This window comes from Thalassobaculum sp. (genome assembly GCF_040219215.1).
Taxonomy (GTDB): domain Bacteria; phylum Pseudomonadota; class Alphaproteobacteria; order Thalassobaculales; family Thalassobaculaceae; genus Thalassobaculum_A.
On the sequence record NZ_JAVJSX010000008.1, the window covers coordinates 782,347 to 836,171 of the forward strand.

General features: G+C 66.8%; 62 protein-coding genes and 2 pseudogenes (1 of these 64 running past the window's edge). 40 read left to right on the plus strand and 24 right to left on the minus strand.

The window, feature by feature from the left end; all coding sequences use genetic code 11:
• Positions 1-100: 100 nt before the first annotated feature.
• Positions 101-2,788: an aconitate hydratase AcnA gene (gene acnA, locus RIC54_RS09175; RefSeq protein ID WP_350150944.1), complete on the minus strand. Its 2,688-nt coding sequence runs from the start codon at positions 2,786-2,788 to the stop codon at positions 101-103.
• Positions 2,789-2,910: 122 nt separating this feature from the next.
• Complete coding sequence (locus RIC54_RS09180; protein WP_350087196.1) at positions 2,911-3,720, minus strand: alpha/beta fold hydrolase; 810 nt, start codon at positions 3,718-3,720, stop codon at positions 2,911-2,913.
• Between the two features lie 151 nt (positions 3,721-3,871).
• Here RIC54_RS09180 and RIC54_RS09185 point away from each other — a divergent pair, with 151 nt between their 5' ends.
• The 8 genes from RIC54_RS09185 to RIC54_RS09220 all read left to right on the plus strand — a co-directional run bounded on the left by RIC54_RS09185 (position 3,872) and on the right by RIC54_RS09220 (position 13,064).
• On the plus strand, positions 3,872-4,423 hold the full coding sequence (locus RIC54_RS09185; protein WP_350150946.1) for a PAS domain-containing protein: 552 nt from the start codon (positions 3,872-3,874) through the stop codon (positions 4,421-4,423).
• A 252-nt stretch (positions 4,424-4,675) separates the two neighbouring features.
• Entirely contained in the window at positions 4,676-6,601 is a 1,926-nt protein-coding gene (locus tag RIC54_RS09190; protein WP_350150948.1) for an AMP-binding protein, read from the plus strand.
• 3 nt (positions 6,602-6,604) lie between these two features.
• Positions 6,605-7,429, plus strand: coding sequence for an ABC transporter ATP-binding protein (locus tag RIC54_RS09195; RefSeq protein WP_350093055.1), 825 nt, complete (start codon positions 6,605-6,607; stop codon positions 7,427-7,429).
• Positions 7,430-7,450: 21 nt separating this feature from the next.
• Entirely contained in the window at positions 7,451-8,350 is a 900-nt protein-coding gene (locus RIC54_RS09200) for a branched-chain amino acid ABC transporter permease (protein WP_350093052.1), read from the plus strand.
• A 6-nt stretch (positions 8,351-8,356) separates the two neighbouring features.
• The gene (locus RIC54_RS09205) at positions 8,357-9,433 is read left to right on the plus strand and encodes a branched-chain amino acid ABC transporter permease (RefSeq protein WP_350093049.1); all 1,077 of its coding nucleotides are present in this window, start codon (positions 8,357-8,359) and stop codon (positions 9,431-9,433) included.
• A 106-nt stretch (positions 9,434-9,539) separates the two neighbouring features.
• Positions 9,540-10,856 (plus strand): ABC transporter substrate-binding protein, encoded by a 1,317-nt coding sequence (locus tag RIC54_RS09210; RefSeq protein WP_350093046.1) that lies wholly within the window; start codon positions 9,540-9,542, stop codon positions 10,854-10,856.
• A gap of 100 nt (positions 10,857-10,956) precedes the next feature.
• Entirely contained in the window at positions 10,957-11,790 is an 834-nt protein-coding gene (locus tag RIC54_RS09215; RefSeq protein WP_350093043.1) for an ABC transporter ATP-binding protein, read from the plus strand.
• A 38-nt stretch (positions 11,791-11,828) separates the two neighbouring features.
• Positions 11,829-13,064 carry a phenylacetate--CoA ligase family protein gene (locus tag RIC54_RS09220; RefSeq protein ID WP_350093040.1) on the plus strand — a complete coding sequence of 412 codons (1,236 nt, stop codon included), beginning with the start codon at positions 11,829-11,831 and terminating at the stop codon, positions 13,062-13,064.
• A gap of 4 nt (positions 13,065-13,068) precedes the next feature.
• Here RIC54_RS09220 and RIC54_RS09225 read toward each other — a convergent pair whose 3' ends face one another.
• Positions 13,069-14,487, minus strand: coding sequence for an amidase (locus tag RIC54_RS09225; protein WP_350093037.1), 1,419 nt, complete (start codon positions 14,485-14,487; stop codon positions 13,069-13,071).
• Between the two features lie 32 nt (positions 14,488-14,519).
• Between RIC54_RS09225 and RIC54_RS09230 the strand changes: the two genes are divergently transcribed.
• Complete coding sequence (locus RIC54_RS09230) at positions 14,520-14,735, plus strand: hypothetical protein (protein ID WP_350093034.1); 216 nt, start codon at positions 14,520-14,522, stop codon at positions 14,733-14,735.
• Between the two features lie 66 nt (positions 14,736-14,801).
• Here the strand turns inward: RIC54_RS09230 and RIC54_RS09235 are convergent, their stop codons facing one another.
• A complete protein-coding gene (locus RIC54_RS09235) occupies positions 14,802-15,608 on the minus strand; it encodes an enoyl-CoA hydratase (protein WP_350093031.1) in 807 nt (268 codons plus the stop codon).
• A gap of 401 nt (positions 15,609-16,009) precedes the next feature.
• Between RIC54_RS09235 and ccmA the strand changes: the two genes are divergently transcribed.
• The 15 genes from ccmA (at position 16,010) to RIC54_RS09310 (ending at position 27,447) form a co-directional block, all read left to right on the plus strand.
• Positions 16,010-16,663, plus strand: coding sequence for a heme ABC exporter ATP-binding protein CcmA (gene ccmA, locus RIC54_RS09240; RefSeq protein ID WP_350093028.1), 654 nt, complete (start codon positions 16,010-16,012; stop codon positions 16,661-16,663).
• Complete coding sequence (gene ccmB / locus RIC54_RS09245; RefSeq protein ID WP_350093025.1) at positions 16,660-17,325, plus strand: heme exporter protein CcmB; 666 nt, start codon at positions 16,660-16,662, stop codon at positions 17,323-17,325. Before ccmA ends, ccmB begins: the two co-directional genes overlap by 4 nt.
• A 14-nt stretch (positions 17,326-17,339) precedes the next feature.
• Positions 17,340-18,059 (plus strand): heme ABC transporter permease, encoded by a 720-nt coding sequence (locus RIC54_RS09250; protein WP_350093022.1) that lies wholly within the window; start codon positions 17,340-17,342, stop codon positions 18,057-18,059.
• Between the two features lie 114 nt (positions 18,060-18,173).
• Positions 18,174-18,350: a heme exporter protein CcmD gene (ccmD, locus tag RIC54_RS09255; protein WP_350093019.1), complete on the plus strand. Its 177-nt coding sequence runs from the start codon at positions 18,174-18,176 to the stop codon at positions 18,348-18,350.
• Complete coding sequence (ccmE, locus tag RIC54_RS09260; RefSeq protein ID WP_350093016.1) at positions 18,347-18,823, plus strand: cytochrome c maturation protein CcmE; 477 nt, start codon at positions 18,347-18,349, stop codon at positions 18,821-18,823. The genes ccmD and ccmE overlap by 4 nt, the downstream gene beginning before the upstream one ends.
• Entirely contained in the window at positions 18,820-20,802 is a 1,983-nt protein-coding gene (locus tag RIC54_RS09265; RefSeq protein ID WP_350093013.1) for a heme lyase CcmF/NrfE family subunit, read from the plus strand. Before ccmE ends, RIC54_RS09265 begins: the two co-directional genes overlap by 4 nt.
• A gap of 5 nt (positions 20,803-20,807) precedes the next feature.
• Positions 20,808-21,341, plus strand: coding sequence for a DsbE family thiol:disulfide interchange protein (locus RIC54_RS09270; protein ID WP_350093010.1), 534 nt, complete (start codon positions 20,808-20,810; stop codon positions 21,339-21,341).
• Positions 21,338-21,832 (plus strand): cytochrome c-type biogenesis protein, encoded by a 495-nt coding sequence (locus RIC54_RS09275; RefSeq protein WP_350093007.1) that lies wholly within the window; start codon positions 21,338-21,340, stop codon positions 21,830-21,832. The genes RIC54_RS09270 and RIC54_RS09275 overlap by 4 nt, the downstream gene beginning before the upstream one ends.
• Positions 21,829-23,244 carry a c-type cytochrome biogenesis protein CcmI gene (gene ccmI / locus RIC54_RS09280; protein ID WP_350093004.1) on the plus strand — a complete coding sequence of 472 codons (1,416 nt, stop codon included), beginning with the start codon at positions 21,829-21,831 and terminating at the stop codon, positions 23,242-23,244. Before RIC54_RS09275 ends, ccmI begins: the two co-directional genes overlap by 4 nt.
• A gap of 128 nt (positions 23,245-23,372) precedes the next feature.
• The gene (locus tag RIC54_RS09285) at positions 23,373-24,194 is read left to right on the plus strand and encodes an ABC transporter ATP-binding protein (protein ID WP_502989685.1); all 822 of its coding nucleotides are present in this window, start codon (positions 23,373-23,375) and stop codon (positions 24,192-24,194) included.
• A 58-nt stretch (positions 24,195-24,252) separates the two neighbouring features.
• On the plus strand, positions 24,253-25,113 hold the full coding sequence (locus tag RIC54_RS09290; RefSeq protein ID WP_350093001.1) for a transporter substrate-binding domain-containing protein: 861 nt from the start codon (positions 24,253-24,255) through the stop codon (positions 25,111-25,113).
• Positions 25,114-25,192: 79 nt separating this feature from the next.
• A complete protein-coding gene (locus RIC54_RS09295) occupies positions 25,193-25,909 on the plus strand; it encodes an ABC transporter permease (protein ID WP_350092998.1) in 717 nt (238 codons plus the stop codon).
• Positions 25,910-25,911: 2 nt separating this feature from the next.
• Entirely contained in the window at positions 25,912-26,643 is a 732-nt protein-coding gene (locus RIC54_RS09300; RefSeq protein WP_350092995.1) for an ABC transporter permease, read from the plus strand.
• Positions 26,633-27,148, plus strand: a complete 516-nt coding sequence (locus RIC54_RS09305; protein WP_350092992.1) for a GNAT family N-acetyltransferase — start codon at positions 26,633-26,635, stop codon at positions 27,146-27,148. The genes RIC54_RS09300 and RIC54_RS09305 overlap by 11 nt, the downstream gene beginning before the upstream one ends.
• A gap of 116 nt (positions 27,149-27,264) precedes the next feature.
• The gene (locus tag RIC54_RS09310) at positions 27,265-27,447 is read left to right on the plus strand and encodes a DUF465 domain-containing protein (protein ID WP_350093471.1); all 183 of its coding nucleotides are present in this window, start codon (positions 27,265-27,267) and stop codon (positions 27,445-27,447) included.
• Between the two features lie 24 nt (positions 27,448-27,471).
• On the opposite strand, the gene RIC54_RS09315 is transcribed toward RIC54_RS09310, so the two are convergent.
• Together RIC54_RS09315 and RIC54_RS09320 are read right to left on the minus strand one after the other, a co-directional pair.
• Positions 27,472-27,972 (minus strand): hypothetical protein, encoded by a 501-nt coding sequence (locus RIC54_RS09315; protein ID WP_350092989.1) that lies wholly within the window; start codon positions 27,970-27,972, stop codon positions 27,472-27,474.
• Between the two features lie 27 nt (positions 27,973-27,999).
• Complete coding sequence (locus RIC54_RS09320; RefSeq protein ID WP_350092986.1) at positions 28,000-28,536, minus strand: response regulator; 537 nt, start codon at positions 28,534-28,536, stop codon at positions 28,000-28,002.
• Between the two features lie 171 nt (positions 28,537-28,707).
• Here RIC54_RS09320 and purE point away from each other — a divergent pair, with 171 nt between their 5' ends.
• Together purE and RIC54_RS09330 are read left to right on the plus strand one after the other, a co-directional pair.
• A complete protein-coding gene (gene purE, locus RIC54_RS09325) occupies positions 28,708-29,214 on the plus strand; it encodes a 5-(carboxyamino)imidazole ribonucleotide mutase (RefSeq protein ID WP_350092983.1) in 507 nt (168 codons plus the stop codon).
• Positions 29,211-30,305 carry a 5-(carboxyamino)imidazole ribonucleotide synthase gene (locus tag RIC54_RS09330; protein WP_350092980.1) on the plus strand — a complete coding sequence of 365 codons (1,095 nt, stop codon included), beginning with the start codon at positions 29,211-29,213 and terminating at the stop codon, positions 30,303-30,305. Before purE ends, RIC54_RS09330 begins: the two co-directional genes overlap by 4 nt.
• On the opposite strand, the gene RIC54_RS09335 is transcribed toward RIC54_RS09330, so the two are convergent.
• The gene (locus tag RIC54_RS09335) at positions 30,262-30,927 is read right to left on the minus strand and encodes a COQ9 family protein (protein ID WP_350092977.1); all 666 of its coding nucleotides are present in this window, start codon (positions 30,925-30,927) and stop codon (positions 30,262-30,264) included. The two genes, RIC54_RS09330 and RIC54_RS09335, sit on opposite strands and share 44 nt — an antisense overlap.
• Positions 30,924-31,475 carry a peptide deformylase gene (def, locus tag RIC54_RS09340; RefSeq protein ID WP_350092974.1) on the minus strand — a complete coding sequence of 184 codons (552 nt, stop codon included), beginning with the start codon at positions 31,473-31,475 and terminating at the stop codon, positions 30,924-30,926. Before def ends, RIC54_RS09335 begins: the two co-directional genes overlap by 4 nt.
• Positions 31,476-31,644: 169 nt before the next feature.
• Between def and rpsU the strand changes: the two genes are divergently transcribed.
• The 6 genes from rpsU (at position 31,645) to RIC54_RS09370 (ending at position 34,926) form a co-directional block, all read left to right on the plus strand.
• Positions 31,645-31,848, plus strand: a complete 204-nt coding sequence (gene rpsU / locus RIC54_RS09345) for a 30S ribosomal protein S21 (RefSeq protein WP_007668602.1) — start codon at positions 31,645-31,647, stop codon at positions 31,846-31,848.
• Positions 31,849-32,018: 170 nt separating this feature from the next.
• Complete coding sequence (gene nthA, locus RIC54_RS09350) at positions 32,019-32,690, plus strand: nitrile hydratase subunit alpha (RefSeq protein WP_350092970.1); 672 nt, start codon at positions 32,019-32,021, stop codon at positions 32,688-32,690.
• Complete coding sequence (gene nthB, locus RIC54_RS09355) at positions 32,687-33,343, plus strand: nitrile hydratase subunit beta (protein ID WP_350092967.1); 657 nt, start codon at positions 32,687-32,689, stop codon at positions 33,341-33,343. Before nthA ends, nthB begins: the two co-directional genes overlap by 4 nt.
• Positions 33,340-33,726 (plus strand): nitrile hydratase accessory protein, encoded by a 387-nt coding sequence (locus tag RIC54_RS09360; RefSeq protein WP_350092964.1) that lies wholly within the window; start codon positions 33,340-33,342, stop codon positions 33,724-33,726. The genes nthB and RIC54_RS09360 overlap by 4 nt, the downstream gene beginning before the upstream one ends.
• A 107-nt stretch (positions 33,727-33,833) precedes the next feature.
• The gene (locus RIC54_RS09365) at positions 33,834-34,208 is read left to right on the plus strand and encodes an antitoxin Xre/MbcA/ParS toxin-binding domain-containing protein (RefSeq protein ID WP_350092961.1); all 375 of its coding nucleotides are present in this window, start codon (positions 33,834-33,836) and stop codon (positions 34,206-34,208) included.
• Positions 34,180-34,926 carry an RES family NAD+ phosphorylase gene (locus RIC54_RS09370; protein ID WP_350092958.1) on the plus strand — a complete coding sequence of 249 codons (747 nt, stop codon included), beginning with the start codon at positions 34,180-34,182 and terminating at the stop codon, positions 34,924-34,926. Before RIC54_RS09365 ends, RIC54_RS09370 begins: the two co-directional genes overlap by 29 nt.
• A 26-nt stretch (positions 34,927-34,952) precedes the next feature.
• Here RIC54_RS09370 and RIC54_RS09375 read toward each other — a convergent pair whose 3' ends face one another.
• Positions 34,953-35,606, minus strand: coding sequence for a class I SAM-dependent methyltransferase (locus RIC54_RS09375; protein WP_350092955.1), 654 nt, complete (start codon positions 35,604-35,606; stop codon positions 34,953-34,955).
• A gap of 141 nt (positions 35,607-35,747) precedes the next feature.
• Here RIC54_RS09375 and RIC54_RS09380 point away from each other — a divergent pair, with 141 nt between their 5' ends.
• Complete coding sequence (locus RIC54_RS09380) at positions 35,748-36,665, plus strand: LysR family transcriptional regulator (RefSeq protein ID WP_350092952.1); 918 nt, start codon at positions 35,748-35,750, stop codon at positions 36,663-36,665.
• A gap of 3 nt (positions 36,666-36,668) precedes the next feature.
• On the opposite strand, the gene RIC54_RS09385 is transcribed toward RIC54_RS09380, so the two are convergent.
• Genes RIC54_RS09385 through RIC54_RS09395 form a run of 3 tightly spaced genes read right to left on the minus strand, consistent with a single transcriptional unit; the run spans position 36,669 to position 38,463 of the window.
• Positions 36,669-37,379 (minus strand): TIGR00266 family protein, encoded by a 711-nt coding sequence (locus RIC54_RS09385; RefSeq protein WP_350092949.1) that lies wholly within the window; start codon positions 37,377-37,379, stop codon positions 36,669-36,671.
• 38 nt (positions 37,380-37,417) lie between these two features.
• Positions 37,418-37,720, minus strand: coding sequence for an AzlD family protein (locus RIC54_RS09390; protein WP_350092946.1), 303 nt, complete (start codon positions 37,718-37,720; stop codon positions 37,418-37,420).
• Positions 37,717-38,463 (minus strand): AzlC family ABC transporter permease, encoded by a 747-nt coding sequence (locus RIC54_RS09395; protein ID WP_350092943.1) that lies wholly within the window; start codon positions 38,461-38,463, stop codon positions 37,717-37,719. Before RIC54_RS09395 ends, RIC54_RS09390 begins: the two co-directional genes overlap by 4 nt.
• 102 nt (positions 38,464-38,565) lie before the next feature.
• On the opposite strand from RIC54_RS09395, the gene RIC54_RS09400 reads away from it, so the two are divergent.
• The 3 genes from RIC54_RS09400 to RIC54_RS09410 all read left to right on the plus strand — a co-directional run bounded on the left by RIC54_RS09400 (position 38,566) and on the right by RIC54_RS09410 (position 40,134).
• Positions 38,566-39,144 (plus strand): CGNR zinc finger domain-containing protein, encoded by a 579-nt coding sequence (locus RIC54_RS09400; RefSeq protein WP_350092940.1) that lies wholly within the window; start codon positions 38,566-38,568, stop codon positions 39,142-39,144.
• An 88-nt stretch (positions 39,145-39,232) separates the two neighbouring features.
• Positions 39,233-39,685 carry a VOC family protein gene (locus RIC54_RS09405; RefSeq protein ID WP_350092937.1) on the plus strand — a complete coding sequence of 151 codons (453 nt, stop codon included), beginning with the start codon at positions 39,233-39,235 and terminating at the stop codon, positions 39,683-39,685.
• Positions 39,686-39,717: 32 nt separating this feature from the next.
• Positions 39,718-40,134, plus strand: coding sequence for an HIT family protein (locus RIC54_RS09410; protein ID WP_350092934.1), 417 nt, complete (start codon positions 39,718-39,720; stop codon positions 40,132-40,134).
• A 111-nt stretch (positions 40,135-40,245) separates the two neighbouring features.
• Here RIC54_RS09410 and RIC54_RS09415 read toward each other — a convergent pair whose 3' ends face one another.
• The 4 genes and pseudogenes from RIC54_RS09415 to RIC54_RS09430 all read right to left on the minus strand — a co-directional run bounded on the left by RIC54_RS09415 (position 40,246) and on the right by RIC54_RS09430 (position 44,138).
• Positions 40,246-41,640 carry an NAD(P)(+) transhydrogenase (Re/Si-specific) subunit beta gene (locus RIC54_RS09415; RefSeq protein WP_350092931.1) on the minus strand — a complete coding sequence of 465 codons (1,395 nt, stop codon included), beginning with the start codon at positions 41,638-41,640 and terminating at the stop codon, positions 40,246-40,248.
• 16 nt (positions 41,641-41,656) lie between these two features.
• Positions 41,657-42,082 carry an NAD(P) transhydrogenase subunit alpha part 2 gene (locus RIC54_RS09420; RefSeq protein WP_350092928.1) on the minus strand — a complete coding sequence of 142 codons (426 nt, stop codon included), beginning with the start codon at positions 42,080-42,082 and terminating at the stop codon, positions 41,657-41,659.
• Between the two features lie 121 nt (positions 42,083-42,203).
• Positions 42,204-43,394: pseudogene (locus RIC54_RS09425) on the minus strand (Re/Si-specific NAD(P)(+) transhydrogenase subunit alpha); the annotation flags it as partial.
• Between the two features lie 99 nt (positions 43,395-43,493).
• Positions 43,494-44,138, minus strand: a complete 645-nt coding sequence (locus RIC54_RS09430; protein WP_350092925.1) for a hypothetical protein — start codon at positions 44,136-44,138, stop codon at positions 43,494-43,496.
• 83 nt (positions 44,139-44,221) lie between these two features.
• On the opposite strand from RIC54_RS09430, the gene RIC54_RS09435 reads away from it, so the two are divergent.
• On the plus strand, positions 44,222-45,412 hold the full coding sequence (locus tag RIC54_RS09435) for a class I SAM-dependent rRNA methyltransferase (RefSeq protein WP_350092922.1): 1,191 nt from the start codon (positions 44,222-44,224) through the stop codon (positions 45,410-45,412).
• Positions 45,413-45,468: 56 nt separating this feature from the next.
• Here the strand turns inward: RIC54_RS09435 and RIC54_RS09440 are convergent, their stop codons facing one another.
• From RIC54_RS09440 to RIC54_RS09460, 5 genes and pseudogenes are all read right to left on the minus strand, one after another.
• A complete protein-coding gene (locus RIC54_RS09440; RefSeq protein ID WP_350092919.1) occupies positions 45,469-46,257 on the minus strand; it encodes an enoyl-CoA hydratase-related protein in 789 nt (262 codons plus the stop codon).
• A 66-nt stretch (positions 46,258-46,323) separates the two neighbouring features.
• Positions 46,324-47,682: an ABC1 kinase family protein gene (locus RIC54_RS09445; RefSeq protein WP_350092916.1), complete on the minus strand. Its 1,359-nt coding sequence runs from the start codon at positions 47,680-47,682 to the stop codon at positions 46,324-46,326.
• A gap of 53 nt (positions 47,683-47,735) precedes the next feature.
• Positions 47,736-48,053, minus strand: coding sequence for an antibiotic biosynthesis monooxygenase family protein (locus RIC54_RS09450; RefSeq protein WP_350092913.1), 318 nt, complete (start codon positions 48,051-48,053; stop codon positions 47,736-47,738).
• Between the two features lie 162 nt (positions 48,054-48,215).
• The gene (locus RIC54_RS09455) at positions 48,216-48,977 is read right to left on the minus strand and encodes an FAD-binding oxidoreductase (protein WP_350150975.1); all 762 of its coding nucleotides are present in this window, start codon (positions 48,975-48,977) and stop codon (positions 48,216-48,218) included.
• A 126-nt stretch (positions 48,978-49,103) separates the two neighbouring features.
• A pseudogene (locus tag RIC54_RS09460) lies at positions 49,104-49,622 on the minus strand (FAD-binding oxidoreductase); the annotation flags it as partial.
• Positions 49,623-49,753: 131 nt separating this feature from the next.
• Between RIC54_RS09460 and RIC54_RS09465 the strand changes: the two are divergent.
• Positions 49,754-50,350 (plus strand): LysE family translocator, encoded by a 597-nt coding sequence (locus RIC54_RS09465; RefSeq protein WP_350092907.1) that lies wholly within the window; start codon positions 49,754-49,756, stop codon positions 50,348-50,350.
• Positions 50,351-50,357: 7 nt separating this feature from the next.
• Here RIC54_RS09465 and RIC54_RS09470 read toward each other — a convergent pair whose 3' ends face one another.
• The 3 genes from RIC54_RS09470 to RIC54_RS09480 all read right to left on the minus strand — a co-directional run bounded on the left by RIC54_RS09470 (position 50,358) and on the right by RIC54_RS09480 (position 52,770).
• Entirely contained in the window at positions 50,358-51,089 is a 732-nt protein-coding gene (locus RIC54_RS09470; protein ID WP_350092904.1) for an SIMPL domain-containing protein, read from the minus strand.
• 104 nt (positions 51,090-51,193) lie between these two features.
• Positions 51,194-52,180 carry an NAD-dependent epimerase/dehydratase family protein gene (locus tag RIC54_RS09475; RefSeq protein WP_350092901.1) on the minus strand — a complete coding sequence of 329 codons (987 nt, stop codon included), beginning with the start codon at positions 52,178-52,180 and terminating at the stop codon, positions 51,194-51,196.
• Positions 52,181-52,287: 107 nt separating this feature from the next.
• A complete protein-coding gene (locus tag RIC54_RS09480; RefSeq protein ID WP_350092898.1) occupies positions 52,288-52,770 on the minus strand; it encodes an SRPBCC family protein in 483 nt (160 codons plus the stop codon).
• Between the two features lie 298 nt (positions 52,771-53,068).
• Here RIC54_RS09480 and RIC54_RS09485 point away from each other — a divergent pair, with 298 nt between their 5' ends.
• Together RIC54_RS09485 and RIC54_RS09490 are read left to right on the plus strand one after the other, a co-directional pair.
• On the plus strand, positions 53,069-53,374 hold the full coding sequence (locus RIC54_RS09485) for an ArsR/SmtB family transcription factor (RefSeq protein ID WP_350092895.1): 306 nt from the start codon (positions 53,069-53,071) through the stop codon (positions 53,372-53,374).
• Positions 53,375-53,414: 40 nt separating this feature from the next.
• Positions 53,415-53,825, plus strand: the 5' portion of a protein-coding gene (locus tag RIC54_RS09490) for an alpha/beta fold hydrolase (protein ID WP_350150952.1). The gene runs 441 nt beyond the window's last position; 411 of the gene's 852 nt are visible here — the first part of the coding sequence; the start codon lies at positions 53,415-53,417; its stop codon lies beyond the right edge, outside the window.

The following is a 53,825-nucleotide window of genomic DNA, read 5'->3' on the forward strand; positions in this document are numbered from 1 at the left end:
ATTGCTCGAAGTCAAAGTCGAGCGGCTGGGGCTCGCCAAAACGAAAACGGGCGCTCCCGAAGGAGCGCCCGTCCGTTGATCGAAGGTTGGCCGGTGACGATCAGGCGGCCGTCGACAGGTTGCGCAGCACGTACTGCAGGATGCCGCCGTGGCGGTAGTAGTCGACCTCGTTGACGGTATCGATCCGGCACAGCAGGCCCAGCGTCTTGGTGGAGCCGTCGGCGTAGCGGATCGTGCAGTCCACCGTCATCAGCGGGGTGATGCCGCCCTCGATGCCGGTGATGTCGAAGGTCTCCTCGCCGGTCAGGCCGAGGGTCTTGCGGTCGACGCCCTGCGGGAACTGCAACGGCAGGACGCCCATGCCGACCAGGTTCGAGCGGTGGATGCGCTCGAAGCTCTCGACGATGACCGCCTTCACGCCCAGCAGCTTGGTGCCCTTCGCCGCCCAGTCGCGCGACGAGCCCGTGCCGTACTCCTTGCCGCCGATCACCACCAGCGGGGTGCCGGCTTCCTGGTACTTCATCGCGGCTTCGTACAGCGCCGTCGGCTTGCCGGTCGGGATGTAGCGGGTCATGCCGCCGGTCACGCCCGGCACCATCTCGTTCTGCAGACGGACGTTGGCGAACGTGCCGCGCATCATGATCTCATGATTACCGCGGCGGGCGCCGTAGGAGTTGAAGTCCAGCGGCCGGATCTGCCGTTCGATCAGGTAGTCACCCGCCGGGCCGTCCTTCTTGATCGAGCCGGCCGGCGAGATGTGGTCGGTGGTGATCGAGTCGCCGAGCAGGGCCAGCACCCGGGCGCCGTGGATGTCCTGGATCGCGCTCGGATCCTTCGACATGCCGACGAAATAGGGCGGGTTCTGTACGTAGGTCGAGCCGGAGTTCCAGTCGTAGGTCAGGCCACCGGACACGTTGACCGCCTGCCACTCGTCGCCGCCGTGGAACACGTTGGCGTAGCGGCCGCGGTACATCGCCGGGGTCAGCTTGGCCTGGATCAGCGACGCGATCTCATGGCTGGTCGGCCAGATGTCCCGGAGGTAGACCGGGTTGCCGTCCTGATCGTTGCCGAGCGGGTCGTTGTTCATGTCGACCAGCATCGATCCGGCGATGGCATAGGCCACCACCAGCGGCGGCGAGGCGAGGTAGTTCGCCTTGACGTCCGGGTTCACCCGGCCTTCGAAGTTCCGGTTGCCCGACAGCACCGAGCACACCGCCAGGTCACCGGCCTCGACCGCGCCGGCGATCGGCGCCGACAGCGGCCCGGAGTTGCCGATGCAGGTGGTGCAGCCGTAGCCGACCAGATTGAAGCCCATCGCGTTCAGCGGATCCTGCAGGCCGGCGGCCTCCAGATAGTCGGTGACCACCTGGCTGCCCGGGGCGAGCGAGGTCTTCACCCACGGCTTCACCTTCAGGCCCTTGGCGTGCGCCTTCTGGGCGACCAGTCCGGCGGCGACCAGCACGCTCGGGTTCGAGGTGTTGGTGCAGCTGGTGATCGCTGCAATGACGACGTCGCCGTCGCTGAGGTCGTAGTCCGCGCCCTCGACCTTGGCCGAGCGGACCGTGCCGGTGCCGTCGCCCAGGGTCTTCTTCAGCGACCCTTCGAAGCTCGCCTTGGCCTCGGTCAGCAGCACCCGGTCCTGGGGCCGCTTCGGGCCGGCCATCGACGGTACGACCGTGGACAGGTCGAGCCCGAGGGTGTCGGTGAACTCCGGATCGGCGGCACCCTTCTCGCGCCACATGCCCTGGGCCTTGGCGTACGCCTCGACCAGTTTCACCCGGTCCTCGTCGCGTCCGGTGAAGCGCAGGTAGTTCAGGGTCTCCTGGTCGATCGGGAAGAACCCGCAGGTCGCACCGTATTCCGGCGCCATGTTGGCGATGGTGGCACGGTCGGCCAGCGGCAACTCGTCCAGGCCGGGGCCGTAGAACTCGACGAACTTGCCGACCACGCCCTTGGCACGGAGCATCTGGGTGACGGTCAGCACCAGGTCGGTGGCGGTCGCCCCCTCCGGCAGCTTGCCGGTCACCTTGAAGCCGATCACTTCCGGAACCAGCATCGACACCGGCTGGCCGAGCATCGAGGACTCCGCCTCGATGCCGCCGACGCCCCAGCCCAGCACGGCCAGGCCGTTGACCATGGTGGTGTGGCTGTCGGTGCCGACCAGGGTGTCCGGATAGGCGATGATCTCGCCGTTCTCGGTCTTGGTCCAGACGGTCTGCGCCAGGTACTCCAGGTTCACCTGGTGGCAGATGCCGGTTCCCGGCGGCACGACGCGGAAGTTGTCGAATGCCTTCTGGCCCCACTTCAGGAACTCGTAGCGTTCCTTGTTGCGCTCGAACTCCAGGGCGACGTTCTTCTTGAAGCTGTCCGCACCGCCGAACTCATCGACCATCACCGAGTGGTCGATGACCAGGTCGACCGGCGACAGCGGGTTGATCTTGGTAGGGTCACCGCCAAGCGTCTCCATCGCGTCGCGCATGGCGGCCAGGTCGACGACCGCCGGCACACCGGTGAAGTCCTGCATCAGGACCCGGGCCGGGCGGTAGGCGATCTCGCGGTCCGATGTGCGCTGTTTCGCCCAGCCGGCGAGGGCGACCACGTCCTCCTTGGACACGGTGACGCCGTCCTCATAGCGCAGCAGGTTTTCCAGCAGCACTTTCAGCGAGTACGGCAGGCGCGCCACCTCTGGGTGCGCGGCGGCCAGCGCACCGAGGTTGTAGTAGGTATATTTCTTTCCGGCGACGTCGAGCGTCGACTTCGACTTGAAGCTGTCCAGGCCAGCAGTCACGGCTGTCTCCTATCGGTTGACTGCGCGGCCGTCCGAGGTGCGCCTCGGCCCGGTCGGCTTCTCCAGGGATTTCGGGCACCTTATAGTCTCACAATGCGCGAATCGGAAGGGCGCAGGTGGGATCAGAGCGTCGCGAGCGTACGACGCACCGCCTCGGTCACGGTTGCCTCGCAATCCGCATGAGGCGCGTGCCCACACGCTTCCAGAAGCAGCGGCTGCGCTGGCCCGGCGACCCCGCCGACGATGGCGTGAACCTGCTCCGGGGTGCCGTACTGGTCATCCAGGCCCTGGATGGCCAAAACCGGGCAACGGATCTCGGCCAGACGATCGGTCATCGCCCAGTCGGCGAACGGCGGCGACAGCCAAGCGTCGGTCCAGCCGTAGAATACCCGGTCGACGCGTTGCTCGCCGTGATGGCGGGCAAGTCCGGCGCGCAGCCGGCTGCCGGGCGCCTCGTAGGCCGCCAGCGCCTCTCGGATACCGGCCAAGGTAACCGGCTCGACGAATACATGGGCCGCTTCGGTGATGCACGCGGCGATCCGTTGTGGGGCGTTCGCGGCGGCCAGCAGGGCGATGGTACCACCATCGGAATGGCCGAACAGCACCGCCTGCGGGATCGCCAACCGGTCCAGGATCTCGATCAGGGTCTCGGCTTCGCGGGCGTGATAGTCCAGGCTACGGCCGCCGCGCACCGGACCGTCGAGCGGCTCGGACCGGCCGTGGCCCCATCGGTCGATGATGATCCCAGCGCGGCCGACGGCGGCGCAGAGCCGGGCCGGGAATTCCTTCCACATCGTGATCGCACCAAGGCCTTCGTGCAGGAACACAAGCGGTGGTGCATCCGGCAGGCCGGTCGGTCGTGTGCTGATCGCGTTGAAGAAAACCGCGTGGCCACCGGCGTGTACGGTTTGCTCGGAGGAAGTTTGATTCATGGGGCGCGGCTTAGGGTTTTCATCCGTGGAAGGCAAGAGGCTCGCCGCCGGTCACCGTGGGAGTGCGGTTTCGTGCTGATTCGGATAGAGTTTCCACAGGGGCGCGGCCGGCAATTGCCCGCTCCCTTCCGGCGGGAACACGGTGGGACCAATGACCGCAAGCAGGGCGGAGGATCCAGACGACGCTGTTCGGTTCGAAGCGGCCTCCCATGACCCCGCGACAGCGCCGCATGCCCGGCTGACAGCGGCCTACCAGGCCTGGATGGACGCGCCCAAGGTAGACGGCATTCCGCTTCGGCGTTCGCTGGCGCTCGAGCGCATTCCGGATGCGATGGGTCAGGTCGGCATTGTTGATGTGCTGCCGAGCGGAGACTTCCGGTATCGGATGTTCGGCTCGGTGCTTGTCGGCGCGCTCGGGTATGATGCGACGGGCTGGCTGACGACCGATCTCAAGCCCGCCACTTATGCGCAGATCGTCACCCGGCAGTACCAAGAGGTCGTGGCTGCGCGCCGCCCGATCCTTCACGAACTGCGTGGCGGCAGCGCGGAGATGAATGAGAATCGGTACTTCCGGCTGACGGCGCCGTTGACGCTGAGCGACGGCCGGGTGGATCAGCTGTGGATGACCGTGGCGTTGCTGGGTTCGTTCGGGCGCGAGGTGTTCCTGTCGGTCGGCACTTCATTCTTCAGGCCTCGCGATTGATGGGGGCTTCACCGGGTAGTTGCTTGCGGTTTCGCAGGAGTTCGCGTAATCCAATGCGCTCCCGCCGCGGTGCGTTGCGGGTACAGAGGTAAAGAGCGATCGTTCGATCGAGCCGCGGACAACGTGGCCGGTGACGGGACGGTAGAGCGAACTGGGATGGGACACGTCGGGGAAGAGCCGTACCGCGATAACCGCGCGGGCGCCCCTGTTCCCAATCCTGTTCGACTTGGGGCAGGGGAGGAACCACGGCCGATGAGCTATCCCGATCCGACGGTCCACGACACGTTGCCGAAGGTGCTTCGGCATAACGCCCGGTCGCATCCCGACGAGGTTGCGCTCCGGCTCAAGGACTACGGGATTTGGCACGAGACCACCTGGGCGCAGTATCTGGCGCAGGTGCGCAGCACGGCACTCGCGTTCAGGGAACTCGGGATTGGCCGCGGCGACGTGGTGGCGCTGATCGGCGACAACGACGTCGACTGGATCGCCACTGAGCTTGCTGCGCATTCCGTGGGCGCGATGACCCTCGGCATCTACCGCGATGCCTTGGAGGAAGAGGTCGGGTACCTGGTCGACTATGCCGGCGCCAAGCTGGTGTTCGCCCAGGATCAGGAGCAGGTGGACAAGCTGATCAGCCTTGGCGACATGGCGGCCAGCGTGCAGCACATCGTCTATGAAGAGACCCGGGGGATGCGCAAGCAGACCGATCCGCGGCTGCACGAACTGGCGGTGCTGATCAAGCGCGGCGAGCAGCTGCACCAGGCCGATACGGCGGCGTTCGACGCGCTGGTCGACGCGACCTCCGGCGAGGACGTGGCCATCCTGTGCACGACATCCGGAACGACAGCGCACCCCAAGCTGGCGATGCTGCCGCACGGCCGGTTCATCCGTCACGCCATCACCTATCTGGGCGCAGATCCCAAGGATCACACCGACGAGTATGTGTCGGTCCTGCCGTTGCCCTGGATCATGGAGCAGGTCTACTGCGTCGGTTTCGGACTGGTCGCCCGGATGACGGTGAACTTCCCGGAGAGCCAGGAGACGATGTTCCAGGACCTGCGGGAGATCGGCCCGACGTTCCTGTTGCTGGCACCGCGCCTGTGGGAGCAGATCGCCGCCGACATGCGGGCCCGTGTGATGGACGCGTCGTCGATCAACCAGTGGATCTTCGACAAGGGCATCAAGCTCGGCATGAAGGCGATCGAGGAGGGGCGGCGGTCCACCCTGGCGGACGTGATGCTGTTCAGCGCGTTGCGCGACCGCCTCGGCTTCAGCCGCGTGCGTTCGGCTGCCACCGGCGGCTCGGCCATGGGGCCGGAGACCTTCAAGCTGTTCCTGGCCATGGGCGTGCCGCTGAAGCAGTTGTACGGCCAGACCGAGACGCTCGGCGCCTACACGCTGCAGACCGGCGAGGAGCTTGACGTCGACACCGTCGGACCGCCGTTCCAGGGCTGCGAGGTCACGATCCTGAACCCGGACTCCGAGGGCGTCGGCGAGATCGTCACCCGGCACGAGAACATGTTCACCGGGTACTTCCGGAACGAGGAAGGCACCAAGGCGGATCTGCGCGACGGCTGGATGCACACCGGCGACGCCGGGTTCTTCGATGCCAAGGGTCGCCTGGTGGTGATCGACCGCCTGAAGGACATTGCCGAGACCGCATCCGGCGTCCGCTTCTCGCCGCAGTACATCGAGAACAAGCTGAAGTTCTCGCCCTATGTCGGCGAGGTGGTGATCCTCGGATCGGGGCGCGATTGCCTGACGGCCATCATCTGCGTGCGGTTCTCCATCGTGTCGAAGTGGGCGGAGAAGAACCGCATCGGCTTCACCTCCTACACCGGCCTGTCGGCGGAACCGCGGGTCTATGAGCTGATCCGGGCGGAGGTCGAGCGGGTCAACCAGTCCCTGCCGGAGAAGCAGCGCATTCAGCGGTTCCTGCTGCTTTACAAGGAATTGGACGCCGACGACGGCGAACTGACGCGGACCCGCAAGGTGCGGCGCGGCGTGGTGTCCGAGCGCTACGAGCAGATCATCGACTCCCTCTACAACGGGGCACAGAGCGCACACCTCGACACCGAGGTCACGTTCGAGGATGGACGCAAGGGCCGGGTAAAGGCCGACATGCGGATCATGGAAGTCGGCGCGGCGCCGACGTCGGAACTCAGAAAGGCGGGCTGACCCGTGGCGGAAGCGGAAAACGTGCGGGCCGAGCCGTCCGCGCAAACCCGAGTCTTCGGCGAGCCGGTGTTGACTCTCGAGAACATCGAGCTTGGATTCGGCGGCGTGAAGGCCATCGACAACGTCAGCTTCGAGGTCCGGAAGGGCGAAGTGCTGGCGATCATCGGACCGAACGGGGCCGGCAAGTCGTCGATGCTGAATTGCATCAACGGCTTCTACAAGCCGCAGTCCGGATCGATCACCTTCAAGGGCCGCAAGCTACCGGCAATGGACCCGCATTTCGCCGCGGCCAATGGTGTGGCGCGGACGTTCCAGAACATCGCGCTGTTCCGCGGCATGTCGACCCTCGACAACCTGATGACCGGACGCGTCCTGAAGATGAACCGCGGCTTCCTGTGGCAGGCCCTGTACTGGGGACCGGCGCAGCGCGAGGAGATCGAGCACCGCGCCTACGTGGAGAAGGTGATCGACTTCCTGGAGATCCAGGCGATCCGGCGCACCCCGGTCGGCCGATTGCCGTACGGGCTGCAGAAGCGCGTCGAACTGGGCCGCGCACTCGCCATGGAGCCGGACATCCTGCTGCTGGACGAGCCCATGGCGGGCATGAACGTCGAGGAAAAGCAGGACATGTCGCGCTTCGTCCTCGAAGTGAACGAGGAGTTCGGGACCACCATTGTGCTCATCGAGCATGACATGGGCGTGGTCATGGACATCTCGGATCGGGTCGTGGTGCTCGACTATGGCCGAAAGATCGCCGACGGGACGCCGGACGAGGTCCGGGCCAACCAGCATGTAATCGACGCCTATCTCGGCGTTGCACACGACTGATCGGCGGAGACGCGACACCCCATGTCCGAGTTCTGGTTCTTTCTCGAGGTGCTGCTGAGCGGAATGTTCGCCGGCACCATGTATTCGCTGGTCGCTCTCGGCTTCGTGCTGATCTTCAAGGCTTCCGGCGTGTTCAACTTCGCCCAGGGCACCATGGTGCTGTTCGCGGCACTTTGCTTCGTCGGGTTCCTGGAGATGGGCTGGCCGATTGCCGTGGCTGCGATCGTGTCGGTCGCGGTGATGATCGCCTGGGCGGTTGCCGTAGAGCGGCTGGTGCTTCGCCACCTGGTCAATCAGGCGCCGATCATCCTGTTCATGGCGACCATCGGCATTGCGTTCTTCCTGGAAGGCTTCGGCGAGTTCATCTGGGGCGGCGACGTGCATCCGCTGAACGTCGGGATTCCGAACGACGCCTGGTTCGTCGGGCCGGAAGGCGAGATGATGATTCAGCAGTTCGACCTGGCGGCGGCGGTGATCGCGGGCCTGCTGGTGACGGTGCTGGCGCTGTTCTTCCACTATACCCGGATCGGCCGAGCGCTACGTGCGGTGGCCGACGACCACCAGGCGGCGCTGTCGGTCGGCATTCCGCTGAACCAGATCTGGGTGATCGTGTGGTCGGTTGCCGGGTTCGTGGCGCTGGTCGCCGGCATCATCTGGGGCTCGCGCCTGGGCGTGCAGTTCTCGCTGTCGATCATCGCGCTGAAAGCCCTGCCGGTGCTGATCCTGGGTGGTTTCACCTCGGTTCCCGGCGCGATCGTCGGCGGCCTGATCATCGGGGCCGGCGAGAAGCTGTCGGAGATCTACATCGGGCCGTTCCTGGGTGGCGCCATCGAGGAGTGGTTCGCCTATGTCCTGGCAATGTTCTTCCTGTTGTTCCGTCCGCAAGGCCTGTTTGGCGAGCGGATCATCGAGCGAGTGTGAGGCGGCATGTTTTACCGTGAAGCCGGTATCTTCAAGACGACCTATGCCGCGGACCAGGCCTTGTTCCGGATCCCGATCGACCGGCTGTTCGTAGCCGCGGTCATCGTTGCCGCGTTCGTGGTGGTACCTCTGGTCGCCAACGAATACTGGCTGGGATCGATCATAATGCCGGCGCTGATCCTCTCGATCGCGGCGCTGGGGTTGAACATCCTGACGGGCTACTGCGGCCAGGTCAGCCTGGGCACCGGGGCGTTCATGGCAGCCGGTGCCTACATGGCCTACAAGATCGCCACCAACCTCACGTGGATGCCGATCCCGCTGGTCATCATCCTGGGAGGACTCTGCGCCGCGTCGATCGGACTGGCGTTCGGCCTGCCGAGCCTGCGGATCAAGGGGTTCTACCTCGCGGTGACCACGCTGGCCGCGCAGTTCTTCCTGCTCTGGCTGTTCCAGAAGGTTCCGTGGTTCGTCAACAACTCGGCTTCCGGGGTTCCGACAGCGCCACCGCGCGCGGTGTTCGGCGAGTTGGTGACCGGCGCCGAGGCGACACCGGAGGCCCGTTACCTTTTCGTGCTGGCGTTCACCGTCATTCTGGCCCTGATCGCCGGCAATCTGGTGCGCGGCCGCATCGGCCGGACCTGGATGGCGATCCGCGATATGGACATCGCGGCCGAACTGATCGGCATTCGGCCCCTGCACACCAAGCTGTCGGCGTTTGCGATCAGCTCGTTCTACTGCGGTGTGTCCGGTGCCCTCTGGTCGTTCTGCTACATCAACACCGTGGAATCGTCGGCTTTCGACATCTTCCGGTCGTTCATGATCCTGTTCATGGTGATCGTTGGCGGCCTGGGCAGCGTGCTGGGCTCGTTCCTCGGCGCGTTCTTCATCTTCCTGCTGCCGATCGCGCTGAACAACGTGGTCACCACCTTCGGCCTGCCGATTGCCACCGAGACGATCACCCATATCGAGTTCATGGTGTTCGGCGGCCTGATCGTGTTCTTCCTGATCGTGGAGCCGCACGGCCTGGCCCGGCTCTGGCAGATCGTGAAGGAGAAGCTTCGTCTGTGGCCGTTCCCGTACTGACGGAGCGGCCTTGGTTCCCGGCGGCAGGGGGCCATGATAGAATTGCCGTCAACTGCCGCGTGCTGAAACAAGGCAGATCATTCAAGAACAGGGAGGATCGACAACCATGCGCATTCGCAGTCTGACAATTGCCCTCGCGGGCGCCGCGGCCGGCCTGATGGGGCTGGCCGGGACCGCTTCGGCGGCCGAAGGGATCTACATCCCGAACCTCGTCTACAAGACCGGCCCCTACGCGCCGAACGGTACCCCGGTGGCGCACGGCTTCGCCGACTACCTCGCGATGGTCAACCAGCGCGACGGCGGCGTGAACGGCGTGCCGATCATCTACGAAGAGTGCGAGACCGGCTACAAGACCGACCGCGGCGTGGAGTGCTACGACCGGGTTAAGGGTGAGAACGGCGGCGCCGTGGTCATCAACCCGTGGTCGACCGGCATCACCTACGCGCTGATCGAGAAGGCGACCGTCGACAAGATCCCGCTGTTCTCGATCGGTTACGGCCGCACGTCGGCCGCTGACGGCCGGGTGTTCCCGTACGTCTTCAATTTCCCGTCGACGTACTGGAACCAGGCGACCGCGATCATCAAGTACATCGCCGATCAGGAAGGCGGGTTCGACAAGCTGAAGGGCAAGAACCTCGGCTTCGTCTACCTCGACCACCCGTACGGCAAGGAGCCGATCCCGACGCTGGATATCCTGGCCGAGAAGTACGGCTTCACCTACGACAAGTACCCGGTTCCGCCGGCATCGATGACCGAGCAGAAGTCGATCTGGCTGCAGATCCGCCGTTCCAAGCCGGCCTACGTCATCATGTGGGGCTGGGGCGCGATGAACTCGACGGCGGTGTCCGAGGCGGCCAACGTCAAGTATCCGATGGACAAGTTCATCGGGAACTGGTGGGCGGCGGCTGAGCCGGACGTGATCCCGGCCGGCGAAGGCGCCATCGGCTACAAGGGCGCAACCTTCAACGGCGTCGGGACCGACTTCAAGGTCTACAAGGACATCAACGCGCTTTACGCAGCCGGCAAGGGCACCTGGTCCAAGGACCAGATCGGTGGCGTGCTGTACTCGCGTGGCGTGGCCACCGCGGCCTACATCGTCGAAGCGATCAAGGTCGCCCAGGCGAAGTTCGGCAACCGGGTCATCACCGGCGAGGAGATGCAGTACGGCCTCGAGAACCTGAAGCTTGACGCCGCGGCGATCGAGAACCTGGGCCTGACCGGGCTGATGCCGCCGGTGGAGATCACCTGCGCGAATCATGAGGGCCAGAACCCGGCCATCAAGATCCAGCAGTGGAACGGCAAGGTCTGGGAGATCAAGACCGACTGGATCCCGGCGGATACCGCCCTGGTCCGGCCGCTGATCGAGCAGGATGCCGCTCAGTACGCCAAGGAGAACAACATTACCCCGCGCAGCTGCTCGTAAGCCGCAACGGTTGATGTGAGGTTGGGACGCCGGGGCCGCATAGCCCCGGCGTTTCCACGATACGCTTTGCGACGTCCACCGGACGTCGGGGAGGACTGAGATGAGTGTCGCCACCGAAGCCGCTGCCCCGGAATCCGCGCTGCTGCGGGTCAACAACATCGAGGTCATCTACGACCACGTGATCCTGGTGTTGCGCGGCGTATCGCTGGCGGTCGAGAAGGGCGGCATCGTTGCCCTGCTTGGCGCGAACGGCGCCGGCAAGACGACAACATTGAAGGCGATCTCCAACCTGCTCGGCACCGAGCGTGGCGAGGTCACCAAGGGATCGATCGAATTCGACGGCGTCAATGTCGAGGCGTCCAGCCCGAACGCGCTGGTCAAGCGCGGCTGCATCCAGGTGATGGAGGGCCGGCACTGCTTCGAGCACCTGACCGTGGAAGAGAACCTGTTGACCGGCGCGTTCACCCGCGGCGGCGACCGGGCGGGCATCCAGGCCGACCTGGAGATGGTCTATGACTACTTCCCGCGGCTGAAGGAGCGGCGCGGCAGCCAGGCCGGCTACACCTCGGGAGGCGAGCAGCAGATGTGCGCGATCGGCCGCGCCCTGATGAGCCGGCCGAAGATGGTGCTGCTGGACGAGCCTTCCATGGGGCTGGCGCCGCAGCTGGTCGAGCAGATCTTCGAGATCGTGAAGAAGATCAACGAGCAGGAAGGCGTGACCATCCTGCTGGCCGAGCAGAACACCAACATCGCCCTCAAATACGCCCGCTACGGCTACATCCTGGAGAGCGGGCGGGTGGTGATGGAGGGGGCGGCCGAAACGCTGCGCAACAACGAGGACGTCAAGGAGTTCTACCTTGGCCTCGGCGGCGAGGGCCGCAAGAGCTTCCGTGACGTCAAGCAGTACCGCCGCCGCAAGCGCTGGCTGGGCTGATCCGCTCGCCGGCTGCCGCTTTCACTTGGGAGGCCGGAATGGCCGAGTTCTACGACGGTCTCGAGACCCGGAGCGCTGACGCGCGTGCCGCTTCCCTGGCGGAATGTCTGCCGCGGCAGATCGCGCACGCCAAGGCGAACAGCGCGTATTTCGGCAAGGCCCTGGCCGGGATCGACGCCGCGACGATCACCGATCGCGCCGCACTCATGGGCTTGCCGGTGCTGCGCAAATCGGACCTGCTGGAACTGCAGAAGGCAAGCCCGCCGCTCGGCGGACTGAACGCGACGCCGATCGACCGGCTTGCCCGGCTGTTCATGTCTCCGGGGCCGATCTTCGAGCCGGAAGGGCACGGATCGGACGCCTACCGTTTTGCCCGTGCGTTGTTCGCCGCCGGATTCCGCAAGGGTGAGCTGGTCCACAATACCTTCGCCTACCACCTGACGCCGGCCGGCCGGATCGCCGAGAGCGGCGCCCATGCGCTCGGTTGCCCCGTGTTTCCCGCCGGCGTCGGCAACACCGAGCAACAGGTCCAGGCGATCGCCGGAATGAAGCCGCGCCACTACATCGGCACCCCGTCGTTCCTGAAGATCATCCTTGAGAAGGCGAAGGAGATGGGGGCCGACGTGTCGTCCCTGCGCCACGCCTTGGTGTCGGGAGAGGCGCTGCCGCCCAGCCTGCGCGCCGAGCTGGCGGAGCATGGCGTCGCCGTGCTGCAGGCCTACGCCACCGCCGACGTCGGGCTGATTGCGTACGAGTCCGAGGCCAAGGAAGGTCTGATCGTCGACGAGGGGGCGATCGTCGAGATCGTGCGCCCCGGCACCGGGACTCCTGTCCCGGACGGCGAGGTCGGCGAGGTGGTGGTCACCGTGCTCAACCCCGACTATCCGCTGATCCGCTTCGGCACCGGCGACATGTCGGCGGTGCTGGCCGGCACCAGCCCGTGCGGGCGCACCAACCTGCGCATCAAGGGCTGGATGGGCCGTGCCGACCAGACCACCAAAGTCAAGGGCATGTTCGTGCACCCAAGCCAGATCGCCGAGATCGCCAAGCGGCACCCGGAGGTGACCCGGGCGCGCCTGGAAGTGACCGGCGAGAAGGGCCAGGACGCGATGACGCTGGTCTGCGAAACCGCGGCGGGCGACGCCGCATTGGCCGATGCAGTCGCCCAGAGCCTGTCGTCGGTCACCAAGTTGCGGGGCACGGTCAAGCTGGTCGGGGTCGGCGACCTGCCGAACGACGGCAAGGTGATCGCCGACCTGCGCAGCTACGAGTAGCCGGCTATCCCGATACCGGCGCAACGGTCTCCTTCAGCCAGCGCGCGATTCCCGCCGTGCGCCAGTCGTCGTCGTGGCGTCCGACGATCTGCACGCCGACCGGCATGCCGCCGATGGCCAGCATGGGGACGGTGACCGCCGGGCAGCCGATCGCCGAGGTCCAGGCGTTGTAGGCCGGCAGGCCGGTTGTGTGGGTGATCCCGGGTTCGCCCTTGGCGTTCGGGTCACCCATCAGCGGCGCCGGGCCAGCCGAGGACAGCGTGATCATCGCGTCTGCGGTGGCCGCGACCGAGCGGAACCGTGAGCGCATGGCTTCGCGCTTGGCCAGGGCGGCGCGGTAGTCGTCCTGGGTCATGGCCTCGGCCATCTCCAGCCGCACCCGCATGCTCGGGCTCAGCTTGGTCACGTCCTTCTCGGCGAGGTTGCGCAAGGTCCAGCGCAACTCCCAGCCGCAGATGTCTCGGCACAGCACGAGACTCTCGGTGATCTCGCGCTCGAACGCCTCTAGGTCGGCCTGTCCTTTCCGGCGGACGATGGTGACGCCGCTGGCCGCCACCTGACAGAGCAGCTTCTCGAAAGCCGTGAGCGTGGCGTCGTCGGTCAGGGTCCAGCCCTCGGTCTCGGCGACGATCAGGCGACGGGGTGCCGTGGCGGCCGGCGCATCCTCCGGGCCGTACAGGCCAGGGCAGCCGGGGTCGCCGCCGGTGAAGCGGGCAATGGCGTGGCTGACCGCCCACATGTCTGCGATTCCACCGGCGTGGACGCCGAGATGGCTGTGGCTGAGACCCTGCCGCTCGCCACGGTGCAGGGCGCCGAGGGTCGGCTTGATGGCGGTGTTCGCGCAGAATCCGGCCGGGCGGATGATCGAACCGACCACTTGGCTGCCCAGGGTGGCCGGAACCATCGCCGCACCGATCGCCGCAGCCGATCCCGACGAGGAACCGCCGGGGGTGCGGGTCGCTTCGAACGGGTTGGTCGTCGGTCCGGGATGCGAGAAACCGAGTTCGGTGGTCACCGTCTTGCCGACGATCGCAGCGCCGGCCAGACGCAGTGCCTGGACGCAGGCGGAGTCCTCGCCGGTGGAGCGGCCCGCATACAGCGGGCTGCCCATCTGGGTCGGCATGTCCTTGGTCATGTACAGGTCCTTGACCCCCACCGGCATGCCGTCGATCGGCGACAAGGGGTTGCCGTCGCGCCAACGCTTGGTGGAGGCATCGGCGGCCGCCTTGGCGCCGGTTTCGTTCAGGACGACCCAGGCTTTCACCACCGGTTCGCGCGCGGCGATGGTCGCGAGACAGCGCTCCAGATACGCGCTCGGGGTGTCGGCGCCCGATCGGAAGTCCGGCAGACGGTCGGACCAGGTGAGTGGTCGATGGGTCGCCGGATCGTATCCCGTCTTGCCAAGCGTCGCGCCGTCAGTCATCGCTGCCTCTTCCGTGGTCTGGTTGTTGGCTTATGTCGCTGGAACTCACCGTCATTCTCTTGATTGCTGCCGTCGGGCTGGCAGCTCTTGCCTGGATCATGCAGCGGCGGCCGCGGGAGGGTTTCGACCCGCCTGTGGTGCCGTGGACGGCGGTCCAGGTGGTGGCGGTGGTCGTCGCCCTGCTGATGGCGGCCCATCTGGTGTCGCTGGCGACCGGGAAGCCGTTCACCGGTCGCCGCGGTTTCTAGCCTTCTCGTAGACGTCATTCCGGCCGGAGCAACGATGCCGGCTGCATCCGGCTTCGTTTCGTTCGATCAACTCCCCGTGAAGTTCGGCTTGCGCTTCTCCATGAACGCAGTGCGGCCCTCGGTGTAGTCGGCACTGCCGAAGCACTTCGAGACGGCCCGGTCGACGGCGGCCAGGTCCCAGTCCTTCTGCGGCTTGGCCAGTTCGATCAGGCTGTGCTTGACCGCAGCGATCGACAGCGGGGCGTTGCCGGCGATCCGCTCGGCCATCGGCCAGACGGTGTCGTCCAGTTCGGCTTTCGGCACCACCCGGTTGACCAGCCCCATGATCCGCGCTTCTTCGGCGTCGAACTGGCGGGCGGTGTAGAAGATCTCCGCCACGAACTGCGGTCCGACGATGTCGTACAGTCGGCGCACCCCGTCGAAGCCGTAGCCAATGCCCAACTTGGCGGCCGGCACGGCGAAGCGTGAGTCGTCCGACGCGATCCGGATGTCGCAGTCGAGGGCAATCGCCAGTCCGCCGCCAATGCAATAGCCGTCGATCCGCGCGATCGTCGGTTTCGCCAAGTTCTGGACGGTGTCGTGATAGGCTGAGACCGCGTCATTGTAGACCTCGATGTGCTCGACCGAGGCACGCTCGTTCTCGAACTTCGAGATGTCGGCTCCGGCCACGAACGCCTTGTCACCCGCTCCGGTGAACACCACGCAACGCACCGCGTCGTCGTCGGCGAAGGTGCTGATCGCCTTGGCGGCGCCCAGCCACATGTCGAGCGACATGGCGTTGTGGCGGGCCGGGTTGTTGAAGGTGACGACGCCGACGCCGCCCCTCCGTTCGACGATGATCGGCTCGGCGGTGGCTAGGACTTGAGTGGCCATGGTCTCTCCGGTTGCTCCGATGCCGCGCTGAGGGTTCGGCGGAGCAGTGCAGGGTATGTGGACGCGGTGCGGGCCGGTTTGGCGGTCCGGTGGCGCGGGGTCGGCGAAGGGACCGGAACACTAAACCAGCCCCTTGCCGGCGCCAATCCCATGAGCGAGGTCGATTGCGGCGGGGTGTCGCACCCGACTGAAGGACTCGAAACCGATGATGACACTTCCCATATCAATCATAAGGCCAGTTCGGACCTACACCGGCTGGCCGAACGGGATTACTCCCGTTTGAGACTGGAAGCGGCGCTGACACTCCCTCCCCCCCCCGCAGTGCGGTGCCGCTTCCTTTTCCTTCCCTCTGAGCATCAAGTGTCGTGGCCCGGTGGCCCGTAGGGCGCTATAGAGGCGTCATGACGGGGATTGACCGGCTCGACGTGATGGACCTCGCCGCTCGACGCGGTGGTCGGCCGGTATTCCACGGCGTCTCTTTCACGCTTGAGCAGGGCGGTGCGCTGCGGCTTGCCGGCCGCAACGGCGGCGGCAAGACCACGCTGCTGCGTATCCTCGCGGGCCTCGGCCGTGCCGACCGCGGCGTGGTGCGTTGGAACGGCGAGCCGATCGGCGACGACCGTGAGGCGCACGCCGCCCGGCTGGGATGGCTCGGCCACGCCGATGCCCTCAAGCCGGCGCTGTCGGCTCGCGAAAATCTCCAGGCCGCCCTGCGCATAGCCGACCGGCCGGTCGCCGGACTGGACGATGCCCTGGATGCTCTCGGCCTCGGCAGTCTGGCGGATCTGCCGGCCAGTTGGCTGTCCTCCGGGCAACGCCGCCGGGTGGCGCTGGCGCGGGTGCTGGCCGGGGCGGCCCCGCTTTGGCTGCTCGATGAGCCGACCGTCGGCCTGGATGCCGTGTCCGTGGTCGCGCTGGAGCGGTCGATTGCTTCGCACCGGGCGGACGGCGGGATGGTGGTTGCCGCCACCCACACCGCTCTCGACCTCGGCTCCGATACCGTCAGTCTCGATCCGGCGAAGCATGCCGGGGCGATTCCGGAACCAACCGCGTGAACGGGTTTCTCGCCCTGATCGCCCGCGATCTCCGCCTGGCCCGACGCCAAGGCGCCGACGTTGCCATGACCCTGGCGTTCTTCGTGGTGGTGGTGGCGCTGTTCCCGCTCGGGCTTGGCCCGACGCCGGCGCTGCTGGCCCGGATCGCCGGCGGGGTGCTGTGGGTCACCGCCCTGCTGGCCGCGATGCTGTCGTTCGACCGGCTGTTCCAGCAGGACGCCGACGACGGCGGGCTCGACCTGCTGGCGCTGTCGGGCATGCCGCTGGTTCTGGTTGCCCTGGCAAAAGCTGTGGCGCACTGGCTGACCACCGGCCTGCCGACGGTTCTGCTGGCGCCGTTGCTGGCGCTGACCCTTGATCTGCCGGCCGCGGCCTATCCGGCGCTGGTAACCGGCCTGTTGCTGGGCACACCGACGGTCAGCCTGTTGGGCACGGTCGGGGCGGCCTTGGTGGTCGGCGCACGCCGTGCCGGGGTGCTTGTCGCGTTGATCGTTCTGCCGCTGACCATTCCGGTGCTGATCTTCGGAGTGGCGGCGGTCGAGGCGGGCGGCGCCGGCCTGCCGATCCAGCCGCACCTGACATTGCTCGCAGCACTGCTGGCGGCGGCGATCCCGCTGGCGCCCCTGGCCGCCGGCGCGGCCTTGCGTCAGGCGGTTGAGTAGGCGATATCCGGATCATGCACCGTTTCGCCAACCCCACCCGGTTCCTGCGGCTCGCCAACGCGCTGCTTCCGTGGCTGACCGCCGCGGCGGTGCTGTTGCTTGCATCGGGGTTGTGGCTCGGGCTCCTGCGCTCGCCGGCCGACTACCAGCAGGGAGAGACCGTCCGGATCATGTACGTGCACGTGCCGGCCGCCTGGATGGCGATGGCCGGCTACACGACCCTGGCGCTGTCCAGCCTGGCGTTCCTGGTCTGGAAGCACCCGCTTGCCGACCTGTCCGCCCGTGCCGCGTCGCCGATCGGCGCGGGATTCACCGCGATCGCGCTGGTCACGGGGGCGTTGTGGGGCCAGCCGATGTGGGGCACGTGGTGGGTCTGGGACGCGCGGCTGACCTCGGTGCTGGTGCTGCTTTTCCTGTACCTGGGGCACATGGCCCTGACCAACGCGTTCGACGATCCGGAGCGCGGCGGCCGGGCCGGCGCGGTGCTGGCCCTGGTCGGCGTGGTGAACCTTCCGATCATCAAGTTCTCGGTCGACTGGTGGAACACGCTGCATCAGCCGGCCAGCGTGCTGCGTCTCGGCGGCTCGACCATCGACCCGGCCATGATGAAGCCGCTGTTCCTGATGGCCGGCGGATATCTTGCGGTGTTTGGCATCGCGCTGATCCTTCGCATCCGGGCGCTTTATGCCGAGCGCCGGCTGCGCCAGCTTCGCCTGTCGCTCACCGATGCGTGAGGGTGTCGCGGGGATGGTTCCCCGCCTTGGCTCGACGGGCGGTATCCCGTAGGTTCAACGAGGGCGGAAACCAGGACGAACGGGAGCGGTCCGGCATTGTCGGAATTCTTTGCGATGGGTGGGTACGCGGGCTTCATTTGGCCGTCGTACGCCGTTGCCTTCGGCGTCATGGCCGGGCTGCTGCTGTGGGCATGGCGAACCGCGCGGCAGGGCGAGGCGGAGGTCGAGCGCCTGCGGGACGTAGGGCTTGATCCGCGTCGCCGCCGGGACGCCGGGGTGGATGCGCCATGAGTCGACGACCGCACCGGTCCCGCAAGAACCAGCGCCTCGCGCTGATCGTCGGCGGCCTCGCGTTCCTGGGAGTTGCCGCAGCCCTGGTGCTGACCGCCTTCGAGGACAGCGTGGTGTTCTTCTTCAGCCCCACCGATCTGGCTTCCAAGCAGATCGATCCGGAGCGCCGGATCCGGATCGGGGGCTTGGTCGAGGAGGGGTCGGTTGCCCGCGGCCCCGGCGACGGCGAGATCCGCTTCCTGGTGACCGACGGCACGACCAAGCTGCCGGTACGCTTCGTCGGCGTCCTGCCGGACCTGTTCCGCGAAGGCCAGGGAGTGGTCGCCCAGGGAAGGTTGGCGGGCGCCACTTTCGAGGCTGACGAGGTCCTGGCCAAGCACGACGAGACCTACATGCCGCCAGAAGTGGCGGACGCGTTGAAGAAACAGGGCCATTGGCAGCCCGAAGCGGGGGCGAAGGGGAAGGGCTCATGATTGCCGAACTCGGGCACATGGCGCTGTCCGTCGCGCTGGTCGTCGCGATCCTGCAGTCGACCCTGCCGTTGTGGGGAGCGTCGCGCGACGATACCGGCCTGATGGCGTTTGCCCGGCCGGCGGCGCTGGCGCAGTTCGGGGCGATCGTCCTGGCGTTCGGCGCTCTGACACATGCCTATCTGGTCTCCGACTTCTCGGTGCTGAACGTCGCCACCAACTCGCACTCGACCAAGCCGTTCATATACAAGCTGGCCGGGGTGTGGGCGAACCACGAAGGCTCCATGCTGCTGTGGGTGCTGATCCTGGCGCTGTTCGGCGCGGCGGTAGCCGCGTTCGGCGGCAATTTGCCGGATGGTCTGCGGGCGCGCACCCTGGCGGTTCAGGGGATGATCGGGGTCGGCTTCCTGGCGTTCATGCTGTTCACGTCGAACCCGTTCGAGCGCCTGTATCCGGCGCCGATCGACGGAAACGGGCTGAATCCGTTGCTGCAGGACATCGGTCTCGCGCTGCACCCGCCGATGCTCTACCTCGGCTATGTCGGCTTCTCGACCACGTTCTCGTTTGCCGTCGCCGCGCTGCTGGAGGGCCGGGTCGATCCGGCCTGGGCGCGCTGGGTTCGACCCTGGGCACTGGCGGCGTGGACCGCGCTGACCGCCGGGATCGCGCTCGGCTCCGGCTGGGCGTACTACGAACTCGGCTGGGGCGGCTGGTGGTTCTGGGACCCGGTGGAGAACGCCAGCTTCATGCCCTGGCTGGCCGGCACAGCGTTGCTGCACTCGGCGATCGTGGTCGAGAAGCGCGGTGCCCTGAAAAGCTGGACGATCCTGCTTGCGTTGATCGCGTTCTCGTTCTCGCTGCTGGGCACCTTCCTGGTGCGTTCCGGCGTGTTGAGCAGCGTGCATGCCTTTGCCGTCGATCCGGAGCGTGGGCTGTTCATCCTGCTGCTGCTGGCGATCGCGATCGGCGGCAGCTTCCTGCTGTTCGCGTGGCGGGCGCCGTCGATGGAGGGCGGGGGGATGTTCCGGCCGGTCAGCCGCGAGGGCGCGCTTGTGCTGAACAACCTGCTGATGAGCACGGCGGCGGCGACCGTGCTGATCGGCACGCTGTATCCGTTGGCGCTCGAAAGCGTGACCGGTGAGAAGGTTTCGGTCGGCGCGCCGTATTTCGAGGCGACCTTCGTGCCGCTGATGATACCGACGGTGCTGGCCCTCGGGGTCGGGCCGATGCTGGCATGGAAGCGGGGCGACCTGGCGGGTGCGCTGAACCGGCTGTGGGTCGCCGCACTGGCCGCAGTCGGCATCGGGGCCTCGGTGCTGTACCTGCGCGGCGCGCCGGTCGGTGCGGCCCTCGGTCTGGGGCTGGCGGTGTGGCTTGCCGTATCGGTTGTCACCGAGTGGGCCGAGCGGGTCCGTCTGTTCCGGGTGTCGATCGGCCAGTCCCTGTCGCGGGCCGTCGGACTGCCGCGCTCGGCTTATGGGATGAGCCTCGCCCACCTCGGTCTTGCCGTGTTCATTCTCGGCGCCGTGGGCGAGACGTTCTTTTCGGCGGAGGTCGTGCGGTTCGTGCGCGCCGGCGACCAGATCGGCATCGCCGGTCAGACGGTCACTTTCGAGGGGGTAACGAAGCGGCAGGGTCCCAATTACGAATCGGATGTCGGGACCTTTGTATTGCCGTCCGGGGACCGGCTGGAGTCCGAGCGCCGGTTCTATCCGGCCGAAGGCCAGCGCACCACCGAAGCGGGCATCCGCTCGCGTCCCGACGGCGATCTTTATGCCGTGCTGGGCGAGCCTGCGGGCGAGAAACGCTGGACGATCCGGCTCTACGTGAAGCCGCTGGTGATGTGGTTGTGGGCCGGATGCGCGATCATGGTGCTGGGCGGCCTCATATCGCTGGCGGATCGTCGGCTGCGGGTCGGCGCTCCCGGGCCGCGTCGCGCGAGCTGGCAGCCGGCGCATGCCGGCGTAGCGGACTCGGACTGAGCCCGGTGCGTCGTCTCCTGTTCCTGGTGCCGCTGGCGGTGGTGATCGCCCTTGTTGGCGTGCTGGCGTGGCCGATCCTGGAGGGACGGGACCCGCGGTCGCTGCCGTCCGTACTGCTCGACAAGCCGATTCCGCCGTTCGAGCTTCCCGGCCTGACCGCCGACGGCAGCGGCCTCAGCGCGGGCGAGTTGGCCGGACGGCCGTTGCTGGTCAACGTGTTTGCCTCGTGGTGTGCACCGTGCCGTCATGAGATCCCGCTGATGGTCCGGTTGGCCTCGGAGGGCGTGCCCATCTACGGCATCGCCTACAAGGACGATCCCGCCGCGACCCAGGCGTTCCTGGCGCAACTCGGCGATCCGTATCGTGGCATCGGAGTGGATCGCGACGGCCGGATCGCCATCGAGTTCGGCGTCTATGGTGTTCCTGAGACCTACGTGATCGACGCGGCGGGTCGGATCCGGCATCGGCATGTCGGTGCGATGACCGAGGATGTCGCGCGGCGCACCCTGCTGCCGCTGCTGCAGGAGCTGTCGCAATGATCCGGATGCTGGCATTGGCTCTTGCGCTGCTCGCCGGCGTTCCAGCATTGGCCGTGCAGCCGGACGAAGTGCTGGGTGATCCGGCCCTTGAGGCGCGCGCGCGGGAACTCAGCGCCGTCGTGCGCTGCCTGGTCTGCCAGAACCAATCGATTGATGATTCCAACGCCGACCTGGCCCGCGACCTGCGCAAGCTGGTGCGCGAGCGCCTGCAGGCCGGGGATGGAGACCAGCAGGTCCTGGACTTCCTGGTGGCGCGCTATGGCCCGTTCGTCCTGCTGGAACCGCCTCGTACCCGCAGTACCTGGCTGCTGTGGTACGGCCCGTTCGCACTGCTCGGGCTCGGTGCCGCCGGGGTCGCGGTGGCCGCGATGGTGCGCGCGCGCCGGAGTTCCGTGCCCGAACCATTGTCGCCGGAAGAGCGATCTCGGCTGGACGCCTTGCTGTCTGACGACGCCGCCTCGGCCGATACAGCAGGCGAGGCGGAGCGATGATGCTCTGGCTGATCATCGGCATCCTGCTGTTGGCCGTCGTCCTTGCGCTCCTGGTTCCGCTGGTGCGCAACCAACCTGCCGCTGTCGACCGGTCGGAACACGGATTCGAGGTGCTGCGCGATCAGTTGGCCGAGGTGGAGCGCGATCGCGCCGCCGGGCGGCTGGAGCCGGAATCGGCCGACGCCGCGCGCCTCGAAATCGAACGCCGCATGCTGGACGCGGCTGAGAACCGCGATGCGGCGACAGGGGCGGACGGGAACTCGGTCGCGACCGAACGACGGAGGCGAATGCTGGCGGCGGCTCTGGTGCTGCTGGCTGTGCCGGTCGGCAGCACCGCCCTGTACCTACAGCGCGGCCAGCCCGGATTGCCGGACGCTCCGCTGGCGTCGCGATCGGCCGAGCGCGTGCGGATGGCCGAGGTTGCGGAAAGCCGACTGGGCCTGACCGAGATGGCGGCCAATCTGGAGCGGCGGCTGGCCGATCAGCCGGGCGATGTCGATGGCTGGATGCTGCTTGGCCGGACGCGCCTGACGCTGGGCGACGCACCCGGTGCAGTCGACGCGCTGCGGCGCGCTACCGTGGTCGGCGGTGGCGGCGCACAGGCGTTCGCTCAATTGGGCGAGGCGCTGGTCCGAGCGAACGACGGCGTGGTTGGCCAGGAGGCCAAGGAAGCGTTCTTCCAGGCGATCGAGAAGATGCCAGGCGAGCCACGGTCGCGATTCTATCTCGGCCTAGCCAACCGCCAGGCTGGCGATTTGACTGAGGCTTTGAAGTGGTGGATCAGCCTGGAGGCGGACACGCCACCGGAGGCACCGTGGCGCTCCGTCCTGGCATCCAGCATCCAGTCCGCAGCCGCCGAAGCCAATGTCGACCTTGCCGCCTTGCGCGCGAAGGTCCGTGGCGACCGTCGGGCCGCGCCGGGACCGAGCGCCGACGACATGGCTGCCGCGCGCGAGATGGCGCCGGACGACCGGCTGGCAATGATCCAGGGCATGGTTAATGGCCTGGCGACACGCCTTGAGGCAAATCCGGACGATCTGAACGGCTGGCGGCGGCTCGGGCGCTCCTATCTGGTCTTGAACCGTCGGGCTGACGCGGTGGAAGCCTATCGGCGTGCTGCCGAACTGGCCGCGGACGACGTGGAGGTGCTGCTCGACTATGCGCACGCGTTGTTCCCGGCCGGAACGTCGGAACGCGACATGCCGGCCGCGTTCGTCGGCGTGATCGACAAGGTTCGCCGACTGGAGCCGGAGAATGCCGAAGGCCTGTTCTTCGGCGGGATGATCGCGGTGCGCCGCGGCGACACCGCTCAAGCCAGGGCGCTTTGGACTCAACTGGTCGAACGCCTGCCGGATGACTCTCCGGTCAAGGCTGCGGTCCAGCGTCGGCTGGACTCCCTGTCCAAGGAGTGATCGCGCGTTCCGTCGCGCCTTGAGAACGCAGTCGATCCGTTCCGGCAAAAATCCGTTGCTGGACCGGCACCGGCGGTTATGCTGCGCGTTACACGATTGTTGCAGCGCATTCCGACACAGGACCGTCGATGGCCGTCGCCCCGTCCGATCCTGCCGCCGCCGCCCCGGCCGACGGCGTGATGTTATCGGTCACCGATTTGCACAAGTGCTTCGGTAGCCTTGAAGTTCTGAAAGGCGTGTCTCTGACCGCCCGCGAGGGCGATGTCATCTCGATGATCGGCGCGTCCGGGTCGGGCAAGTCAACCTTCCTGCGCTGCATCAACCTTTTGGAACTCCCCGACTCGGGCGATGTCCGGGTCGCCGGCGAGCTGATCCGCATGGTGCCGTCCCGTGCCGGCGGCATGCGGCCGGCTGACACCAAGCAGGTCGATCGCATCAGGTCGCGGCTGGGTATGGTGTTCCAGAGCTTCAATCTGTGGACCCACATGACGGTTCTGGAGAACGTCATCGAAGCGCCAGTCCACGTGCTCGGCGTTCCCAGGCGAGAGGCGATCGAGCACGCCGAGGCGCTGCTGGACAAGGTCGGGATTGCTGACAAGCGCGACCAGTACCCGGCGCATCTTTCGGGCGGCCAGCAGCAGCGCTGCGCGATCGCCCGGGCGCTCGCCATGGAACCGCAGGTCATGCTGTTCGACGAACCGACGTCGGCGCTTGACCCGGAACTGGTCGGCGAGGTCCTCAAGGTCATGCGCGACCTTGCCGACGAAGGCCGGACCATGATCATCGTTACCCACGAGATGCGCTTCGCCCGCGAGGTATCGAGCGAGATCGTGTTCCTGCACCAGGGCCGGATCGAGGAGCAGGGGCCGCCGAGCCAGGTGTTCGGCGATCCGCGATCCGAACGCTGCCGCCAGTTCCTCGCGACTTCGGCACACGAAGTCACGGGATAGAGGTCCGACGGGACGGAATGTCCGACGGGGACGAACAAGAGACCAGGAGGGACTTCACGTGAAGAAGACGCTTACCACGCTCGCCGCGGTCGCGGCGATTGCCGTCGCTGGCATTGCCGCCGACGCGTCGGCCAAGGAATGGGGCAAGGGCTCGAAGATCAAGATCGCCACCGAGGGCGCCTACGCACCGTGGAACTTCACCGACAGTGCCGGCAAGCTGGTTGGCTTCGAAGTCGACCTTGCCGCCGATCTGTGCAAGCGGATGGAGGTCGAGTGCGAAGTGATCCAGCAGGCCTGGGAAGGAATCATCCCGGCCCTGCAGGCCGGCAAGTACGACGTGATCATGGCCGGCATGTCGATCACCGAAAAGCGCATGGAGGTCATCTCCTTCTCGCGCGCCTATGCGGCTACGCCGGGCGTGTTCGTGGTGACCAAGGGCAACAAGTCCGCCGGCTTCAAGACAGGGGTGGACGCGCTGACCCTTGAGGACGTCGACGCGGCCGAGAAGACCGCGCTCGACGCCATCGTCAAGGAGTTCAAGGGCAAGACTGTCGGCGTGCAGATCTCCACAACCCACGAGAACTTCCTGCGCGAGTACCTGGGCAAGGACGTGACCATCAAGACCTACGACACCCAGGAGAACCTGGATCTCGACCTGCAGGCCGGGCGGGTCGATGCCGCGCTGGCTTCGGCGTCGTACTGGGTGCCGCTGCTGGCTTCGGATAAGGGCAAGGACATGGTCATGGTCGGCCCGGGCATGACCGGCGGACCGTTCGGCAATGGCGTCGGCGCCGGCATCCGTAAGGAGGACAAGGCGCTGAACGACATGTTCACCAAGGCGATCAACGCTTCGATCGCCGACGGGACGATCAAGAAGTTGGCCGTCCAGTGGTTCGGCTTCGACGCGTCGGCGAAGTAAGCGCATACGCACGCATTCTACGGGGCGGCCGGGCCGATGATCCCGGCCGCCCTGTTTCGCGCGAGAGGGCCATCCGAGTATGTCCGAGTGGATTAGCCTGCTGACCTGGGGCGACGCTGGCTGGGGTGACGAGATGGTCCGCGGTGCGCTGTGGACGCTGCTCCTGGCGACCGTCGCGTTCGTGCTCGGCGTGGTGATCGGATCGCTGGGCGCCGGCGCGAAGTTGTCTTACGTGCCGCCGCTGCGCTGGATCGGACAGGGGTACACCACGGTCATCCGGGGCGTGCCGGATCTCCTGGTCATCTACCTGCTGTTCTTCGGTGGCAACCAGGCGGTCATGGCGATCGCCCGCTCGCTGTTCGGCTACGACGGCTACATCGAACTGAACGCCTTCACCATTGGTGCGATCGCGCTCGGCACGGTTTCCGGGGCCTACTCCACCGAGGTGATCCGCGGGGCGGTGCTGGCGGTGCCGGCCGGCCAGATCGAGGCGGCCCGGGCCTGCGGAATGAGCGGTTGGCTGCTGTTCCGGCGGATCCTGGTGCCGCAGGTGGCGCGCTATGCGTTGCCGGGCCTCGGCAACGTGTGGCAGTTGACGCTCAAGGACACTTCGCTGATCTCGATCGTCGGGCTGGTCGAGATCATGCGCTCGGCGTCGATCGCGTCGGGCTCGACCCAGAAGCCGTTCGTGTTCTACGTCTCGGCCGCGTGCCTTTACCTGCTGCTGACGGCTGGCTCCAACCGGGCGTTCGGGCTGGCTGAACTGTGGGCCAATCGCGGCGTGCGGAGGGCCTGACCATGCGCTTCGAACTGTTCGCCGAATATTTTCCAGCCCTGCTGGACGGCGTTCCGATGACGCTGAAGCTGGCCGGGCTGTCGCTGTTCATCGGCTTCTTCCTGGCGGTGGTTCTGGCGGTGCTGCGGACCTCGGGGATCCGTCCGCTGGAAGCCTTCGTGCGCATCTATGTCTACGTGTTCCGCGGTACGCCGCTGCTGGTGCAGATCTTCCTGATCTACTACGGCACCGGCCAGTTCGACTTCATCAAGGACAGCTTCCTGTGGCCGGTGCTGCGCGAGGCGTACTGGTGCGCGATCATCGCGTTGACCCTGAACACCGGTGCCTACACCTCGGAAATCATCCGTGGCGGCATCGAATCGGTGCCGTGGGGCCAGGTCGAGGCGGCCAAGGCCTGCGGCATGAACGTCTGGCTGCGGTTCCGCCGGGTGGTGTTCCCGCAGGCGATCCGCCAGGCCCTGCCCGGCTATGGCAACGAGATCATCCTGATGGTCAAGTCGACGTCGCTGGCGAGCACGATCACCCTGCTGGAGATCACCGGCATCGCCCGCAAGATCGTCAGCCAGACCTACGCACCGCTGGAGTTGTTCATCATGGCCGGCGCGATCTACCTGACGATCGTGTTCGTGATCACCCGCGCGGTCGACATGCTGGAGAACCGGTTGTCGCCCGACCTGATGGCGCGCCGGCACGTCAAGGACGCGGCGGAGCAGGATATCGCCAGTGTCCATTGACCTGGTCCCCTATCCGGCGGACGAGGTTGAGACGCTGGTGGCCTGGGTGGCGGCACCGCACGTGGTCCGCTGGTGGAAGCCCTCCTGGAGCGCACCAGTCATCGACGCATTTCGCGCGGAGGATACTGCACCGTCGGGGATCCGTCCGTGGCGGGTCGATCTGGACGGCCATCCGATCGGCTATGTCCAGGACTACGACGTCGCACAGGACGATAGTCCCTGGGCCGGGGTTGACGATGTCGGTCCGGGCACCCGCGGCGTGGATCTCCTGATCGGCGATCCGGGATTGATCAACCGCAAGCACGGCCGGATGATCATCCGCACTTTGGCGACGCGGCTGTTCACCGAGCATGGGGTCAGTCGACTGGTGTCAGGCCCGCACCCGGACAACTGGCCGGCCATCATTGCGTTCAAACGGGCCGGATTCCGCGAGCGTGGCCGCCGGCAGTTCCCGGAGGGGCCGGCGATGATCCTGACCGCGGCGAAAGCGGTGTGGAGCGCATGAGATCCCCGTTCGAAACGGTCGTTTCGTCCATCGGTGCCGTGCTAGGTTAGGCTTGAAACGAAGACGTCGCCGGCCGCGCTGCTTTTTGAGGGGCAAGGGTGGAAGATCTGGAAGAAATGAAGGCCCGCCTGGCGGATCTCAAGACCGAACATCGCGACCTGGACGACGTCATCGCAAGGCTTCTGGAGAAGGCACCGTTCGACCAGCTGCAGCTTCAGCGGCTGAAGAAGCGGAAGCTGCTTCTGAAGGACGACATCCTTCGCCTGGAGAGCCGGCTGCTGCCCGACATCATCGCCTGAACAGGCTCGGCGGGAGCCGCGCCGCTATTCGGTTGTCCCGGCGTTATGCTTCAGGATCACCTTGCGCAGGCCGTTCATCAGCTCCTGGCCGATCGAACCGCCGTCTCCTTTGATCTTGGCCTGGTTGATCGCCTTCAGCGCGTCGATGTGCATCGACAGGACGGTGACCTCGGTGTCACCCGATGCCTCGGACAAATCTATGAACTTGCAGGCACTGTCACCGACCTGGCTGACCAGCGGGTAGCCGAAGGTTCCGGCCTGGCCGCGCAGGTCGTGCAGCAGCCGGCGCATGCGGATGAGGCCCTGCTCTCGGGTCATGCCGGTCTGCCGGACTTCGGTCATCGCCGACGTCAGGGCGGCGACGCTCTCGGCAAAGATCGTTTCGAACTCGCCGCTCAGCTTTTTCACCGACTCATTGGCCTGGGCGATCAGCTCCGACGGGTCGGCTCCGGCCTTAACCTTCACCTTGCTGCGCAGCGGGTTCGGGTTGTCGACGAATTCGACCTTCGGCTTGTTGTCGGCCATTGGCAGTTCTCCCGAAGACCCCGTTGGTCAGGCGCGCTTGACGGCGTCCAGATCGTTGAGGTCGCCGCCTGTCTTGTCCTCGGTGCGCCGCTTCGGACCGACATAGTCAGGATCGAAACGGCGACGACGGTCAGGCCCGAAATAAGAACCGGTCCGAACGAAACGTCGAGGGTTTTCGATGATCGACACGATTCGGGCGTACAGGCTGGCGGCCGACACCGGCTTGGCCAGGAATTCGGTCATGCCGGCGTCGCGCGCGCGGATGATGTTGCGCGCTATGGTGTTCGCCGAGACGACGATCGCCGGCATCAGCGGGTTGATGCCGCGTTTGCCGCTGCGGATCGTCTGCAGCAGTTGCAAGCCGCTCATTCCTTCCATCTCCCAGTCCATGACCACCAGATCGATCGCGGTAGCCCTTAATTCCTCCAGCGCCTCGTGCCCGTCCCGTGCCTCGGCGACGTACTGGATCGATAGGCCCCGCAACACGTTCACGATGATCGTGCGCATGAAGCGATTGTCGTCCACCACCAGGGCGGACACGTTCTCCAGTGAATAAGCCTTCATGAACGCGTTCTGGCCGATGCCGGTTTGATTGTGCACAAATCTGCTGGCGCCAAGTCTATCGCCTCTCCCGTGCGCTGTCAGCTTGACGTCGACGGTGCACGGCTTGCGTGCTTGCACCCGGGAGCCGGGTTCCTATAATCCGCGCCTTCCGCCGACAGGCCCGGAGGAGTTATGGCCAAGCAGTCGCCGCAGCCGGTCGTCGGCATCGTCATGGGCAGTCAATCCGACTGGCCGACCATGCGCCATGCCGCTGAGACGCTGACCGCCCTCGGGGTCGCCCACGAGTGCCGGATCATGTCCGCGCACCGCACGCCGAAACGCATGATGGGCTACGCGGAAGCCGCCCGGGGTCGAGGAATCAAGGTGATCATCGCTGGTGCCGGTGGAGCGGCGCACCTGCCGGGCATGACCGCTTCGATGACCACGCTGCCGGTGCTCGGCGTCCCGATTGAGAGCAAGGCGTTGTCCGGTATGGACAGCCTATTGTCGATCGTGCAGATGCCAGGCGGCGTTCCGGTCGGAACCCTGGCGATTGGCAAGGCCGGGGCCATCAATGCCGGCCTGATGGCGGCATCGATCGTCGGCCTGGAGGACGCCGCCGTCGCCGCTGCGCTCGCGGACTGGCGGCAACGGCAGTCCGAGGCAGTGGCTGACGAACCAAGTGACGAAGGCGCATGACGGCTCCGCTCCCCCCCGGCTCCACGATCGGCATTCTCGGCGGCGGTCAGCTTGGGCGCATGACGGCGCTCGCAGCCGCCAATCTCGGCTATCGCTGCCACATCTACGATCCCAAGGCGGATGGTCCCGCCTCGCAGGTTGCCGCCGCCGTCACGGTGGCGGAATGGGATGATGCGTCGGCGCTTGCGGCGTTCGCCGGGTCGGTCGACGTCGTGACCTATGAGTTCGAGAACGTGCCGGTCGAGACCGTCGAGCGGCTGGCGCGCGATGTTCCGGTTCGACCGGGGCCGCTGGCGCTGCAGGTCGCCCAGCACCGGGTCGAGGAGAAGCGGTTCGCCAGGCACTGCGGTCTGGAGACCGCGCCGTTCTGGGGCGTCACGACGCTCGACGAACTGGCGGAGGGGATTGCGGTGGTCGGGGTCCCGGCAATCCTGAAGACCTGCAGGTTCGGCTACGATGGCCTTGGGCAGGTCGCGGTCGGCATGGATACCTCATTGCGCGAAGCGTGGCAGGACATCGCCACCGACGATGCCATCCTGGAACGACGGATCGACTTCGACTTCGAGATTTCCGTCATCGTGGCCCGTGGACTGGACGGAGCGACCCGGACCTTTCCGCCGGCGCTGAACGAGCACCGCGGCGGCATCCTGCGCCGCAGCCTGGCACCGGCGCCGATCGATCCGGCGATACTCGCGGCGGCGTGCGCGGCGGCCGAGACCCTGGCCGGGAAGCTGGATCTGGTCGGGTTGCTCGCCGTTGAGATGTTCGTCAAGGATGACGGGCAGCTGCTGGTCAACGAGATGGCGCCGCGCCCGCACAATTCCGGGCACTGGACCCAGGACGGCTGTGCGACCTCGCAATTCGAGCAGTTCGTGCGAGCGGTCGTGGGGCTGCCGCTCGGGCCCGTTGATGCGCTGTTCGAGACCGAGATGCTCAACCTGATCGACGACGATGCGGACGCCTGGCCGGCGCTGATGGCCGATCCGTCTGCCAAGCTGCACCTCTACGGCAAGGCCGAATCCCGGCCCGGCCGCAAGATGGGGCACGTCAACCGGCGGCGGCGCCCCTTGATGTCCGATACGCCCGCATGAAGCGCAGTGGGCTCGGCAGTTTGCCGCGCAACTCACGCCACCGTCCGGTCAGCTTGGGTACCCGCATGACATCGGCAATCCTTCGGTCGAGGAACGCCCAGGTATCGGCGTGATCCTCTGAGGTGTCATCCAGCCAGTAGAGCAGGGTGGAGCTGTAGACCGCCGCCAGCAGGCCGCGCTTGGTGTAGAAGTTGAAATCGGTAGACCGGTCGCCGCAGGCCCACCAGATCGCGTCCACGGTACGGTACAGGCTCTGTGCCGCCAGCCTGGGGTTGCCGGGCAGCGCCAGGTAGGCCAGCGCTCGCCGCACCGCTTCGCGGTGCGGGCCGGCCTGTTCCAGCCGGGTGCGGACCGCGAAGGCGATCCGGTCGCGAATCCGCATGGAATCGAGGTCGGCCGCCTCCAGCGCGGCGGCCATGGCGGAATCGGCGCGGCGCATCCAGTGCTCCACCGCGCTGCGTACGCCGCGCGGGAAGGCGATGTCGACGTCGGCCGGATCGAGGCCCGCCGCAGTCGCGCCGTGGACAAGCGCCTTCCGGCTCCAGCCGTCGAACACCACGTTCGGCAGGGCAGCGTCCAGGATGCGGTCGCGCAGCGTGTCCATTTCCGGCGTGCGGATCATGTCAGCTCCCTGGAACGGCGCTCGGCCTCCGCTTCGAGGACCTCCTCGGTGAAGCCGAAACGGGTGAAGTCGGTCATTCGGTCAAGATAGAGGATACCATCAAGGTGATCGACCTCGTGCTGCAGAACGCGTGCGCGAGTGCCGGCGACGATCGCCTCGAACGGTTCGCCCTCCGGCGTGGTCGCCGAAACGCGCATGCGCAGGTGTCGGGGCACTTCGCCCCGCAGGCCGGGAATCGACAGGCAGCCTTCCCAGCCGCGCGCCATGCGGTCGTCCAGCGGTTCCAGCACCGGGTTGATCAGTGCGGTCAGCGGGCAGGGGCCGTCGTCCGGCTCGTCGGTGGCGCGGGCATCAGGGACCCAGAAGATCAGAACGCGCTGCAGAACGCCGATCTGCGGCGCCGCCAGGCCGATGCCACCGGCTTCCTCGAGCGAGTCGACCATGTCGTCGATCAGTTGACGGACCGCGGGGGCGGTGGGGTCGGGTACCGGGGCCGCCACGCTGCGCAATACCGGATCGCCAACACGGACTATGGACTTGCTTGTCATGATGGGGCATATAGCGCGCCCATCGTCGTGGGTAAACCGACCCCCGCTGGCGTGGTGCCGCGGTTTCGGCTATGGTAGGAAAACGTCGGCAGCCAGGGCTCCTGATAACAGGGTCTGTTGGCTGTCGTTTGCTGTGCTGAGATCGGAAAACGAAAGGAGTGGTAAGTCCGTGCAAGTTACCGTTCGCGATAATAACGTCGACCAAGCCCTGCGCGCGCTTAAGAAGAAAATGCAGCGCGAGGGTGTCTTCCGTGAAATGAAGCTGCGCCGGAACTACGAGAAGCCGTCCGAGAAGAAGGCGCGTGAGCGCGCCGAGGCGCTTCGCCGGCATCGCAAGCTGATGCGGAAGCGCATGGAGCGCGAAGGCTACTGATACACGGCGTCCGGGGGCTTCGGCCCCGGGATACCCGACGCGGAGCCGCCCGGCCGGGCGGCTTTTTGCGTGTCCGGAATCCGCTGTGATCTGGCCGTTGGCGGCGTTGCCCGCTGTCGCCGTCCGCTCTAGGATCATCGATCTTCACGATCGATTCCCGGGAGCGCGCCATGGCCGGAGCCGACCATCATCACGATCATCACCATGGTCACGACCACGATCATGATCATGAGCATCCGCGCCTGGGTGAGCTGGAGCTGCGGGTAAAGGCTCTGGAGTCGCTGCTGGTCGAGAAGGGGCTGGTCGACCCTGCGGCTCTCGACACCTTCATCGACATCTACGAAACGAAGGTCGGCCCCCGCAATGGTGCCGCCGTGGTGGCGCGCGCCTGGGTCGATCCGGCGTTCAGGGAATGGCTGCTGCGCGACGCGTCGGCGGCGATCAAATCGTTCGGGTTTGAAGGTCGCCAGGGCGAACACATGGTGACGGTGGAGAACACCGACCAGGTCCACAATCTCGTCGTCTGCACTCTGTGCTCCTGCTACCCGTGGCCGGTGCTCGGCTTGCCGCCGGTCTGGTACAAGTCGGCGCCGTTCCGCTCGCGGGCGGTGATCGACCCGCGCGGCGTGCTGGCGGACTTCGGCACCACCCTGCCCGAGGACGTCGAGATCCGGGTGTGGGATTCCACCGCCGAGGTACGCTACCTTGTCCTGCCGCAACGGCCTGCCGGCACTGAGAGCCTGTCGGAGGCTGAACTGGCGGCGCTGGTCACCCGCAACGCCATGATCGGGGTCGAGCAGGTGGTCTATCCGGCCCGAAGTGCACGGGAGGCCGCGGAATGAACGGCGCGCACGACATGGGTGGCATGCATGGCTTCGGTGCGGTGCAGGACGAACCGGAGGACGACCGGTTCCACGGGGATTGGGAGCGTCGGGCCTTTGCACTGACCCTCGCCTGTGGCGGCCTCGGCCGCTGGAACATCGACCGTGCACGCTCGGCCCGCGAGCAGCAGCCGCCGGCCCGGTATCTTGAGAACACATACTACGAGCAGTGGCTGCACGGCCTGGAGGTTCTGCTGGTCGAGGAAGGCCTGGTGACGGCGGAGGAATTGCGGACCGGCAAGGCGACACAGCCGAAGCCTGCCGGTGTCGAGCCAATCCACGCCGACCGAGTGGTCAAGGCGCTGCAGCAGGGCTCGCCCTACACCCGCGAGATCAACGAGGCGCCGCGGTTCGCGATCGGCGACACGGTACGGGTGCGCGTGGATCATCCGACCGGGCACACCCGCGCACCGCGTTATGTGCGGGGGCGTACCGGAACGGTGGTGCTGCACCATGGCGCCCATGTCTATGCCGACGCGTCGGCCCGCGGAGAGCACGGCGTGGCGCATCATCTGTACAATGTGGCGTTCGATGCCGCGGAGTTGTGGGGCGCCCAGGCGCAGGACGGTGCCGTCCATCTCGACCTGTGGGAACCTTATCTGGAGCGGGCATGACCGCGGCCTCATCACCCGGCCCGCTGCCGCCGATCGAAGCCCTTCCAAAGATTCCGATCGACCGCGACGGCCCGGTGTTCCGGGAACCTTGGGAAGCTCAGGCCTTCGCCATGACGGTGAAGCTGCACGAGAGCGGGCTGTTCACCTGGCCGGAGTGGGCTGCCGCCCTGTCGTCGGAGATCGAGGCGGCACAGGCGGCCGGCGACCCGGATCTCGGCGACACCTACTACCGGCACTGGCTGAAGGCGCTGGAGGGCCTAGTGCTGGCGAAAACCGAGTTGACCGCCGACCGGCTTTCCCGACGCGTCCAGGCCTGGGCCCGCGCCGCCGAGCGTGCTCCTCACGGCGAGCCGATCCTGCTGCCGGAAGACGAGCGGGACTGAACGCCCTGGCGGCGATTCCCCAGTTAACTGAAATGGCGCCCCTATCTTCCATTTGAAAAACTCACGCTATATTATTTCAAATGGCGCGACTGATCTGGAGGTGAATGATGGCGGCACCCGAGACAGTGACGGCGGATGACCGGGCGCGCGTGGTGACGGTGGCGGCGCTTAAGGCGGCCGAAGCACTGCAGATCAACAAGACAACCCTCGGCCGCATCCTCGGCCTCTCTCCGGCGTCGGTAACGCGGTTGGCGTCCGGCACCGAGTTGCGGCCCGACACCAAGCCTTATGAACTCGCTCTGCTGCTGTTGCGGCTGTACCGCTCGCTCGATTCGATCATGGGCGGCGACCGGGCACTGGCGCGTGAGTGGCTGGTCTCCGACAACCGCGCGTTGGCTGGACGGCCGATCGAGCGGATCACCACGATCATGGGCTTGACCGAGGTGGCGGCGCATGTGGACGCCTTCCGCGCTCGCGTCTGAACGACGTCCGGTGGAGGGCGCGTTCTGGCGGGTGGTGGAGGCCCAGCACCGCAACTCGACCCTGGCCCTGGTCGATGATGCGAACCTGGCGGATCAGGCCATCCTGGAAGCCGAGATCGAAACCGTGAAGCCGGCGCTCCCACATGCAGCGCGGGGGTTGCACTACCTGTTGTCGACCCCGTTTCGCTACCGGCCGGGCTACCCCGGCTCGCGGTTTCGCCGACACGACCAGGGACCGGGCGCCGATGACGGGGTGTTCTACGCGGCCGAGGCGATCGGGACCGCGATGGCGGAGACGGCGTTCTATCGCTTCCTGTTCTTCAGCTTCACCGACATGCGGGGGCGCCCATCCAACATGCCACACACCGCGTTCCAGGCCGATGTCACAGGGTTGGCCCTGGATCTGACGTTGCCGCCGCTAAGCCGCGACCGTGCCGACTGGACGCGCCCTTCCGACTACGGACCATGCCAGAGCCTCGCCGACGCGGCGCGGCAGGCCGGCGTCGAGGCGATCCTGTACGAGAGCGTGCGTGATCCGGAGCGACGCCGGAACATAGCCGTCCTGCGCCCGGAGGCTTTGGCGCGGGGCCGGCAGATCACCGGGCAACAGACCTGGTGGCTGCACATGACGGGGGATGTCGTGACCTGCGTCTGCGAATTTCCGGCGCAGGGCCTGTCATTCCGCCGGAGCGACTTCAACGATCCGCGCCTCGGTTGATCGATCCTTGGTGCGCTATTCCCCGCCTACCCGGCCTTTACCGCGACGATGAAAACGCCTCGTGCCTTTCCGGGCTGCCAGCGCTCGATGATCCGGAATCCCTGTGCCGTCAGACTGTTCTCCAGGTCGACGGAGGTGAACACCTTCACCAGGGGCAGCAGTCCCAGGAACCGTCCGATTGGCCCGATCAGCTTGAAGCTGCGCATGAAATCCCCGAGACACGCGGTGCTCGTGACGAACACCCCGCCGGGCTTCAGCAGTCCGTGGACCTTCGCGATGGCTGCGTCCCGGTCTTCCAGAAGATGCAGGATGCTCATGCCGAGGACAGCGTCGAAACGCTCGGCCGGTGCGTCGAACTCGTCCATCGCGGCGCGCACGAACGTGACGTTGGCGACCCCGGCGGACTTGGCCTTGCCGCGCGCGATCCCGATCATTTTGGAAGAGATGTCGATCGCCGTGATGCGAGCCACGTCGGGTGCCAGGACAAGGGCGGTGGATCCCGTGCCGCACCCGAACTCCATTACATCCATGTCGGGCCGCAGGTAGCTCCGCGTAATCTGCAGCTTCCGCTGGTAGGACGCCTCGTCGGCAACGGGCTTTTTCGCATAGCGTTCCGCGATCCGATCCCAGAAGCGGGCCGAACGGGGCGTGGCCGTGCTCACGGTGTCGACGGTCGTCATGATGCAGGTGTCCCGAAGCAGTGGCGTTGATGACATGTTCGTCGAAGGGGCCGGCCTGGTGAGTACGCCGACTCCTGCTCGTACCTCTTACGTATCCGAATAGAAATTGACTAAATTGGCCTGCCTGATATGCGGTTTCGCATGGATTGGCGTTCTGTGAAGTTCGACTGGAACCGGGTGCGGGCCTTCCTGGTGACCGCCGAAGAGGGTTCGTTCTCCGCGGCCGCTCGCGCTCTGGGTATGGCGCAACCGACGCTCGGGCGACAGGTCGGCGCGCTGGAAGAAGAACTCGGTGTTGTCCTCTTCGAACGTGTCGGGCGCGGGCTGACCCTCACGCAGAGCGGCCTTGAACTGGTGGAGCACGCGCGCGCCATGGGCGATGCGGCCGCTTCGGTGGCCGTCACCGCGTCGGGACAGTCGCAGGCCATCGAAGGGTCGGTCCGTATCACCGCCACCGAGGTTACGTCGGCGTTCATCCTGCCGGCGATCGTAGCCAAGCTGCGCTCGGCTCAACCCGCAATCGAGGTGGAGATCCTGGCGACTAATGCCGTGCGCGACCTGCGCCGTCGCGAGGCTGACATCGCCATTCGCGCGGCCCGGCCGACCGATCCGGACCTGATTGCGCGGAAGCTGATGAACGACACCGCCGAACTCTACGCCTCGCAATCCTATCTCAAACGTGTCGGCGAGCTCTCGTCGCCCGAGAAACTGTCACGCGCGGAGTTTGTCGGCTTCAACGAGAACGAGCCGTTTCTCGACGGCCTGAACGCCCGTGGGCTGACCCTGTCCGCGCGGAACTTCCCGGTTCTGTGTGGCCAGCACCTCGTGCAGTGGGAACTGGTCAAGCAGGGAGCCGGGGTTGGTGTCATGATCTCGCGGGTCGGTGACGCCGAGCCTCTGGTGCGTCGAGCCGCGCCGTGGTTTCCATCCTTCGACTTTGAGGTCTGGCTGGTGGCGCATCGGGAACTCAACAAGAGCCGCCGTCTACGCATCGTGTTCGACTGGCTGACCGACGAGTTCCGGCGCCTCCAGGGGGCGTATTCCAAGACCGATCGGTGAGCGTCAGTCGGAATGGGTTTCCTTCGGGACCAGGGCGTGCAGCGCCAGTGCCAGGTCGGCGATCGGCTGGGTCTGCACGACGACCTTGCCCGGACCGGAGACGTGGGTGACGAACAGGCCTTCGCCACCGAACAGCATGTTCTTGATGCCGCGCTGGATCGAGATGTCGTAGTCGCAGGTGGCCGAGAACCCGACCAGCGACCCGGTCGACACCGAGATCTTATCACCCTTCGCCAACTGCCGTTCGACCAGGGTGCCGCCGGCCGCCAGGAACGCCCAGCCGTCGCCCTCCAGCTTCTGCAGGATCAGCCCCTCGCCGCCAAACAGCCCGGAGCTGAGGCGTTTGGTCAGCGCGACCGAGATTCCGATGCCCTTGGCGCTGGCGAGATAGGCGCGGCGCTGGCAATAGAACGCTCCGCCCTCGGCGGCGAGATCGAGCGGGCGGATCTGGCCGGGCATCGGCGAGGCGAACGATACCGACCGGCGGGTCCGGCCGGTGTTGGTGAAGAACGTCATGAAGAAGGTCTCGCCGGACACCTTGCGCAGGATCGAGCCGAAGAACCCGCCGGGCATCTCCGTCGACATCTCGATGTCCGGCTCCATCATCACCATGGTGCCGGCTTCGGCCTGGACTGCCTCGCCCGGGTCCAGGGTGATGGTCAGCATCGGCGAGAAATCGCCCTCGATGGTGTAGTCGATCTCGTCGGCGGCCATGGCATCCTCCGGGTGGCAGAGACCGGAGGATTGCCCGCTCAGATGATCTGGCGCAAGACCGCGACCAGGGCGACCGCACCGAAGATGGCGATCAGCGACGACTGCCGCATCAGGCCGAGTCCGACGGCGGCGGCAATCGCGACCGGTGCCGCCCAGCCGCCTTCCAGCGCCATCGGCGCCAGGATAGCGATGATCACGGCACCCGGCAGGTGCTGCAGCCAGCCGCGTACGAAGCCGCCTTCCGGAACCAGCCGCATCAGCCAGAACCCGCCGACCCGCGTCAGGTAGGTCACCAGCGCCATCACCAGGATGGCCAAGACCGCCTGGGACGTCCCGATCATTGGCGCCTCGCATCGGCGAACGCGCCGGCCAGGCTTCCGGCCAAGCCGCCGGCAACCACGTGCCAGTAGCCGGGCAGAACCATGTGCGACGCCACGGCGACGCCGGCGGCGACCGCCCAGGGCCACGACCGGGACCACCCCGGCCACAACGGGGTCAGCATCAGCGCGAAGAACGCCGGCACCACCACATCCGCGCCATACACCCTCGGATCCCCCAGCGCGGCGCCGGCCAGATGGCCGATCGCCCCGCCGATGACCCAGCCGAACCACATTACGACTCCGGAACCGACCAGGATGGCGGCGTCGCGCTCGCCCTTGCGATGCTCGGACATCGACATCGCCCAGTTGGCGTCGGTCATGAACCACAGCGACAGATGGGCGATCGGCGACGGCAGCTTGGAGAACCAGGGCCGCAGGGCCGCGCCCATGACGACGTGGCGGACATTGATCGCGAAGGTGGCGATCGCCAGCACCAGGATCGACGGGGCCGCCGACCACAGGTCGAGGGCCGCCATCTGTGAGGCGCCCGCGAACACCGTCATGCTCATCAACAGGGTTTCGCCGAGCGACAGGCCGGCTTCCCGCGCCAGGACGCCGAACGCCATGCCGAACAGCACGCCGCTGAGCGCCAGCGGCGTGGCCATCCGGAATCCGCGCACGAAGCCATCCCAGGTGAACTTGGCACCGGGTTGGGGGGCGTCGGACTGCGGTGACGCAGGTGCTTCGGCAGGGACGTCGGTCATGGCGCGACCGTATTGAGGTGCATGGAGCCTGTCAAAACCATTTAACCGGTTAAATGGTGAAAAATTCTGGACCTCGCATCAACGGCGCTTATGATTGTCACCATGACACACCCGGCGGTACCGCTTGCAGGCTACCAACCGATCGGCGGGGCGCTCTGCCTCGACTTCGCGAACACCGTTGATTGGCATGATTCCGACCATCCGGTCGAGTTGCTCGACCGCGTCGAGAACCTGTCGGCCTGGGCGCGGACCGTAGGGATCGACGATGGTGGCGCCGACGATGCCGACCTGCGCTGCGCGACCGAGTTACGCGATGCGGTGTGGGACGTGTTCCGTGCAGTCGCGGACGAGGCAGCGATTCCGCCGGACGCCATCGCCGTCCTGAATCGTAACCTGGAACGTGCGCCTGAACATCGCGCCTTGGCGATTGTCGGCGGCGGCGTCGCCTGGTCCGATCGGGCGGTGCGGGGGGCGGATGCCTTGCTGGCCCGCATCGCCCGTTCGGCGGCTGATCTGCTGACCGATCCGGAACGCCTGAAGCGGGTGCGGATGTGTGCGGCCGACGGGTGCGGCTGGTTGTTCGTCGACGACAGCCGGGGCGCCCGACGCCGCTGGTGTTCTATGCAGAGCTGCGGCAACCGCGCCAAGGCCCGGGCACACTACCGACGCAAGCAAAGTTAAACCAAGTATTGTCTTGTATTATGAGCGACAAGCGACATATCCGAATGAGCGGCGTTGTTGAGAGCGCCATCCGATAAGGGAGAGTCCAATGCCCGATGCCCCTGTTGCCCGCGCCGTCGGTTTCAACCACGTGGCGCTGGAAGTCGGCGACATCGACGAAGCGCTGGCGTTCTACGGCCGGCTGTTCCAGTTCGAGTTGCGCAGCAAGTCCGACACCGACGCCTTCATCGATCTGGGCGATCAGTTCCTGGCCCTGCAGAGGGGCCGGACCCAGCCAACCGACGACGGCCGGCATTTCGGTTTGGTCGTTACCGACAAGGAGGCCGTCCGGCAGGCGCTGATCTCGAACGGCGTCGAAGTATTGCCCGGCCGCTTCCTCGACTTTCTGGACCCGTGGGGCAATCGGATCGAGATCATCGGCTACGAGAACATCCAGTTCACCAAGGCGCCTCACGTGCTGCGCGGCATGGGATTGGAGAGCCTGACGAAATCCGACGGCGCGATAGCGGAACTGTCGGCCAAGGGCATGGCGCCGGAGTAGGCTGCGCCATCACCACGTGAGTGAGCGGTACCATGGCGTATGACCACAGCAACGTGTTCGCGCGTATCCTCAGGGGCGAGATCCCATGCGCGCGGGTTTATGAGGACGAAGACACCCTGGCCTTCATGGACGCGGGCCAAGTCAACCCGGGCCATGTGATCGTGGCATCCAAGCATCCCTGCGCGACCATTCTTGATTTGACTGACGACCAGGCAGCCGCCCTGTTCCGAACCGCCGCCAAGGTAGCGAGGGCGGTCGACGCCGCGTTTGCCCCTGCCGGCATCACCATCCTGCAGGCCAACCAGCCGGCCGGCTGGCAAACGGTGCCGCATGTCCACCTGCACGTCCTGCCGCGCCACGAGAATGACGGCGTCGCCCTGGTCTGGCCGCGCAAGGAGCCGGGGATGGAGGTGCTGACGGAACTGGCCGGGCGGATCCGGGTGGCGTAGCAATGCCGGCGCGGCGCCCCCATCGCCGGAAGATCTCGTTCACCCTTCAGGCGATCCCCAGCAGGCGATGAGGCGCTGCTGCTCCGACAGGCTGTTCCCCGCCCGCGAGCGTCAGTGCTCAAGCGCCTTGACGATTTCCTCGCACATCTTCTTAGCGTCGCCGAACAGCATCATGGTGTTGTCACGGAAGAACAGCTCGTTGTCGACGCCGGCATAGCCCGACGCCATCGAGCGCTTCACGAACAGCACGGTCTTGGCCCGCTCGACGTCCAGGATCGGCATGCCGTAGATCGGGCTGGTCGGGTCGGTCTTGGCGGCTGGATTGGTGACGTCGTTGGCGCCGATCACGAACGCGACGTCGGCCTGCGGGAAATCGCGGTTGATCTCCTCCAGTTCCAGGACTTCGTCGTACGGGACGTTAGCCTCGGCCAGCAGCACGTTCATGTGGCCCGGCATCCGCCCGGCAACCGGGTGGATGGCATAGCGCACGCTCACGCCGTTCTTCTTCAGCATGTCGCCCATCTCGCGCAAGGCATGCTGGGCCTGGGCGACCGCCATGCCGTAGCCCGGCACGATGATGACCGAGGAGGCGTTATCCATGATGAACGCCGCGTCGTCGGCGCTACCGGACTTCACCGACCGGTCGCCGCCCGGCCCGCCGGCCGCCGCCGCGGTCTCGCCGCCGAAGCCGCCGAGGATCACGTTGAAGAACGACCGGTTCATCCCCTTGCACATGATGTAGCTGAGGATGGCACCGGACGAGCCGACCAACGCGCCGGTGACGATCAGCAGGCTGTTCTCAAGGGTGAAGCCGATGCCGCACGCGGCCCAGCCGGAGTAGGAGTTCAGCATCGAGACGACCACCGGCATGTCGGCGCCGCCGATCGGCAGGATCAGCAGGAAGCCGAGCGCCAGCGCCACCACGAAGATCAGCCAGAATGCCGTCGATGACTGGTCGGCGATCATCCATCCCATCAGCACGATCAGCGCCACCCCAAGGGCGGCGTTCAGCGGATGCTGCATCGGGAACACGAGCGGACGGCCGGTGACCAGTCCCTGCAGCTTGCCGAACGCGATGATCGAGCCGGTGAAAGTGATGGCGCCGATCGCCAGGCCAAGCGACATCTCGATCAGCGACGCGGCGCCGATCGCACCGGGCTGGCCGATGCCGTAGGCCTCCGGCTTGAAGAACGCGGCGATGGCCACGAAGCAGGCCGCCAAGCCGACCAAACTGTGGAACGCCGCCACCAGCTGGGGCAGGGCGGTCATCTGGATGCGCCGGGCGATCACCGTGCCGATGGCGCCGCCGATCACGATGCCGAGGATGATCGTCTCGTAGGACAGCACCGAGGGCAGCGCCAGGGTGGTGCCGATGGCGATCACCATCCCGACGATGCCGTACAGATTGCCCTGGCGTGCCGTTTCCGGCGACGACAGCCCGCGCAGCGCCATGATGAAACAGACGCTGGAGACGAGGTAGAGAAGGGCCGAGATCGTGCCGCTCATCGTGTGTTCCCCCGCCTCACTTCTTCTTCCGGAACATCGACAGCATGCGCTGGGTCACCAGGAAGCCGCCGAAGATGTTGACGCTCGCCAGGATCACCGCAAAGAAGCCCATGATCGACGAGAAGTCCATCTGGGCCGGTCCGGCGGCGATCAGTGCGCCGACGATGATCACCGACGAGATCGCGTTGGTGACCGCCATCAGCGGCGAGTGCAGGGCGGGAGTTACCCGCCAAACCACGTAGTAGCCGACGAAACAGGCCAGCACGAACACCGTGAGGCCGACCACGGCCGGGTCGATCTGGCTGCCGCCTTGGCTGGCCTGAGGGACCGCGGCGACCGCCTGCTGTCCGGCACTGGCGGCCGCCTCGGTGGCCTTGGCGGCAAGCGCCTGGGCCTGCTCGGCGAGCGCGCGCAATTGATCGGTGAGCGAATTCTCCGCCATCGTCGCCTCCTCAGGAACCCGAGCCGGAGCTGGAAGCCCCGCCGTCCTTGGCCGTCTTGGGTTTCGCCGCCGACTTGCGCTTGGCTGCCGCCTTCGGGGCTGCAGCCTTGGGGGCCGGCGCTTTCGCTGCGGCGACCTTTGGCGCCGCCGCCTTCGGCGGTGACACGGCCTTGTCGAGCGGCAGCTTCAGCACCGCCTCACTGACCACCTTGCCGCCCTTGCAGACCATCGAGGCTTTGACGATCTCGTCGCTCTCGTCGATCTTCAGCGCCTTGGCTTCCTTGTCGATCAGCGGGGTCAGGAAGTTCACCAGGTTGCGGGCGTACAGCGCGCTGGCATCGACCGCGATTCGGCTCGGCACGTTCAGGTGGCCGACGATCCTTACGCCATGCTTCTCGACCACCTTGCCCGGCTCCGACAGCGGGCAGTTGCCGCCCTGCTCGACCGCCAGGTCGACGATCACCGATCCCGGCTTCATGGTCTTGACCATATCCTCGGTTACCAGCACCGGTGCCGCCCTTCCGGGGATCAGAGCCGTGGTGATGACGATGTCCTGCTTCTTGATGGTCTCGGCGATCAGTTCGGCCTGCTTCTTCTTGTAGCCGTCGCTCATCTCCTTGGCGTAGCCGCCGGAGGTTTCGGCCTGCTTGAACTCGTCGTCCTCGACCGCCACGAAGGTGCCGCCCAGGCTCTCCACCTGTTCCTTCACCGCGGGGCGCACGTCGGTCGCCGAGACGATGGCGCCCAGGCGCTTGGCCGTGGCGATCGCCTGCAGGCCGGCCACGCCCGCACCCATCACCAGGCAACGCGCCGGCGGCACCGTGCCGGCCGCCGTCATCATCATCGGGAACGCGCGTCCGAACTCCGCTGCGGCATCGAGCACCGCGCGATAGCCGGCAAGGTTGGACTGCGACGACAGCACGTCCATCGACTGGGCGCGGGTGATCCGGGGTACCATCTCCAGCGAGAACGCCGTCACGCCGTGGGCGGCGATCGCCTCCAGCAGGGCACGGTCCCGGTACGGCTCCAGCAGGGCCACCAGCACCGCGTTCTTCTTCAGGAGGGGAATTTCATCCAGCGACGGCTTGCGGACCTTCACCACGATGTCGGCGTCCGCCATGGCGTCGCGTGCGGTCTTCACGATCGTGGCGCCGGCCGCCTGATAGGCCGCATCGGTGACCGCCGCCGCGACCCCCGCACCGGATTCGATCTGCACCGCTAGTCCCAACTGGATGTAGCGTTTCACGGTGTCCGCAGACGCCGCGACCCGCCGCTCGCCAGGGTGCTGTTCCTTGACGATGCCGATCTTCATGGGCTTCCTCGCCTCCCGCAGGATTTCCGCCAAACCATGCCGTTTGCCGGCGCCGGGCGCAAGCAAGCTATTGGCTTGGCAAAATTATCGACGCTTTGACTACTGGAACGTCGACTGCCGGCGATCGATCTCCAGGCGGCGCAGATCGGTGTCCCGCTGCTGGGTCAGCGCATTGCGCGCCGCCTTGCAGGCAATCGGCCCCGGGCCGCTGGCGGCCGGCGGCAAGCCGGCGTGCGCGGCGCATTCGGCGTCGACTCTCTGGGCGAAGGTCTCCCAGCGCGACAGCCGCTCGTTGCGCAGCCGGCCATAGTAGCGGTCGCGGGCGGTCGGTGTGGAGAACAGCGCCGGTCTCAGGCTGACCGTCAGGGTGGCCGGCACCGGGCTGTCCGGCGGAACTCCGAGCGGCGGTGCGTCGTTGGCCATCGGCGACAGCGGGATGCCGGCCGCCAGGGCGGCGGCCAGCGGCGGCTTGGGACGGGCGTACAGCATCTCGGTGGTTGTCTGAAACGCGGCACGCTCGCAGGTCACCGCAACCGGCAGGCCGAGGGCCAGGGTATCGATGGTGAACGGCACGGGTCGTGCGTCCTGGCGGGATTTCGTGCCGACGGCGCGGCAGCGTGCATCGGCCGGATCGGCGGAGATGGTGGTCAGCGCGATTACCGGCGGCGGGTCCGGGCGGTTGAACCCCGAGCAGGCCGCGACAGCGGAGGCGATCATCAGGGCGATGGGCAGGTGGCGAATCATGGTGCGATCATAACGCGTTCGCGCCAGGGCGACAGCGGCGGCGTGGCGTGGCATAACCCGCGCCGACCGTCCGGAGAGCCATCATGACCGATACCCGCCCGACCCTTCGCCTGCAGCGCGGCGCCGACACCCGCGTCCAGCGCGGCCATCCCTGGGTGTACTCCAACGAGATCGACATGACCGCCGAGGCCAAGCTGCTGGCCCCGGGCACGGTGGTGAGGGTCGAGACGGTGAAGGGCGATCCGGTCGGCTGCGCCTACTTCAATCCGCACAGCCTGATTGCCCTGCGGCGACTGAGCGACGATGCCGACCGCGCCATTGATGCCGGGTTCCTGGCGGAGCGGCTGACCACGGCGCTCGGTTGGCGACAGCGGGTGTTCGACGCGCCGTATTACCGTCTGGTCCATGCCGAGGCTGACGGCCTGCCGGGGTTGGTGGCCGACCGGTTTGGCGACGTGGTGGTCGTTCAGGCGAACACCGCCGGGATGGAGCGGCTGGAACCGGTCCTGGTCGAAGCCCTGACCTCGGTGCTTTCGCCCGCTGCCATCGTGCTGCGCAACGACACCTCGGTGCGCAGCCTTGAAGGCCTGCCGAGCGAAGTCCGGCTGGCCGCCGGTGCGTTGCCAGAGGCGCCGACGGTGGCCGAGGGCGGGGCGGTGTTCCCGCTGGATCCGCTGGGCGGGCAGAAGACCGGCTGGTTCTTCGATCACCGCGACAACCGGGCGTTCATGGCGCGCCTGTCCACCGGCGCACGGGTCCTCGACCTGTACGCCCACACCGGCGGCTTCGGGGTGCAGTGCGCGGTTGCAGGCGCGTTCCAGGTCGACCTGATCGACCGGTCGGGGCCGGCGTTGCAGGTCGCGGCGCAGGCGGCTGAATTGAGCGGCGTCGCCGACCGGGTGACCACCCGCAAGGCCGACGCCTTCGCCGCGCTGGAACACCTGATCGGTGCGGGCGAGGCCTATGACGTGGTGATCTGCGATCCGCCGGCCTTCGCGAAGTCACGCAAGGACGTCGGGGGGGCCGCCAAGGCCTACCGCAAGCTGGCCCGGCTGGCCGCCCAGGTGACCGCACCCGGCGGCGTGCTGATGCTGGCGTCCTGCTCGTTCCACATGGACGCCGCTTCGTTCGCCCAGCAGACCGCCCGCGGCGTTACCGAGGCCGGGCGCACCGGCCGGGTCCTGCGCCGCGCCGGTGCCGGACCGGACCACCCGACCCACCCGCACCTGCCGGAGAGCGCCTACCTCAAGGCCGAGGTGTTCGCGCTGGATTGACGCACGGCCGTCGACTGACCGAGTGCCGATGACGAGGATGGTTGCAGGGATCCAGGCTAAACCCGCCCCTTGAACGCCGGCTTGCGCTTGTTCAGGAACGCATCCAGCCCTTCGCGGCCGTCCGGTTCGGCACCGGCGGCGGCGATGCTGGTGCCTTCGTGCTCCATCTGCGCTTCGAAGGCGGTGTTGAAGCTGTCGGCCAGCAGCCGCTTGGCGCGCCCGAACGACCGGGTCGGCCCGTCTGCCAAACGCCTGGCCATGTCCTCGGCGGTCGCGGCAAGCGCGTCGTCGGCAACACAGGCGGTGGCGATGCCCCATTCCGCGGCCTCGGCCCCGCTCAGCCGGCGGTTGGTCAGGGTCAGCTCCTGGGCCCGGCGCAGTCCGACGATCCGCGGCAGCAGATAGGTCGACCCGCCGTCCGGCGACAGCCCGGCCGCGGTATAGGCCATGGTGAACACCGCACTTTCGCCCGCGTAGACCAGATCGCCCAGCAGGGCCAAAGACAGCCCGGCGCCGGCGGCCGCACCCTGGACCGCGACCACCAGCGGCGCGTCCATCCGCGCCAGGGTCGAGCAGGCGGCGTGCAGGTAGTGGGTGGTTTCCTTCAGGTGGGCGGAAATGCCGTCGCCCTTGGCGTGGAAGGACTTCAGGTCGCCGCCGACGCAGAACGCCTTACCAGGACCGGTCAGCAGCACCGCGCGAACCGCCGGATCGGTGGCGCAACGCACGGCCGCAGCCATGAGGGCCTCGGCCAGTTCGCGGTTGATGGCGTTCAGCGCGTCCGGCCGGTTCAGGGTCAGTCGGGCCAGCCCGGCTTCGACGGCCAGTGTGACGGGTTCGCTCATGCCGATCCTCCCAGGGTTTTCTAGGAGGCTAGGCGGCGACCCCGAGGTCGGCAAGATGCCGTGGCGTCAGTCGGGACGGTCCAGGCCGACCGACGCGAGTGCAGCGGTCTGCCGGGCCTCCATGGCGTCGGCGTCGAAACCCTCGATCAGGTCGTTGAACAGCCGGTACCAGTTCACCTCGGCCTTCAGGTGCATGAACACCGAACCGAGGCCCAGCGCCGCGCGGTCCATCAGCACGAACTCGCGCGGGGGCCGGACGCCGTTCAGGCGGCGCAGCTCGCCGTGGACCTGCTCGGCGATCTCGCGACCGTACAGGCCGCTGCCGCTCTCCTGGATCCTGCGGGCGCGATCTTCCATCAGCGGGCCGTACAGGAAACGCGCCCAGACGTTCAGCACGTCGATGGTCGCGCGGTCGAGGTTCTGGAACCCCCAGCTTTCATAGGCGTGCACCGCCAGCGCCTCGTCATCGTCGCGCAACGCCCGATACAGGTCGATCACGCCCTTGACGAAGGTCTTGGGAAAGATCCGGATGCAGCCGAAATCCAGCAGGTTGACGGAACCGTCGTCGCGCACCGTGTAGTTGCCGAGATGCGGGTCGCCGTGGATCACGCCATAGAAGTAGAACGGCACGTACCACGCCCGGAACATGGTCAGCGCGAAGGCGTTGCGCAGTTCCAGGGACGGCTCGCCCTCCAGGAACTTCATCAGTGGCGTGCCGTCGAGCCAGGTCATGGTGATCAGCCGGCTGGTCGACAGCTCCGGGACCATGTCGGGAATGAACACGCCGGGCTCATCGGCCAGCATTCCACGGTACAGCGCCATGTGGCGGGCCTCGCGGGCATAGTCCAGTTCCTCGCGGAGCCGCGCGGACAGTTCGGCGTGGATCTGGCTGGTGTCGATTGCCTTGTCGTAGCGCCGGTAGATCGAGAAGATCCAGTCGAGCTGTCGCAGATCGGCCTCGACTGCCGAGGACATGTCCGGGTACTGCAGCTTGGCGGCCAGCAGGCGGCCGTCGTCCAGGGTGGCGCGGTGCACCTGGCCGAGTGATGCGGCCGATGCCGCCTCGTGCTCGAAGGTCGCGAACCTCTTCTGCCAGCCGGGTCCGAGTTCGGTGGTCATCCGGCGTTTCACGAACGGCCAGCCCATGGCCGGCGCGTTCGACTGCAGGTGGCTCAACTCCTGCACATACTCCTTCGGCAGGGCGTCGGGCACGGTCGACAGGATCTGCGCCACCTTCATCAGCGGGCCCTTGAGGCCGCCGAGCGCGGTTCGCAGTTCCGATGCGTGGGCGTCCTTGTCGAGGCTCCAGCCCAGATAGCGCTCGCCGGCCACGCGGGCGGCAAGCCCGCCGACGGCGGTGCCGACCTTGGCGTAACGGCGCATTCGGCCGCCGAGGGAATTGCGTTCGCTGTCCATGTCGCTCATGCGCCGTCAGATAAGGTCTTTGGCACTGCAAGACCAGGGGCGCTGACGCTGTGTCACACCCAGGGCGAGGTTTCCAGGCTGTAGTCGCGCGCCACTTCGGCAACCCGGATTCGGTATTCGGCGAACAGGCCGCCGCGACCCGCGGCCTGCGCCTTGCCGTGTTCGGCATGCTGGCGCCAGCGCCGGATCGCCTCCTCGTCCCGCCATGTCGACAGCGACAGCAGCTTGCCCGGCGTGGTCAGGCTCTCGAACCGTTCCACCGAGATGAAGCCGTCGATCTTCTCCAACTCGGCCTTCAGCGTGGCGGCGATCGCCAGGTAGTCGGGCCGTCCGCCCTCCCGTGGTGTCACTTCGAAGATCACGACGTGCATGGCCGGCTCCTGCGAGGCGTTCGGTTGCGACGATGCCACTGGAACGGCCAGTGCACCACCGGGCCGGTTCGGCCACCGCTCCCGCCCGCTCGCTGTCCCGGACGGAGGCGCCTCGGCGCTGGCGTCTGGACAACACCAATGGAGGGCGGAACGAGCAGGTCCCTACAGCATCACGCCCGGGTTCAGTGTTCCGTCCGGATCGAAGGCGGTCTTCAGGCGCTGCATCAGTTCCAGGTCGAGCGCCGGCTTGATCCGGCGGGCGGCGGCCACCTTGCTGCGGCCGAGGCCGTGCTCGGCGGCGATCGAGCCGCCCAGGCCGGTCGCCACGTCCTCGATGGCGGTGACCAGTTCCGGCCAGCGGGCGATGAAGGATGCGGGGTCGCTGCCCGGTGGCGGGTTCAGGTTGAAGTGGATGTTGCCGTCGCCGAGATGGCCGAACGGGATCGGCACGCAGCCGGGAACGATGGCCCGCGTGGCGGCCTCGGCGGTGCGTATGAATGCGGGAATCGCCGAGACCGGCACCGAGGTGTCGTTCTTCAGGTTGCCGGGCGTTTCGACCTGGGCCACCGCCAGTCCTTCGCGCAACGCCCATAAGGCAGCGCGCTGGGACTGGGACGACGCCACGACCGCATCGGTCGCCTCGCCGGCAGCCAGCGCTTCGCCGACCCCCGCTTCCAGCGCCGCGTCCAGATCGAAGAATCGGCTGGCGCTGCCCAACTCCACCAGCACCTGCCAGGGGTGCGGCCGGTCGAACGGCTCGCGTACTGTGCCGGTGTGGGCGACGTGCAGGTCGAGACCGGCACGCGGGATCAGTTCAGCCGCCGACAGGGCCTCGCCGACGTCAGCCTGCAAACGCGCCAGCAGGGCCAGCGCCGCCGTCGGGTCCGGCACGGCGACCAGGGCGGTGGCGACCGATTGCGGCATCGGGTGCAGCTTGAGCGCCACCGCCGTGACGATGCCCAGCGTGCCTTCGGTGCCGATGAACAACTGCTTCAGGTCGGTGCCGGCATTGTCCTTGGCCAGCGCCCGCAGCCCGTTCCAGATCCGGCCATCGGCCAGCACGACTTCCAGCCCCAGTACCAGGGCGCGGGTCATGCCGTAGCGCAGCACGTTGTTGCCGCCGGCGTTGGTCGCCACGTTGCCGCCGATCCGCGACGACAGGCCGCCGTGGTGCAGCGCCAGCAGCTTGCCGCGCCTCTCGGCTTCGGCCCGCGCGTCGGCCAGGGTGACTCCGGCCTCGACGATCATGTGGTCGCCCGCCGGGTCGACATGGCGGATCCGATTCAGCCGCTCGGACGACAGCACCAGGGCCGAGCCGTCCGCAGGCGGGGTGGCGCCGCCTCAGAATCCGGTGTTGCCGCCCTGCGGGACGACGGCGATCCCGGCGGCGACGCACAGCCGGACAGCGGCTGCCACCTCGTCGGTCGAGCGTGGCCGGACGACCGCCAGCGCCCGCCCGGTGCGGGCTTTCAGCAAGTCGGTCTCGTAGCCGGCTCGGTCGGCGGGGTCGGTCAGCACGGCATCAGCGCCGAGGGCGGCGCGCAGGCCCGCGATCAATCGGTCGGTCATGCGGCGATCAGAAGATGGAGTGCGGCGGCCGTCAATGCGTCAGCGCTTGGAACTCATTGCCTAGGCCACTTTTGGCAGCGTAAGTTGCGGCCGCTCCGCACGGTCCGTGCTCCATCACATCGGCTCGCCAAGTGCTCCAGAACATCGTTCTTCTGCTGTCGGTGGCGCTGCCGTTGATGGGCAGTCCCGGACCGGCCAGCATGAGCCTCGCCGCCACCGGATCGACGTTCGGGTTCCAGCGCGGCGGCCGGTATCTGATCGGCATCCTGCTCGGCAACAGCACCGTGCTGCTGATGATTGCCGGTGGGGTGACCGGGCTGCTGCTGACGATTCCGAATGCGGTGCCGGTCCTGACGGTGCTTGGGCTGGGCTACCTGCTGTACCTGGCGTTCAGGATCGCCACTGCCCCGGTGGTGCGGCGCGATCTGGACGGCGCCAAGGAGCCGTCGACCGCCGGCGGCTTCATGCTGTCGATGGTGAATCCCAAGGCCTATGCCGCGATCGGTGCGGTCTATGCCAGCGGCAGCATCGTTCCCGAGGAGCCGCTGCTGGATTCGGTGCTGAAGGTCGCGGTCCTGATCGGGGTGAACATTGCGGTAAATACGTCCTGGCTCGGTGTCGGCGCTTTGTTCTCGCGGGTTTTGCGCAGCCCGCGCACCGGGCGGGCAATGAACCTTACGTTCGCGGCTCTGCTGCTGGCCTCGGTCGCGTACAGCTTTCTGCGCTGACTGGGCGCTATTCGACCAGGAAGAACTCGATGGTCGAGACCACGCGCACGCTCTTTTCGATCTCGCTGTCGGGGTTGCCGGACGACATGCCGTCGCGCGGACCGATGGTGAACACGCCCTGGTTGGCCTGGCGGATGGCGCCGACGCGGCTGGCGCTGTCGGCGGCAAACTGCTCGGCCCCGGCGCGCGCCGCCTTGGTGGCCTCGGCGATCATCTCCGGCTTGATGGCGTTCAGGCCGGTGAAGGCATAGACCGGTCCACCGGTCTCGCCGAAAACCACGCCGAGCTTGACCAACTCGCCGGAACGGGCGCTGGCCGTCCTGACCTTCTCGATCTCGGATGTCCGCACCGTCACGGTCTGGGCGATGATGTAGCGCGCCTGATCGGCGCCTTCCGGCCGGTACGGCTGGGCCAGCAGGTCGTTGACTTCGACCCGGCCCCGGTCGAGCGCCTCCTTGGGCAGCCCCTCGCCGACCAGGAAGACCGTCACCGCGTCCACCGAACGGTCGACCTTGGCCTGGACCGCCCCCAGATCATTGCCGGTCGCCGTGACCCGGATCGGCCAGAACACCAGATCGGCGGTGACCGTGCGTTCCGCCACGCCCTTGACGGTGACGTAGCGGTCGGCCTCGCGGCCCTGGCGGAACCCGTCGCCGATGAACTTGCCGGCGGCGGCGATGCTGACCGCGATCACCATTGAGGCGACGAGGGCGGTGATGTAGCGCAGTTGCTCCGGCATCGCGGGTTTCCATTCTGGAGACGGGCCGACCGTCGAGGGCCGGCATCATATCCCGGTGATCGTGACCACGGCGAGTCGCGATGATGGACGGCCCGTGGCGGCGCTTACAACGCGTGGTAGCGCCTGAACCAGTCGACGAATTGCGGGATGCCGACCTCGATCGGGGTGGAGGGCTGATAGCCGAGGTCACGGCGGCTGGCCTCGATGTCGGCGTAGGTCTCCAGCACGTCGCCGGGCTGCATCGGCTTCATGACCAGCTCCGCCGGCTTGCCGCACGCCGCCTCGATCACCTTGATGTAGTCGAGCAGGGCGACCGGCGAATTGTTGCCGAGGTTATACACCGCGACCGGCGGCGAATCGGGTGCGGCGGCCGGCGGGTGGTCGAGGGCGGCCACCACCCCGGCAACGATGTCGTCGATGTAGGTGAAGTCGCGGCGCATCTGACCGTGGTTGAACACTTCGATCGGCCGGCCGTTCAGAATCCGGTCGGTGAACAGCCAGGGCGACATGTCCGGCCGGCCCCACGGGCCGTAGACCGTGAAGAACCGCAAGCCGGTGGTCGGGATGCCGTACAGGCTGGCGTAGCTGTAGCTCATCGCCTCGTTGGCCTTCTTGGTCGCCCCGTAGAACGACATCGGCCGGTCGACCCGGTCGTCGACCGAGAACGGGATGTCGCGGTTGGCGCCGTAGACCGAGGATGAAGAAGCGTAGACGAAGTGCTTCAATCCTCGGGCAACCCGGCCGCGCGCCATCTCCATCATGACCAGATGGCCCATCAGGTTGGCCTGCAGGTAGTCGAAGGGCTGCTCGATGGAGTAGCGCACGCCGGCCTGGGCCCCGAGGTGGACAATCCGGTCGATTTCGGGATGGGCGGCGTCGAACGCCGTCATGGCGTCGCGATCGGCGAAGTCGATCCGCTGGAAGCCGAACCCGTTGCGGCCTTCGATCTCGGCCAGCCGCGCCCGCTTCAGCGCCGGGTCGTAGTAAGGGTTCAGGTTGTCGATGCCGATCACCTGCTCGCCACGGTCGAGCAGCGCCTTGGCGACATGCATGCCGATGAACCCGGCGGCTCCGGTCACCAGGACCGTCATCGATCTGACCCCCTCACGTTGCACCCGTGACAATGGTGCCCCGTGAATAGCGGGCGCGCGCCGATCCGTCGAGACGGCTCGTCGGACCGGCGCGCCCGCCGCCGGGGTCAGGTCTTGGCGAGGACCTCGGCCAACTGCTCGGCAACCTGCGACCAGCCCTCGTGGAAGCCCATCTGCTCGTGGGCCTCGCGGTCGGCGACGCTCCAATGGGACGCCCGGGCAGTGTACTTGGTCTTCCCGCCCTGGTCCTCGAAGGTCAGAGTCACGGACATGAACGGCTTCTCGGAGGGCTTCCAGGCCTCGGTGAAGGCGTCGGTGAACACCAGGCGCCGGTTCTTCACAACCTCCAGGTAGACGCCCGGGCAGCGAATGTCCTCCCCGTCGGGACCGCGCATGACGACCAGGCTGCTGCCGCCGGGGCGGACGTCGATTTCGACGATCGGAGTGGTGTAGGGCCGTGGCGCGAACCACTGCTTCATCGATTCGGGCGTGGTCCAGGCTTCGAACACCTTGGCCGGCGGGGCGTCGAAGACGCGGGTCAGCACCAGGTCGCGATCGCAGTCCGGGGCGACAAAGGTCTTGGCGGTCATTAATTGTGCTCCATGAATGGCCATGGGCGAGAGGGTTCTCGCCTTCCTCATATCCAATGACGAACGACCGGCGTCGTATCCGACATTGATGGTCGATCTTTTTTTGGTCGGCTGGGACGGCGAGACCGACGCAGTCCTGCCGCCTGCCACGCCGGTGCGCGTTCGCAGGCGAAGGGATCCCAAATCAGCCGACCGCCGCGTCGATCCACGCAGATTCCGGACCATTGAGATCAACCCGACGACCGGTCGCAGAGTATGTATATTGCTAATTAGCTATTTAGCTATATAACGATTTATCATGACAGACCGGATTGAACAGACCAAGGCCCTTGCCAGCGTCCCGCGGATGAAGGTGCTTGAGTGGCTGAAGGAGCCACGGCGCCATTTCATCCACCAGGAGAGCGGAGATCCCGAAACGATCGGCGTATGTGTGACGTTGATCGCGGCGAAGCTCGACATGAGCCAGCCGACGGTCAGCCGGCATCTGGAGATCCTTCGGCGTGCCGGTTTCGTGACTGTCCGCCGGATTGGGCAATGGTCCTACTACACCCGAAGCGCCATGGGCATTTCCGAGTATGGAGATTGGATCAATGACAATCTTTGAAGAACTGGATCGCGAGTTGCTGCCCGGGTTCGAGCGGCTGATGCTGCCCGGCCTGAGTGGCGACATGCTGACTTTGGTCGGTGGTTCTGGTCCGCCGCTTCTGTTGCTGCACGGGGATCCGCAGACCCATCTGTGCTGGCACTCGATCGCGCCCAAGCTGGCCGAACAGTACACGGTGGTCCTTGCAGACCTCCGGGGCCGAGGCGAAAGCCACAAACCGGAACGCACTTCGGACCACCGACATTACTCCAAGCGCCTGATGGCGACCGAACAGGTTCGCATCATGGAACGCCTCGGCTTCGATGTGTTTCGGGTCGTCGGCCATGATCGAGGCGCCAGGGTCGCGCGGCGGATGGCCCTGGATTATCCTGACAAGGTGGAACGTCTCGCGGTGATGGACATCGTCCCCGTTCTGGACTTCTACGAACGGGCGACGAGCGCCGTTGCGCAG

Coding starts and splice junctions, on each gene's coding strand:
- RIC54_RS09180 (WP_350087196.1), bottom strand. CDS start 3,720: ATGAATCAAACTTCCTCCGAGCAAACCGTACACGCCGGTGGCCACGCG.
- RIC54_RS09185 (WP_350150946.1), top strand. CDS start 3,872: ATGACCGCAAGCAGGGCGGAGGATCCAGACGACGCTGTTCGGTTCGAA.
- RIC54_RS09190 (WP_350150948.1), top strand. CDS start 4,676: ATGAGCTATCCCGATCCGACGGTCCACGACACGTTGCCGAAGGTGCTT.
- RIC54_RS09200 (WP_350093052.1), top strand. CDS start 7,451: ATGTCCGAGTTCTGGTTCTTTCTCGAGGTGCTGCTGAGCGGAATGTTC.
- RIC54_RS09205 (WP_350093049.1), top strand. CDS start 8,357: ATGTTTTACCGTGAAGCCGGTATCTTCAAGACGACCTATGCCGCGGAC.
- RIC54_RS09210 (WP_350093046.1), top strand. CDS start 9,540: ATGCGCATTCGCAGTCTGACAATTGCCCTCGCGGGCGCCGCGGCCGGC.
- RIC54_RS09215 (WP_350093043.1), top strand. CDS start 10,957: ATGAGTGTCGCCACCGAAGCCGCTGCCCCGGAATCCGCGCTGCTGCGG.
- RIC54_RS09220 (WP_350093040.1), top strand. CDS start 11,829: ATGGCCGAGTTCTACGACGGTCTCGAGACCCGGAGCGCTGACGCGCGT.
- RIC54_RS09225 (WP_350093037.1), bottom strand. CDS start 14,487: ATGACTGACGGCGCGACGCTTGGCAAGACGGGATACGATCCGGCGACC.
- RIC54_RS09230 (WP_350093034.1), top strand. CDS start 14,520: ATGTCGCTGGAACTCACCGTCATTCTCTTGATTGCTGCCGTCGGGCTG.
- RIC54_RS09235 (WP_350093031.1), bottom strand. CDS start 15,608: ATGGCCACTCAAGTCCTAGCCACCGCCGAGCCGATCATCGTCGAACGG.
- ccmA (WP_350093028.1), top strand. CDS start 16,010: ATGACGGGGATTGACCGGCTCGACGTGATGGACCTCGCCGCTCGACGC.
- RIC54_RS09250 (WP_350093022.1), top strand. CDS start 17,340: ATGCACCGTTTCGCCAACCCCACCCGGTTCCTGCGGCTCGCCAACGCG.
- ccmD (WP_350093019.1), top strand. CDS start 18,174: ATGGGTGGGTACGCGGGCTTCATTTGGCCGTCGTACGCCGTTGCCTTC.
- ccmE (WP_350093016.1), top strand. CDS start 18,347: ATGAGTCGACGACCGCACCGGTCCCGCAAGAACCAGCGCCTCGCGCTG.
- RIC54_RS09265 (WP_350093013.1), top strand. CDS start 18,820: ATGATTGCCGAACTCGGGCACATGGCGCTGTCCGTCGCGCTGGTCGTC.
- RIC54_RS09275 (WP_350093007.1), top strand. CDS start 21,338: ATGATCCGGATGCTGGCATTGGCTCTTGCGCTGCTCGCCGGCGTTCCA.
- ccmI (WP_350093004.1), top strand. CDS start 21,829: ATGATGCTCTGGCTGATCATCGGCATCCTGCTGTTGGCCGTCGTCCTT.
- RIC54_RS09285 (WP_502989685.1), top strand. CDS start 23,373: ATGGCCGTCGCCCCGTCCGATCCTGCCGCCGCCGCCCCGGCCGACGGC.
- RIC54_RS09295 (WP_350092998.1), top strand. CDS start 25,193: ATGTCCGAGTGGATTAGCCTGCTGACCTGGGGCGACGCTGGCTGGGGT.
- RIC54_RS09300 (WP_350092995.1), top strand. CDS start 25,912: ATGCGCTTCGAACTGTTCGCCGAATATTTTCCAGCCCTGCTGGACGGC.
- RIC54_RS09310 (WP_350093471.1), top strand. CDS start 27,265: ATGAAGGCCCGCCTGGCGGATCTCAAGACCGAACATCGCGACCTGGAC.
- RIC54_RS09315 (WP_350092989.1), bottom strand. CDS start 27,972: ATGGCCGACAACAAGCCGAAGGTCGAATTCGTCGACAACCCGAACCCG.
- RIC54_RS09320 (WP_350092986.1), bottom strand. CDS start 28,536: ATGAAGGCTTATTCACTGGAGAACGTGTCCGCCCTGGTGGTGGACGAC.
- purE (WP_350092983.1), top strand. CDS start 28,708: ATGGCCAAGCAGTCGCCGCAGCCGGTCGTCGGCATCGTCATGGGCAGT.
- RIC54_RS09330 (WP_350092980.1), top strand. CDS start 29,211: ATGACGGCTCCGCTCCCCCCCGGCTCCACGATCGGCATTCTCGGCGGC.
- RIC54_RS09335 (WP_350092977.1), bottom strand. CDS start 30,927: ATGATCCGCACGCCGGAAATGGACACGCTGCGCGACCGCATCCTGGAC.
- def (WP_350092974.1), bottom strand. CDS start 31,475: ATGACAAGCAAGTCCATAGTCCGTGTTGGCGATCCGGTATTGCGCAGC.
- nthA (WP_350092970.1), top strand. CDS start 32,019: ATGGCCGGAGCCGACCATCATCACGATCATCACCATGGTCACGACCAC.
- nthB (WP_350092967.1), top strand. CDS start 32,687: ATGAACGGCGCGCACGACATGGGTGGCATGCATGGCTTCGGTGCGGTG.
- RIC54_RS09360 (WP_350092964.1), top strand. CDS start 33,340: ATGACCGCGGCCTCATCACCCGGCCCGCTGCCGCCGATCGAAGCCCTT.
- RIC54_RS09365 (WP_350092961.1), top strand. CDS start 33,834: ATGGCGGCACCCGAGACAGTGACGGCGGATGACCGGGCGCGCGTGGTG.
- RIC54_RS09370 (WP_350092958.1), top strand. CDS start 34,180: ATGTGGACGCCTTCCGCGCTCGCGTCTGAACGACGTCCGGTGGAGGGC.
- RIC54_RS09375 (WP_350092955.1), bottom strand. CDS start 35,606: ATGACGACCGTCGACACCGTGAGCACGGCCACGCCCCGTTCGGCCCGC.
- RIC54_RS09380 (WP_350092952.1), top strand. CDS start 35,748: ATGGATTGGCGTTCTGTGAAGTTCGACTGGAACCGGGTGCGGGCCTTC.
- RIC54_RS09385 (WP_350092949.1), bottom strand. CDS start 37,379: ATGGCCGCCGACGAGATCGACTACACCATCGAGGGCGATTTCTCGCCG.
- RIC54_RS09390 (WP_350092946.1), bottom strand. CDS start 37,720: ATGATCGGGACGTCCCAGGCGGTCTTGGCCATCCTGGTGATGGCGCTG.
- RIC54_RS09395 (WP_350092943.1), bottom strand. CDS start 38,463: ATGACCGACGTCCCTGCCGAAGCACCTGCGTCACCGCAGTCCGACGCC.
- RIC54_RS09400 (WP_350092940.1), top strand. CDS start 38,566: ATGACACACCCGGCGGTACCGCTTGCAGGCTACCAACCGATCGGCGGG.
- RIC54_RS09405 (WP_350092937.1), top strand. CDS start 39,233: ATGCCCGATGCCCCTGTTGCCCGCGCCGTCGGTTTCAACCACGTGGCG.
- RIC54_RS09410 (WP_350092934.1), top strand. CDS start 39,718: ATGGCGTATGACCACAGCAACGTGTTCGCGCGTATCCTCAGGGGCGAG.
- RIC54_RS09415 (WP_350092931.1), bottom strand. CDS start 41,640: ATGAGCGGCACGATCTCGGCCCTTCTCTACCTCGTCTCCAGCGTCTGT.
- RIC54_RS09420 (WP_350092928.1), bottom strand. CDS start 42,082: ATGGCGGAGAATTCGCTCACCGATCAATTGCGCGCGCTCGCCGAGCAG.
- RIC54_RS09430 (WP_350092925.1), bottom strand. CDS start 44,138: ATGATTCGCCACCTGCCCATCGCCCTGATGATCGCCTCCGCTGTCGCG.
- RIC54_RS09435 (WP_350092922.1), top strand. CDS start 44,222: ATGACCGATACCCGCCCGACCCTTCGCCTGCAGCGCGGCGCCGACACC.
- RIC54_RS09440 (WP_350092919.1), bottom strand. CDS start 46,257: ATGAGCGAACCCGTCACACTGGCCGTCGAAGCCGGGCTGGCCCGACTG.
- RIC54_RS09445 (WP_350092916.1), bottom strand. CDS start 47,682: ATGAGCGACATGGACAGCGAACGCAATTCCCTCGGCGGCCGAATGCGC.
- RIC54_RS09450 (WP_350092913.1), bottom strand. CDS start 48,053: ATGCACGTCGTGATCTTCGAAGTGACACCACGGGAGGGCGGACGGCCC.
- RIC54_RS09455 (WP_350150975.1), bottom strand. CDS start 48,977: ATGCCGCAATCGGTCGCCACCGCCCTGGTCGCCGTGCCGGACCCGACG.
- RIC54_RS09470 (WP_350092904.1), bottom strand. CDS start 51,089: ATGCCGGAGCAACTGCGCTACATCACCGCCCTCGTCGCCTCAATGGTG.
- RIC54_RS09475 (WP_350092901.1), bottom strand. CDS start 52,180: ATGACGGTCCTGGTGACCGGAGCCGCCGGGTTCATCGGCATGCATGTC.
- RIC54_RS09480 (WP_350092898.1), bottom strand. CDS start 52,770: ATGACCGCCAAGACCTTTGTCGCCCCGGACTGCGATCGCGACCTGGTG.
- RIC54_RS09485 (WP_350092895.1), top strand. CDS start 53,069: ATGACAGACCGGATTGAACAGACCAAGGCCCTTGCCAGCGTCCCGCGG.